The sequence below is a fragment of the Flavobacterium undicola genome (assembly GCF_009909155.2).
In the GTDB taxonomy this organism is placed as follows: domain Bacteria; phylum Bacteroidota; class Bacteroidia; order Flavobacteriales; family Flavobacteriaceae; genus Flavobacterium; species Flavobacterium undicola.
In genome coordinates, this window is sequence record NZ_JAAAPM020000007.1 from 1 (window position 1) to 57671 (window position 57671).

General features: G+C 33.3%; 54 protein-coding genes, 1 rRNA gene and 1 pseudogene (1 of these 56 running past the window's edge). 28 read left to right on the forward strand and 28 right to left on the reverse strand.

The genetic code is table 11. The features are described from left to right. Positions 1-14: 14 nt before the first annotated feature. Together rrf and GTZ96_RS05620 are read left to right on the forward strand one after the other, a co-directional pair. Positions 15-124: ribosomal RNA gene (gene rrf, locus GTZ96_RS05615) — 5S ribosomal RNA — on the forward strand. Positions 125-241: 117 nt separating this feature from the next. Continuing rightward, positions 242-1579, forward strand: a complete 1338-nt coding sequence (locus GTZ96_RS05620; RefSeq protein WP_161641743.1) for an MATE family efflux transporter — start codon at positions 242-244, stop codon at positions 1577-1579. A 178-nt stretch (positions 1580-1757) separates the two neighbouring features. Here the strand turns inward: GTZ96_RS05620 and GTZ96_RS18275 are convergent. Continuing rightward, positions 1758-2729 (reverse strand): annotated as a pseudogene (locus GTZ96_RS18275) (family 43 glycosylhydrolase). Positions 2730-2846: 117 nt separating this feature from the next. After that, positions 2847-3326 (reverse strand): DUF6265 family protein, encoded by a 480-nt coding sequence (locus tag GTZ96_RS05630; protein ID WP_207720152.1) that lies wholly within the window; start codon positions 3324-3326, stop codon positions 2847-2849. A 150-nt stretch (positions 3327-3476) separates the two neighbouring features. Here GTZ96_RS05630 and GTZ96_RS05635 point away from each other — a divergent pair, with 150 nt between their 5' ends. The 3 genes from GTZ96_RS05635 to GTZ96_RS05645 all read left to right on the forward strand — a co-directional run bounded on the left by GTZ96_RS05635 (position 3477) and on the right by GTZ96_RS05645 (position 8188). Beyond that, a complete protein-coding gene (locus GTZ96_RS05635) occupies positions 3477-4637 on the forward strand; it encodes an MFS transporter (RefSeq protein ID WP_161641745.1) in 1161 nt (386 codons plus the stop codon). A 185-nt stretch (positions 4638-4822) separates the two neighbouring features. Then, the gene (gene prfA / locus GTZ96_RS05640) at positions 4823-5899 is read left to right on the forward strand and encodes a peptide chain release factor 1 (protein WP_161641747.1); all 1077 of its coding nucleotides are present in this window, start codon (positions 4823-4825) and stop codon (positions 5897-5899) included. A gap of 135 nt (positions 5900-6034) precedes the next feature. Then, positions 6035-8188 (forward strand): DUF5723 family protein, encoded by a 2154-nt coding sequence (locus GTZ96_RS05645; RefSeq protein WP_235972870.1) that lies wholly within the window; start codon positions 6035-6037, stop codon positions 8186-8188. Positions 8189-8301: 113 nt separating this feature from the next. Here the strand turns inward: GTZ96_RS05645 and GTZ96_RS05650 are convergent, their stop codons facing one another. The 7 genes from GTZ96_RS05650 to GTZ96_RS05680 all read right to left on the reverse strand — a co-directional run bounded on the left by GTZ96_RS05650 (position 8302) and on the right by GTZ96_RS05680 (position 12954). Beyond that, positions 8302-8838, reverse strand: a complete 537-nt coding sequence (locus tag GTZ96_RS05650; RefSeq protein WP_161641751.1) for a hypothetical protein — start codon at positions 8836-8838, stop codon at positions 8302-8304. 62 nt (positions 8839-8900) lie between these two features. Further along, entirely contained in the window at positions 8901-9167 is a 267-nt protein-coding gene (locus tag GTZ96_RS05655; protein WP_161641753.1) for a YtxH domain-containing protein, read from the reverse strand. A 26-nt stretch (positions 9168-9193) separates the two neighbouring features. Next, a complete protein-coding gene (locus GTZ96_RS05660; protein ID WP_161641755.1) occupies positions 9194-9346 on the reverse strand; it encodes a lmo0937 family membrane protein in 153 nt (50 codons plus the stop codon). A gap of 199 nt (positions 9347-9545) precedes the next feature. Further along, a complete protein-coding gene (locus GTZ96_RS05665; RefSeq protein ID WP_161641757.1) occupies positions 9546-10076 on the reverse strand; it encodes a hypothetical protein in 531 nt (176 codons plus the stop codon). Positions 10077-10159: 83 nt separating this feature from the next. After that, entirely contained in the window at positions 10160-11791 is a 1632-nt protein-coding gene (locus GTZ96_RS05670) for a sensor histidine kinase (RefSeq protein WP_161641759.1), read from the reverse strand. A gap of 137 nt (positions 11792-11928) precedes the next feature. Next, positions 11929-12375 (reverse strand): response regulator, encoded by a 447-nt coding sequence (locus GTZ96_RS05675; protein WP_161641761.1) that lies wholly within the window; start codon positions 12373-12375, stop codon positions 11929-11931. A gap of 15 nt (positions 12376-12390) precedes the next feature. After that, positions 12391-12954, reverse strand: a complete 564-nt coding sequence (locus GTZ96_RS05680; protein WP_161641763.1) for a helix-turn-helix domain-containing protein — start codon at positions 12952-12954, stop codon at positions 12391-12393. A gap of 175 nt (positions 12955-13129) precedes the next feature. On the opposite strand from GTZ96_RS05680, the gene pyrF reads away from it, so the two are divergent. Both pyrF and GTZ96_RS05690 read left to right on the forward strand, forming a co-directional pair. Next, complete coding sequence (gene pyrF, locus GTZ96_RS05685) at positions 13130-13948, forward strand: orotidine-5'-phosphate decarboxylase (protein WP_161641765.1); 819 nt, start codon at positions 13130-13132, stop codon at positions 13946-13948. A gap of 137 nt (positions 13949-14085) precedes the next feature. Continuing rightward, complete coding sequence (locus GTZ96_RS05690) at positions 14086-14892, forward strand: helical backbone metal receptor (RefSeq protein ID WP_161641767.1); 807 nt, start codon at positions 14086-14088, stop codon at positions 14890-14892. Here the strand turns inward: GTZ96_RS05690 and GTZ96_RS05695 are convergent. From GTZ96_RS05695 to GTZ96_RS05705, 3 genes are all read right to left on the reverse strand, one after another. Beyond that, entirely contained in the window at positions 14887-15027 is a 141-nt protein-coding gene (locus tag GTZ96_RS05695) for a hypothetical protein (RefSeq protein ID WP_181033148.1), read from the reverse strand. The two genes, GTZ96_RS05690 and GTZ96_RS05695, sit on opposite strands and share 6 nt — an antisense overlap. 414 nt (positions 15028-15441) lie before the next feature. After that, complete coding sequence (gene purU / locus GTZ96_RS05700) at positions 15442-16296, reverse strand: formyltetrahydrofolate deformylase (protein ID WP_161641769.1); 855 nt, start codon at positions 16294-16296, stop codon at positions 15442-15444. Between the two features lie 167 nt (positions 16297-16463). Continuing rightward, entirely contained in the window at positions 16464-17171 is a 708-nt protein-coding gene (locus GTZ96_RS05705; protein ID WP_161641771.1) for a DUF4197 domain-containing protein, read from the reverse strand. A 133-nt stretch (positions 17172-17304) separates the two neighbouring features. Between GTZ96_RS05705 and GTZ96_RS05710 the strand changes: the two genes are divergently transcribed. From GTZ96_RS05710 to GTZ96_RS05755, 10 genes are all read left to right on the forward strand, one after another. After that, entirely contained in the window at positions 17305-17958 is a 654-nt protein-coding gene (locus GTZ96_RS05710; RefSeq protein WP_161641773.1) for a VOC family protein, read from the forward strand. Between the two features lie 11 nt (positions 17959-17969). Next, positions 17970-21416, forward strand: a complete 3447-nt coding sequence (locus GTZ96_RS05715) for a methylmalonyl-CoA mutase family protein (RefSeq protein ID WP_161641775.1) — start codon at positions 17970-17972, stop codon at positions 21414-21416. A 122-nt stretch (positions 21417-21538) separates the two neighbouring features. Continuing rightward, positions 21539-22498, forward strand: a complete 960-nt coding sequence (locus GTZ96_RS05720; protein WP_161641777.1) for an ion channel — start codon at positions 21539-21541, stop codon at positions 22496-22498. A gap of 69 nt (positions 22499-22567) precedes the next feature. After that, complete coding sequence (locus tag GTZ96_RS05725; protein WP_161641779.1) at positions 22568-23464, forward strand: MerR family transcriptional regulator; 897 nt, start codon at positions 22568-22570, stop codon at positions 23462-23464. A 34-nt stretch (positions 23465-23498) separates the two neighbouring features. Further along, the gene (locus GTZ96_RS05730; protein ID WP_161641781.1) at positions 23499-24968 is read left to right on the forward strand and encodes a phytoene desaturase family protein; all 1470 of its coding nucleotides are present in this window, start codon (positions 23499-23501) and stop codon (positions 24966-24968) included. A 2-nt stretch (positions 24969-24970) separates the two neighbouring features. Further along, the gene (locus GTZ96_RS05735; RefSeq protein ID WP_161641783.1) at positions 24971-25813 is read left to right on the forward strand and encodes a phytoene/squalene synthase family protein; all 843 of its coding nucleotides are present in this window, start codon (positions 24971-24973) and stop codon (positions 25811-25813) included. 23 nt (positions 25814-25836) lie between these two features. After that, the gene (locus GTZ96_RS05740) at positions 25837-26277 is read left to right on the forward strand and encodes a sterol desaturase family protein (protein ID WP_161641785.1); all 441 of its coding nucleotides are present in this window, start codon (positions 25837-25839) and stop codon (positions 26275-26277) included. Between the two features lie 159 nt (positions 26278-26436). Then, positions 26437-26898: an SRPBCC family protein gene (locus GTZ96_RS05745; RefSeq protein WP_161641787.1), complete on the forward strand. Its 462-nt coding sequence runs from the start codon at positions 26437-26439 to the stop codon at positions 26896-26898. Further along, on the forward strand, positions 26898-28193 hold the full coding sequence (locus GTZ96_RS05750) for a cryptochrome/photolyase family protein (RefSeq protein ID WP_161641789.1): 1296 nt from the start codon (positions 26898-26900) through the stop codon (positions 28191-28193). The genes GTZ96_RS05745 and GTZ96_RS05750 overlap by 1 nt, the downstream gene beginning before the upstream one ends. Before the next feature lie 50 nt (positions 28194-28243). Beyond that, positions 28244-29161 (forward strand): TIGR01777 family oxidoreductase, encoded by a 918-nt coding sequence (locus GTZ96_RS05755; protein WP_161641791.1) that lies wholly within the window; start codon positions 28244-28246, stop codon positions 29159-29161. A 7-nt stretch (positions 29162-29168) separates the two neighbouring features. Here GTZ96_RS05755 and GTZ96_RS05760 read toward each other — a convergent pair whose 3' ends face one another. Continuing rightward, positions 29169-29714, reverse strand: coding sequence for a YceI family protein (locus GTZ96_RS05760; RefSeq protein ID WP_161641793.1), 546 nt, complete (start codon positions 29712-29714; stop codon positions 29169-29171). A gap of 5 nt (positions 29715-29719) precedes the next feature. Next, positions 29720-30139, reverse strand: a complete 420-nt coding sequence (locus tag GTZ96_RS05765) for a hypothetical protein (protein ID WP_181033149.1) — start codon at positions 30137-30139, stop codon at positions 29720-29722. Between the two features lie 67 nt (positions 30140-30206). Between GTZ96_RS05765 and GTZ96_RS05770 the strand changes: the two genes are divergently transcribed. Together GTZ96_RS05770 and GTZ96_RS05775 are read left to right on the forward strand one after the other, a co-directional pair. Next, on the forward strand, positions 30207-30590 hold the full coding sequence (locus tag GTZ96_RS05770) for an OB-fold protein (protein WP_161641798.1): 384 nt from the start codon (positions 30207-30209) through the stop codon (positions 30588-30590). 6 nt (positions 30591-30596) lie between these two features. Next, complete coding sequence (locus GTZ96_RS05775; protein WP_181033150.1) at positions 30597-31478, forward strand: DUF5777 family beta-barrel protein; 882 nt, start codon at positions 30597-30599, stop codon at positions 31476-31478. A 46-nt stretch (positions 31479-31524) separates the two neighbouring features. Here GTZ96_RS05775 and GTZ96_RS05780 read toward each other — a convergent pair whose 3' ends face one another. After that, positions 31525-32067: a YceI family protein gene (locus GTZ96_RS05780; protein WP_161641800.1), complete on the reverse strand. Its 543-nt coding sequence runs from the start codon at positions 32065-32067 to the stop codon at positions 31525-31527. A 207-nt stretch (positions 32068-32274) separates the two neighbouring features. Further along, on the reverse strand, positions 32275-33648 hold the full coding sequence (rmuC, locus tag GTZ96_RS05785; protein ID WP_161641802.1) for a DNA recombination protein RmuC: 1374 nt from the start codon (positions 33646-33648) through the stop codon (positions 32275-32277). 145 nt (positions 33649-33793) lie between these two features. On the opposite strand from rmuC, the gene GTZ96_RS05790 reads away from it, so the two are divergent. From GTZ96_RS05790 to GTZ96_RS05815, 6 genes are all read left to right on the forward strand, one after another. Then, a complete protein-coding gene (locus tag GTZ96_RS05790) occupies positions 33794-34204 on the forward strand; it encodes a hypothetical protein (RefSeq protein ID WP_161641804.1) in 411 nt (136 codons plus the stop codon). Positions 34205-34260: 56 nt separating this feature from the next. Continuing rightward, complete coding sequence (locus GTZ96_RS05795) at positions 34261-34812, forward strand: RNA polymerase sigma factor (protein WP_161641806.1); 552 nt, start codon at positions 34261-34263, stop codon at positions 34810-34812. A gap of 9 nt (positions 34813-34821) precedes the next feature. Then, positions 34822-36228 carry a hypothetical protein gene (locus GTZ96_RS05800; RefSeq protein WP_161641808.1) on the forward strand — a complete coding sequence of 469 codons (1407 nt, stop codon included), beginning with the start codon at positions 34822-34824 and terminating at the stop codon, positions 36226-36228. A gap of 65 nt (positions 36229-36293) precedes the next feature. After that, positions 36294-36899: a pseudouridine synthase gene (locus GTZ96_RS05805; RefSeq protein WP_161641810.1), complete on the forward strand. Its 606-nt coding sequence runs from the start codon at positions 36294-36296 to the stop codon at positions 36897-36899. A 7-nt stretch (positions 36900-36906) separates the two neighbouring features. Further along, on the forward strand, positions 36907-37374 hold the full coding sequence (locus GTZ96_RS05810; protein WP_161641812.1) for a tRNA (cytidine(34)-2'-O)-methyltransferase: 468 nt from the start codon (positions 36907-36909) through the stop codon (positions 37372-37374). Between the two features lie 163 nt (positions 37375-37537). Next, on the forward strand, positions 37538-38362 hold the full coding sequence (locus GTZ96_RS05815; protein ID WP_235972872.1) for a hypothetical protein: 825 nt from the start codon (positions 37538-37540) through the stop codon (positions 38360-38362). Here the strand turns inward: GTZ96_RS05815 and GTZ96_RS05820 are convergent. From GTZ96_RS05820 to truA, 3 genes are all read right to left on the reverse strand, one after another. Next, entirely contained in the window at positions 38355-39140 is a 786-nt protein-coding gene (locus GTZ96_RS05820; protein ID WP_161641816.1) for an ABC transporter ATP-binding protein, read from the reverse strand. The genes GTZ96_RS05815 and GTZ96_RS05820 overlap by 8 nt on opposite strands. A 6-nt stretch (positions 39141-39146) precedes the next feature. Next, entirely contained in the window at positions 39147-40901 is a 1755-nt protein-coding gene (locus tag GTZ96_RS05825) for an ABC transporter ATP-binding protein (RefSeq protein ID WP_161641818.1), read from the reverse strand. A gap of 63 nt (positions 40902-40964) precedes the next feature. Then, complete coding sequence (gene truA, locus GTZ96_RS05830) at positions 40965-41735, reverse strand: tRNA pseudouridine(38-40) synthase TruA (protein ID WP_161641820.1); 771 nt, start codon at positions 41733-41735, stop codon at positions 40965-40967. A gap of 233 nt (positions 41736-41968) precedes the next feature. Between truA and GTZ96_RS05835 the strand changes: the two genes are divergently transcribed. Next, positions 41969-42466: a metallophosphoesterase family protein gene (locus GTZ96_RS05835; RefSeq protein WP_161641822.1), complete on the forward strand. Its 498-nt coding sequence runs from the start codon at positions 41969-41971 to the stop codon at positions 42464-42466. On the opposite strand, the gene GTZ96_RS05840 is transcribed toward GTZ96_RS05835, so the two are convergent. The 3 genes from GTZ96_RS05840 to GTZ96_RS05850 form a co-directional block, all read right to left on the reverse strand. Next, positions 42467-44140 carry a tetratricopeptide repeat-containing sensor histidine kinase gene (locus GTZ96_RS05840; RefSeq protein ID WP_235972874.1) on the reverse strand — a complete coding sequence of 558 codons (1674 nt, stop codon included), beginning with the start codon at positions 44138-44140 and terminating at the stop codon, positions 42467-42469. A gap of 50 nt (positions 44141-44190) precedes the next feature. Beyond that, entirely contained in the window at positions 44191-44853 is a 663-nt protein-coding gene (locus GTZ96_RS05845; protein ID WP_161641826.1) for a response regulator, read from the reverse strand. Positions 44854-44954: 101 nt separating this feature from the next. After that, entirely contained in the window at positions 44955-45368 is a 414-nt protein-coding gene (locus tag GTZ96_RS05850) for a DUF4293 domain-containing protein (RefSeq protein ID WP_161641828.1), read from the reverse strand. Between the two features lie 181 nt (positions 45369-45549). Between GTZ96_RS05850 and rho the strand changes: the two genes are divergently transcribed. Further along, positions 45550-47340, forward strand: a complete 1791-nt coding sequence (rho, locus tag GTZ96_RS05855; protein WP_161641830.1) for a transcription termination factor Rho — start codon at positions 45550-45552, stop codon at positions 47338-47340. A 118-nt stretch (positions 47341-47458) separates the two neighbouring features. Here the strand turns inward: rho and GTZ96_RS05860 are convergent, their stop codons facing one another. The 4 genes from GTZ96_RS05860 to GTZ96_RS05875 all read right to left on the reverse strand — a co-directional run bounded on the left by GTZ96_RS05860 (position 47459) and on the right by GTZ96_RS05875 (position 53948). Continuing rightward, positions 47459-48673: an RsmB/NOP family class I SAM-dependent RNA methyltransferase gene (locus tag GTZ96_RS05860; protein WP_161641832.1), complete on the reverse strand. Its 1215-nt coding sequence runs from the start codon at positions 48671-48673 to the stop codon at positions 47459-47461. 176 nt (positions 48674-48849) lie between these two features. Next, a complete protein-coding gene (locus tag GTZ96_RS05865; RefSeq protein WP_161641834.1) occupies positions 48850-49737 on the reverse strand; it encodes a dienelactone hydrolase family protein in 888 nt (295 codons plus the stop codon). A 109-nt stretch (positions 49738-49846) separates the two neighbouring features. Then, positions 49847-52177, reverse strand: coding sequence for a TonB-dependent siderophore receptor (locus tag GTZ96_RS05870; RefSeq protein ID WP_161641837.1), 2331 nt, complete (start codon positions 52175-52177; stop codon positions 49847-49849). Positions 52178-52547: 370 nt separating this feature from the next. After that, positions 52548-53948 carry an alpha/beta hydrolase family protein gene (locus tag GTZ96_RS05875; protein WP_161641839.1) on the reverse strand — a complete coding sequence of 467 codons (1401 nt, stop codon included), beginning with the start codon at positions 53946-53948 and terminating at the stop codon, positions 52548-52550. 217 nt (positions 53949-54165) lie between these two features. On the opposite strand from GTZ96_RS05875, the gene pafA reads away from it, so the two are divergent. After that, positions 54166-55779 carry an alkaline phosphatase PafA gene (gene pafA / locus GTZ96_RS05880; protein WP_161641841.1) on the forward strand — a complete coding sequence of 538 codons (1614 nt, stop codon included), beginning with the start codon at positions 54166-54168 and terminating at the stop codon, positions 55777-55779. A gap of 52 nt (positions 55780-55831) precedes the next feature. Here pafA and lysA read toward each other — a convergent pair whose 3' ends face one another. Both lysA and GTZ96_RS05890 read right to left on the reverse strand, forming a co-directional pair. Next, positions 55832-57055 (reverse strand): diaminopimelate decarboxylase, encoded by a 1224-nt coding sequence (gene lysA / locus GTZ96_RS05885; protein ID WP_161641843.1) that lies wholly within the window; start codon positions 57053-57055, stop codon positions 55832-55834. A 212-nt stretch (positions 57056-57267) separates the two neighbouring features. Beyond that, positions 57268-57671: the 3' portion of a glutamate synthase subunit beta gene (locus GTZ96_RS05890; RefSeq protein WP_161641845.1), read on the reverse strand. It continues 1051 nt past the right edge of the window; 404 of the gene's 1455 nt are visible here — the last part of the coding sequence; its start codon lies beyond the right edge, outside the window; its stop codon occupies positions 57268-57270.

Consider the following 57671-nt stretch of genomic DNA (forward strand, 5'->3'; position numbering starts at 1 on the left):
AGTAACAACGACCTTAAGGTGGTTATTGCGGCGGGGCTCACCTCTTCCCATCCCGAACAGAGTAGTTAAGCCCGCCTGCGCAGATGGTACTGCAGTTTTGTGGGAGAGTATGTCGTCGCCTTTCTTTAATCTGAAGTTATTTCAGATTCTAAAACCCTGTTTCTAACGAAACGGGGTTTTTTGTTTTATATCCTTATTTTTATTGTATTATTTTTGTAGTTGACTAATTATTTAGCGTAAAATGGATAAAGAAAAGCTTGTAAATATGACTCGTGGACCTATTGTGCCACAAATTATTCATTTTACTCTACCATTAATAATTGGTAATTTTTTTGTATTGACCTATAATGCAGCTGATTCTATTATTGTAGGGCGTTTTGTAGGTGCAAATGCTTTAGCTGCTTTAGGAGCAGCGAGTCCTGTTATGAATGTTCTTCTTTTTTTGATTATTGGAATTTGTTTAGGAATGTCCGTATTGATGGGGCGTTTTTTTGGAGAAGGAAACTTGGTTCAGCTTAAAAAAGTAATTTCTACTTCTTTAATTTCAGGAGGTGTTTTTACGTTTGTTTTAGTTGTTTTTGGTTTTTTTTCTTCTCGATTGATTCTCTCGCTTTTAAATACACCTCTTGAAATTCTAGATGATGCTACTACTTATCTCCAAATCATTTTTATAGGTTTTATTTTTACATTTATTTATAATATTTATGCTTCTACTTTAAGAAGTATGGGGAATTCTAAGGCTTCTCTTTATTTTTTGATGGCTTCTGCGGTGCTTAATATAGTTTTGGATCTTCTTTTTGTAGTAGTATGGAAAAAAGGAGTTGCTGGTGCAGCTTGGTCGACGGTTATTGCTGAAGCTATTGCTGCTTTATTATGTGTTTTTTATGTTAGATTCAATATTCCTATTTTAAAATTTTGCAGGAAAGATTTTGTGTTTGATCGTGATTTGTTTCGCATAATTTTCAGTTATAGTTCGGTTACGGCTATGCAACAAATTACGTTACATCTGGGGAAGTTTTTAATTCAAGGAGCAGTAAATCCTTTAGGTGTTATTTCTGTAGCAGCTTTTAATGCAGTAGGCAGAATTGATGATTTTGTGATGATTATACAACAGAATATTGCTCATGGAACAACAGGTTTTTTAACCCAGAATAAAGGTAAAGGAAATATTAAACGGATTAGAAAAGGATTTTTGACGGGAGTTAAAATTGAAGTTATTTATACTTTAACAGTAACCTTAATAATTGTGTTGTTTTCAAGACAATTAGTAACTTTATTTATGGGTAAAGGAGGTTTAGAGGTAGTTGATAAAGGAGAAGAATATCTTAAAGTAATGGTTTTACTCTATTTGTTACCAGCTATTACTAATGTTATTCAGGGGTATTTTCGTGGATTAGGAAAGATGAAAATTACACTGAATTCCACTTTTGTTCAAATGTTAGGAAGGGTAATTTCTGCTTATTTTTTGGCTCCTTATTTCGGTGTTAAAGGGATTGCTTTCGCTTGTTTGGTGGGTTGGATTTGTATGTTATCGTATGAATATCCTTTGTTTTATAAGACTTGGAAAGAAAATAAGTAGTTATTATGTTCTCGTGCTTGCGTTAGGGGGTGAAGCGGATAGCCCACAGTCCCGTCTCGTCTTTTGGGACGAGACGGGACGAGGACTTGTAGCGGAAAACCCGACCTCGTTGCGGAACAAAATAGAATATTTTACGGAAAAGTGCTGCAACGAGGTAACGCCATAATAAATGATATTGTTATTTAAATGTGTTTCCAACTCCTAAATCAGTTCGGGTGATTTTTTGGATAGTACCGTCTTCGTTAAAATATAGGTTTTCAGCACATGTTTTACGTTGCTTTTCTCCGCATTCTGATTTGGTTTCTAACCATCTATGATAAAATAAAACCCATTTTCCTTTGAATTCTACAATGGAGTGATGGTTGTTACTAGCGCCCTCTTCGTCCATAATAACGCCTTGGTATTTCCAAGGTCCTTTAGGAGATTTAGCGGTATAATAAGTTAGAATTCTGTTTTCTTCAGGCATGGTATAATAATAAATTCCGTTTCTCTTGAAAACCCAAGGTCATTCTCTTTTAGGTTTATAACCACCCATGTCCATTTTATACATATCGCCTTTTACACTGAGTAAATCGTCATTCATTTCGGCAACTAAATAATCGCCACCGCCATTAAAATAGATATAACCTTTGCCGTCATCATCTATAAAAAGGCAAGGATCATTGGCATAAGGAGTTGTCCATAAGGGTTTGCCAATAGCATCTTTGAAAGGCCCTGTAGGAGAATCGCTGACAGCAATACCAATTCCCATCCATTTGGTGCTGTTTTTTGGGTTTACTCGATCTTTGAACCCTTTTCCAACTGGAAAACAGAAATAATATTTACCATTTTTATAAGCACAGTCTGGAGCCCAGGCAAAATTGTCTGCCCAACTAAGGTCTTTAACCGAAAAAATGGCTCCGTGGTCAGTCCAATTCACTAAATCAGTGGATGAAAAGGCGTGCCAGTCTTTCATAAAAAAATCAGTTTGACATTCTTCGTCATGTGAGGTATAAACATACATTTTGCCATCTTTCCATACGTGTGCGGAAGGATCGGCAGTGAGTATTTTACTGCCAAAATTAAGTGGATTTTGAGCATGACTATTACTGATGCTTAATATAGAAAAGAGTAGCATTGCTAAAATTGATAATCCTGTTTTTTTATTCATGTTTTGAGGTTGGTTTTGGTTTATAGAGTAATTTAGGTAAGTGTAAATATAAAGTATTTATAACCAAAAAAACCTTGCTTTATTTAAGCAAGGCTTGTAGAATGAACTTATTTTGATTTATTTGATTTTGACCAAAGTATATTTTTCAGAACTAGGTTTTCCAAATTGCATTCCTGAAATTTGAGTAACTAAACTAGTATTTGCTGTTTTTTTATAGCTAATCTTTTGAGGATAATCATTTTTTGGGTTTTCAAAAACGAGTTCAGTTTCAATGTCTTCTTTTAGTTGAAAACGGATGGGTTTATCCTCGTTTTGTCCCAGTATAGTTGTAGTGTAAGTTAGAGTTTCTCCTTTTTGTTGTAGAATAATAGATTCGTTATGAATGGTGTCTTTGTCTTTTATAAAAAGTGATTTGGCTTTAAATGTGCTGTCGTTTACTTTTTCCCAGTTTTCAGAAAGCGTACCAAGATTGGTTTTGTTTTCCCAATTTCCGATAAGCCAATCCGCTTTTTTAATCAGATCTTTTTCGGCAGTAGCATTTTTTTGACAAGCCGAAGCAATCAAGAGTATTGATAGTAATGAAGCTATTTTTTGCATAATTAAATTGAATTGATTTTGGATCAAATTCAGAGCAAAATTAGTAAAAATACTAATAGATTTTCAAGAATGTTATTTAGGGATTTTTAACATTCTTTACCCATTTAAAAGACTTATTTTTGCACTCCAAATTGAAAGGAACACAAATCAATGATTTCAGACTATTTTAATAATTTACGTCAATCGCCTAAGGGCTATAGATTAGCAACTACTATATTTTTCTTCATTTCTGGTTTTGGCTATTCGTCATGGGCCTCTCGAATTCCTGCGATTAAGGCTCAATTGCATTTATCGGAAGCAGAATTCGGAGCTGTTTTATTTGCTTTTCCAATTGGTTTAATATTAACGATGCCTTTTACTGGACGGATTTTAAATCTATTTAGCAGCCGTTATTGTATGTTATTAGGAGCTATTTTGTTTAATGTGGTTTTAGCATTACCAGGTTTTGCAGCATTTGTATGGCAGTTGGTTCTTATTCTTTTAATTTTTGGTGGTTCACGTAATATTTTGAATTTGTCGATGAATGCACAAGCATTAGAAGTACAACGATTGTATCCCAAATCGATTATGACAACTTTTCACGCTATTTGGAGTTTGGCTGGGTTTGGAGGTGCTGGTTTGGGTTATATTATGGTAACACAACATATTGACCCGTCGTATCATTTATTGGGAATTAGTGTTGCTATGCTGGCGGTGACAGCTTGTTTTTATCCATTAACGATAGAGACTGAACCTTTAAAAGAGCAAAAGAAGTTTTTTTCGATGCCAGATAAAACCTTATTGAAATTTGCTATTATTTGTTTTGTGTCGATGGCTTGCGAGAATACGATGTATGATTGGAGTGGAATTTATTTTCAGAATGTATTACATGCTTCTCAGAAGATAACAACAGCTGCCTTTGTTTTCTTTATGACTGCGGTTACTTTAGGACGTTTTTGTGGGGATTATGGAGTGATGCGTTTTGGAATTAAAAAAATATTGTTTTACAGTGCTGTAATGATTAGTGTCGGATTTTTAATTTGTTTTCTTTTACCGTTTATTATTCCAACGATTATAGGTTTTGTATTGATTGGCATTGGAGTTTCTTGTACTGTTCCGTTGGTATTTAGTATTGCAGGGAGTTCAAAAAGTTTGAGTAGCGGTTCGGCATTGACTTCCATATCGACTATTGGTTATCTTGGTTTTTTAGTAGTTCCACCAATGGTTGGTTTTATTTCGGAAGCTTTGAGTATGAAATGGGCTTTTTTAATTATGGCTCTTTTAGGTGGAATTATGATTTATATGGTGAATCAAATTTCGGAAGAGAATTGATGTAGCCAAAACAGATTCCTAGCCCTGATGGAAGCGGCATCCTTTTTCTTGTCTCGTTCTTAAAACGAGACAAGAAAAAGATAGAGCAGACAGCGGGAAATAGCTCCTAAAAAAATCTGAAATATGGATTCTTAAATGTGCAATCTTTTTTGTATTTTTGCACTCCAATTATAAGGACTACAACTATGTTAGACAGACTTCAAATAGTGAAACAACGTTTTGACGAGATTTCGGATTTAATCATCCAACCGGATGTGATTTCGGATCAAAAGCGTTATGTGCAGTTGAATAAAGAGTATAAAGATCTAAAGGCTTTGGCTGGAAAGAGAGATGAATATGTTCTTTTAATGGCAAATATTGAAGAGGCAAACGAAATTATTTCGGATGGAAGTGATGCAGATATGACCGAAATGGCGAAGATGCAACTGGATGAAGCGAAACAAAGATTACCAGAACTGGAGGAAGAAATTAAATTCATGTTGATTCCTAAAGATCCTGAAGATGCTAAGAATGTAATGGTGGAGGTTCGTGCTGGTACTGGTGGTGATGAAGCGAGTATTTTTGCAGGAGATTTGTTTAGAATGTATACTAAATATTGTGAAAGTCGTGGTTGGAGAACTTCGGTTGTGGATATGAACGAGGGGACTTCAGGAGGATTTAAAGAGGTAATTTTTGAGGTTACAGGAGAAGATGTTTATGGAACTTTGAAGTTTGAAGCGGGAGTTCACCGTGTACAACGTGTTCCTCAAACAGAAACACAAGGACGTGTTCATACATCGGCAGCGACAGTTATGGTTTTGCCAGAAGCAGAGGAGTTTGATGTTCAGATTGATATGAATGATGTGCGTGTGGATTTCTTTTGTTCGTCAGGACCTGGAGGACAATCGGTAAATACAACGAAATCTGCTGTACGTTTAACACACATTCCTACCGGATTAGTGGCGCAATGTCAAGATCAGAAATCGCAACATAAGAATAAAGATAAGGCTTTAGGCGTATTGCGTTCTCGTTTATACGAACAAGAATTAGCTAAAAAAGAAGCAGAAGATGCATCTAAACGTACGTCGCAAGTGAGTTCTGGAGACCGTTCGGCAAAAATTAGAACTTATAATTATGCTCAAGGTCGTGTAACTGACCATAGAATTGGATTGACTTTATACGATTTAGGAAATATCATGAATGGTGATATTCAGAAAATTGTAGATGAGTTACAGTTAGTTAACAATACAGAAAAACTAAAAGAAGCCAGCGAAGTTTTCTAATCGTTAATTAAAGGTCATTTGTTAAGAAAAACATAAAGCTTTTAATGATATTAATAAGAAAAAGCACTTAATTTGCGTTATCAAATTAAGTGCTTTTTTTTTGGCCCCCAATTTATTAACTAAATGATATTAATTATGAAAAAGAGAATTTTTCTTTCGTTGTTTGCTTTTGCAAGTTTTTGCTCGGCAAACGCCCAATCTTATTTAGGATATATTCCTGATAATTATGCTGGTGTTCAAGGTGTTTTGTATAATCCTGCATCTATAGCTGATTCTCGTTTTAAAGCAGATATTAATTTGTTCTCCATAAGTTCCTCTGTTGGAAATGATTTGTATGGAGTAAAGATTTTTGATGTTTTTAAAAGCGGATATGATTTTGATTTAGAAGCTAAAAAGAATTTTAGTAATGCCAATAATGCTGTATTCAATACAGATATAATGGGGCCATCGTTTATGTTTAATATTGCTCCTAAGCATACATTAGCTGTGTATACAAGAGCTAGAGCAGTACTTAATGTAATTGATGTAAACGGAAAAGTAATTAATGATATAACTAAAGATAACTCTACAAGTTTTCCTTCTGCTACAGTAGGAAGTGCAAACGCTGTAGGTAATTCATGGGGTGAGTTAGGTCTTTCGTATGCTGCAGTTTTATACCAAAAAGGGCAACATTTCTTAAAAGGGGGTATTACTGCTAAATATTTACAAGGAGTTGCTAATTACCATTTGCAAGCTACTGGAGTTACAATGGCATACAATGAAAATCTAATTTTACCACAAAATAGCACCTATACTACTACTGGTTCAGTTGTTTATGGTTCAAGTCAGGATTTTGCAGCTAATTCAGATTTAGATATTGATTCAAAATCAAAAGGTTTTGGAGTAGATTTAGGATTAGTTTACGAATGGAGACCTGAATATACTGCTGATAGAGCCGATATCAATGATTTAAAAGAAGTAAATAAATACAAACTGCGTTTTGGTTTCTCTGTTACCGATTTAGGTTCTATGAAATATGATAAAGGTGTGCGAAATAATTATAATTTGAATAAGACAATTACTCAAGCTAATTATGATAGTGCAGACAACTTTGATGAATTTTTGAAAAACAATTACCCTAATACTGTAGTAAATGGTAATGTAAAATCATATTTACCAACGGCTTTACATGCTGATGTAGACTGGAATATTCATAATAAATTCTATTTGAATACCAATGTTGATTTAGGTGTAGTAAGCAAAACAAAATTAAACCAAAACAGTATTGCTAACCGTGTGAGTATAACTCCTCGTTACGAATCAAAATGGTTTAGCGCTTATGTACCATTCTCTTATATGGATTACAGTAAACAGGCTCAAGTAGGTTTGGGGTTAAGAACAGGAGTGTTTTTTATTGGATCTGGTTCAATCATTTCAAATTTTGTTTCAAAAAGTTCAAGAGCAGCTGATATTCACTTAGGGATGAAAATTCCAATTTATCAAAAAAAGGCTAAAGATCAAGATGGAGACGGAATTTTGGATAAAGATGATGAATGTCCGGAAGTTGCCGGTCCTGTTGAAAATAAAGGATGTCCATGGGGAGATAAAGACAACGATGGTATATTAGATAAAGACGACAAATGTCCAGATGTTGCAGGTCCTGCAGCAAATAATGGATGTCCATGGGGAGACAAAGACAAAGATGGTGTTTTAGACAAGGATGATAAATGTCCAGATGTTGCTGGTCCAGCTGAAAATGCAGGTTGTCCATGGGAAGACCAAGATAACGATGGTGTTTTAGATAAAGATGACAAATGTCCTACTGTTGCAGGTCCAAAAGAAAACGCAGGTTGTCCTTGGTTAGATACTGATGGCGATGGTGTTTTAGATAAGGATGATAAATGTCCTAAAGTAAAAGGAACTCTTGCTAATGAAGGTTGTCCGGAAGTAACTAAAGAAGTAATTAAAAAATTAAATGATTACTCTAAATCTGTTTTATTTGATTCTTCTAAAGCTACAATTAAAGCAGAATCAAACAGTAAATTAGAAGAAATTGTAAAAGTAATGAACGAATACAATAATGCTAATTTTAAATTAGAAGGACATACTGATAGTACAGGTAGCGCAGCTAAAAATCTTCAGTTATCAAAAGATAGAGCTGCTGCAGTTAAAAATTATTTGATTGTTAAAGGTATTAGTGCTGACAGACTTTCATCTGAAGGTTATGGTATTACTAAGCCAATTGCTTCTAATAAAACAGTAGCAGGAAGAGCTGAAAACCGTAGAGTAGAAATTATTCTAGTAAAATAATTCAGTTATTTGAGATAAAAAAAATGAGACTTTCGGGTCTCATTTTTTGTTTAAAGTAATATTTAGAAAAAAGCTTCCTCTTTCAAATGAAGAGAGGAAGCTTTTTTGTTGTTTTAAAGTTTAAATCCGTAAGCAAGTCGCAAAGCAATTTGACCTAATCCGTTATCGGGAGTGTTGTTTTTCAATGTTGGGAAATCAGGCAGGTATTCATAGCGTACGCTTACATCTATGTATTTTGTGGCATAACCAATACTAGGGCTTAATAACAAAGAGGTTTTGTTGTAACTATTAGTTACTGGAAAAGCAGCACCAGCTTCTCCCATCAAATAGAATTTGTCTTTTAAAACAAAAGCTTTAAAACCTAGTTTGGCAGGGATATATCCTAAATCGTTATCGTCTCCAGTCACAAAAAGGTTATTAAATCCAGTGGTTGCGGTAAGAGAATATCTTTTTGATAAATCATATTGTAAACGAACATCGCCTCCTACATTTAAATTATAAGGGTCTTCAAAAGGATATCCAACTGATGCACCAATTCCCAGTTTAAATTTTTGTTCGTAGGTATTACTAGAGATATCTTGAGCCGTAACTTTTGTTGTACCTAAAATTACTAAAGCCAGTATTGCTAAAATCTTGATTGCATTTTTCATAATTATCGTATTTTGGGGTCTACTTTTTTTTTGAAAATGATTACCGTTTAGAATGAAATAACCTAATTTCTCGTAGTTATTTCATTTTCTATTTTTGATTTTCCATTGTAAAGAAATTCATGAGCATTATGAGAAACCGATTCGTATTTCTTATCTATTTTTTGAATCAGCTTGTCAAAGTCTTCTTTCATGTGGTCTTTGAATTCTCTTGATTTGTCTTTAATTTTTCTTCTGGTTTTTCTTCCACTTTGAGGTGCAAATAAAATGCCTAAGGCGGCTCCTGTTACTAATCCACCAATTAATCCTAATACTACTTTGTTCGTTTTCATGATTGTATTTATTTAAAGGTTATTAATTAAAGTTGTTTTCCACTAATAATTCGCATGATTACAGCAATGATTGCAATTATCAATAAGATGTGTATCAGGCTTCCAATGCTGTAAATGAAAAATCCTAAAGCCCAAAATATTACTAATAATATGGCCGCTAGATAGAGTATATTTCCCATGATTATATTTTTTAGAGTTTGAAATCAATGGATTTGGGAGTAGTTTTGATGCTACATTACAAAGTTGCAACATATTTATATTAAATGTGTTACATGATATTTTGATACTTTTATACAATTTCCATTTTAGTTTATGGATACAAAAAAACACCTTGAGAAAGGTGTTTTGTTAATTTTTAAGTTATATGTAAAAGAAAGTTTATTCTTGTAATTTTAGTTCTGTTTGAATAACGGATATGTTATTTTGAATGTTTGTAATGCTTTCTGTGGCTAATACTTTCAAAGCAATATTTTGATTAGTTGTAACTATATTTTTGTAATATTCTAATTCGGCAAGGAGTAAATCAGTGGTTTTTTTTAAATACAAATAGGTATTGGCTTCACTTATAAAAATTTTTAAAGGCTTAGTATCGTATAGCGTATTGGGAATGATGATGAAGTTATCTTTTGCAATTTTTTTGATTTTGTTTTTTAGTTCTATATGATCGTTTTCGATTTTTTGAAAAACAGTACTACTACTGTTTTCCATTTCTCTTTCTCTTGCTTTTTGCGTAATGGCAACTACCTTAAGATTCGATTCGGCAATTTCAATCAGGACTTGTGCATCTATTTTAGTGTTTGTAATACTTTTTTCTGTCTTAATTTTTTTCTCACAGGATGTCACAGTCAAGCAACTGATGGAAAACAGTATAAAGAATAAAATAGCTTTATTACTTTTTATAGTGCTCATTAGGTTTGTTTTATGCGAAATTAAATAAAATAACATCGGTTTTGTTATATGATTTTTTAATAATATTATATAATTGCAATTGGTTAAACGGGTAAATAAATTTCAAATACAGCTCCTTCATTGGGTTTTCCTTTTGCAAAAATGTAGCCTTTATGGTTTTCGACAATTTTTTTGCAAATAGCCAGTCCAACTCCAGTTCCAGGATATTCCTTTTTGCCGTGTAATCTGTTGAATAGCAGGAATATTTTTTCCGCATATTCCTGTTCAAATCCAAGTCCGTTGTCTTTGAAACTAATTTTCACATATTCTTTTTTCGAATCGTCTTTTAATTTAGGTACTTTAAATGCTTTTACTTTTTTAGAAGTAATGTTGACAATTGCCGTTTCATCGGTTTTTGAATATTTTAATGAATTGCTTATGATATTAATAAAGAGTTGCTCTAGTTGAAACTGGATTCCCTGAACGTGATGCAATTTTTCAAAATTAATAACTGCTTTTTTCTCGGCTATATTTTCCGAAAGTTCACTTATAGCGTTTGTGACAACATGGTTTAAATCGATATTTTCGAATGTTTTTTCAGAACGATTGGTTCTGGAATATTGCAACAAATCATCAATTAAAATGCGCATTCGGTTAGAGGCTTCCTGAATTTTTTCGAAATAGCCTTTAGCTGATTCAGATAAGCAATCTTTCTCTTTGTCTTCAATGCGGGAGATAAAAGTTTGAATTTTTCTAAGTGGTTCTTGTAAATCATGACTGGCTACATGATTGAACTCCATCAATTCTTTATTATTTTGTTCTAATTCTTTGTTTCGCAGTTCAATTAACTGGGTTTTATTGTAATCTTCGGTAATATCCTGAGTGGTACCAATCATGTTTTTATTCCCCAGTTTATCTATAAAAATTTTAGCAGTAGTCCTAAAATGGCGAATTTCGAGCGTGTTTTTTTTAATTATTCGATAACGAATCAGTGGAAAGCTTTCTTTTTCTCCTATTTGCTGAAAAGCATCGATAAGAATTTCTTTGTCGTCAGGGTGAATGTTATCTAATAAATTTTCTAAAGTAGGATGGAATGATTGCGGTTTGCAGCCCAGTAAACGAAATTTATTGTCAGAATAACTAAAGGTTTTGTCTTTGATATTTAATAGCCAACTACCGTATTTTCCAAGTATTTCGGCCTGTTTACTCGATTCGTCAAATATTTTTAATCTGATATTTTGATTGATCAGATCGTTGTAGTTTTTAATAATTCGCGTGTAGCCTAAGCCTAAAATCAAAATTGAAATTAAGAAGGTTGAAAATACAATTAAGGGTGTATTTGAATTATTGTATTTATAGAGTTTGTCTTTTGAACTCAATAATTTGTTTTCGGTACTGAGCATGTTATTGACCTGAGTTCTTAAGGAATCCATGATAATTTTTCCATTTCTAAAATCATCATTAAATTCTTTTTTGCTGGAGAAATTGTTTTTAAAATATGAAAAACGTTTGTCTACTAAATCATAAACTTTTTTTAGCTGTTCCTGTTTTATGGAGTCCGATTTTATGGTAGTATTTAATATCTGAAAAGTGTTGTTTACGTTTTTTCGCGCGTTGATAAAAGGCTCTAAATAAAGCGAATCATTTGTAATAACGTAACCACGATGACCGGTTTCGGCATCTTTTATGTATGAAATGAGCTGACCTAATTCGATAGAAATTTCATAGGTGTTCATTATCGAATCACTTATTTCATCTAATTCCTTGATGTGTCTGTAGGTTATAGACGCTAAAAAAATTAAGATAAAAAAAGCGATAAGAAAGACAGATCTTATAAATCCTATTGAATCGAATAACTTAGATTTAAACATAATTACATGCGTAATAAAAAATTATCTTTATTCAGTCCTGAAGTGATATACTGCCAGTTTAGAGTCACCACTTCGGATAAAATTTCTTTTAGTTTCCCAAAATTATTTGGCTTTTTAATATAAATATTAGCTCCTAAAACAAAGGTGTTTTCGATATCTTCCTCGGAAGAAGAAGTGGAATAAATTGCAATTACAATATCTTTAAACTTAGAATCGGCTTTGATTTCTTTTAAACATTCTATACCCGATTTTAGAGGCATATTTAAATCTAAGAAAATAATATTAGGCAAAACAGTTTCGGATGCATTAAGAAAATTCATCAGGGCAACACCATCATTTACGGTATTGACAACCGTGTTAATTTTTAATTCCTCAAAAGCATCGGTAAAAAACATTCTGTCGTCTTCGTCATCATCTGCAAGGGTAATTAAGATGAAATCTTTTTGCATAGTTGTTTCTTGAATTTAGTTTATATTTTGATTCGCAATCTCGTTGCGTTTTTTTAGTATTCTTTGAAAGGCTGAAGGCGTAATTCCCGTTATGTTTTTAAATTGGGAACTCAAATGTGCCACACTCGAGTAATTGAGTTTAAAAGCAATTTCGGTTAAGGTTAAATTATGATGGGTGATGAGTTTTTTTACGTATTCTATTTTTTGAATAATGATAAAATTTTCAATTGAAGTATAGGTTACTTCAGAAAACAGATTGGAAAGATAACCATAACTAAGATCCAGTTTTTCGGCTAAATAAACCGAACTTTTAACCGAAGGAACTTCGTCATTAAAAACCATTTCTATGATAGTTTCTTTGATTTTCTCGACGATGATGTTCTTTTGATTTTCGATAATCTCAAATCCATATTCGTTTAAGATAGAAGTTATTTTTTGATAAGTATCGGCATCAATATTTTCTAAGAATAGAATTTCATTCGTATTAATTAGATTGTATTTGATGTTGAATGCATCTAATTTCTCTTCTAAAATTTTTTTAGCAAGAAAGAGACTGTCTGTTTTTAAAAATAATTTCAAGGTGACTATTTTTAGGGTTTTAGTAAAAGTAATAAATAGCTTTATTAATTGTAATAAATTTTAAAGTTAGTTTGTTTTAATGCGCGCTCTATTATAGAATTTTCAGAGAAACTTATACAATTCTTATATTAATTACAATTGGCTTTGTAACTTTGCGCTTTATAAATAAAAATAAATGACTACACAGCAGTTAATTGAACAAATCAAGATTAAAAAATCCTTCTTATGTGTGGGATTAGATGTCGATTTAGATAAAATTCCAACGCACTTTTTAGAACAGGAAGATCCTATTTTTGAATTCAATAAGGCAATAATCGATGCAACTCACGATTTGGCTGTCGCTTATAAACCCAATACCGCTTTTTTTGAGGCTTATGGTATTAAAGGATGGATTTCTTTGCAAAAAACAATTAACTATATTAACGAAAATTATCCTGCCATTTTCACGATTGCCGATGCTAAACGTGGCGATATTGGGAATACTTCTTCGATGTATGCCAAAGCATTTTTTGAAGATTTGAACTTTGATAGTATCACTGTTGCACCTTATATGGGGAAAGATTCTGTAGAGCCTTTTTTAGCTTTCGAAGACAAGCATACTATTATGTTGGCACTTACATCTAACGAAGGTGCTTTTGATTTTCAAACGCTTGATGTTGACGGAAAAGAATTGTACAAACGCGTTTTAGAAATTTCTAAAACATGGAAGAATTCAGAAAATCTAATGTATGTTGTAGGAGCTACAAAAGCGGAGTATTTTACTGAAATTAGAAAAATTGTTCCTGATAGTTTCTTGTTAGTTCCCGGTGTTGGTGCGCAAGGAGGAAGTTTATCTGAAGTTTGTAAATACGGAATGAATGACAATGTAGGATTGTTAATTAATTCTTCAAGAGGAATTATTTATGCATCAAAAGAAGCTGATTTCGCCGAAAAAGCTAGAGCTGAGGCTTTGAAAATGCAGCAGGAAATGGCAGCAATACTGCAATCTAAATAATAAATTAGTTTATTGGAACACAGACAAAACTGATTTAACAAATTATCGCAGATTAAATTTAAATAATCCGTTGTTATCCGTTAAATCTTGGTTGTCTGTGTTTTTTTATTTCTAAAATCTAAAGTCAAAAATCTAAATTGAAACAGTACTCATTAATCGACGACATAGGAACTTTGCATACTTTTGATAAAGTGCCACAAAGGATTATTTCTTTGGTGCCTTCGCAAACGGAATTGTTAGTCGATTTAGGATTAGAATCTAACATTGTTGGAATTACTAAATTCTGTGTGCATCCAAAGGATTTACGATCTAAAAAGCAAATTGTTGGTGGAACAAAAAAGGTAGATTATGATAAGATTAAATCATTAAAGCCCGATATTGTTATTTGTAATAAAGAAGAAAACACCTTAGAAATAGTAGAAATACTTCGTACAATATGCCCAGTTTGGGTAACTGATATTGTTACAGTAGAAGATAATTTTAAGATGGTAAACGATTTTGGGAATCTATTTGATTGTGTTGCTGAAGCCGAAAATTGGAATAGAAAACTGGCTTTAGCTTTGAGCGATTTTAAAAATTTTATCCAAAATAAGTCCGTAAAAAAAGTAACTTATTTTATTTGGAAAAACCCTTACATGGTGATGGTGGCTGGTTCAGGTAATTTTATAAATGAATTGTTGCAATTAAATCATTTTGAAAATGTTTTTGCAAACCAACAAAGATATCCTGAGATTGAACTTCAAAACCTAAATGTAAATAACGATTTAGACTTTGTATTTCTGTCTTCAGAGCCTTATCCTTTTAAAGAAAAAGATGCTTTAGAAATGACATGTTTTACTAATTCCGCAAAATGTGTTTTAGTAGATGGTGAAATGTTTTCCTGGTATGGTAGCCGATTGTTAAAGGCTTTCGATTATTTTAAAGAATTACATCAAAAGTTATAATTCACATTCTTCTAAAACTAACTCTTCTTCTTGATTTTTAGTTGAAGCTGTTTTGTTTTGTTTTATGTCAGTAAGAATTTTAAATTCTTCTTGTAGTTTTTCAATTTCACTCGTCTCTTTCAAAAGTCCTTTCATAGCAGTAAATTTTTCGCAAAGTTACATTAACAGAACATTAAATTCCTAGTTTTTTATGTTAAGTTTAATATTTTGCCTGCCAATATAGTCCGTAATTTAAAAGAATAATAGCTGAAATACATCAGTAAAATTGCTGGTTTTAGGAGGTTTAGGCCATTTTTTTAGAGGTTATTAAAAAAGCTTTTACTTTTATTGCTCAATAAATAAAAATAAGAAAGCCCTTAAATAAAGAAGTGCTAGTATTCAAAAAATACTAGCACTTGTTTAACTAACCAAAACCAAATATAATAAATAACCAGTTTATTACACTGCAAAGATGCTACATAACAAAGGAAATTGTTGTTAAGGTTTTGTTATTACTTTGTTGGTTATAAGTTAAGTTTTAAACGCTTGTTTAACAAAGTTAACAGCCGTTTAAGAGAAAATAACTGTTTTGTTATTGTAAACCATAGTTTTACGTTCAGCATGCAGTTTTATGGCTCTTGCCAATACGCTGCGCTCTAAGTCACGCCCTTTTACAATAAAATCCTCTATCGAATGACTATGCGAAACTCTGGTGATATCTTGTTCAATAATTGGCCCTTCATCTAATTCTTCGGTTACATAATGACTTGTTGCGCCAATAATTTTTACTCCACGTGCAAAAGCCGAATGATAGGGTTTTGCTCCTGGAAATGCCGGTAAAAACGAATGGTGGATATTGATGATTTTGTTTTTATACAGTTCAATTAGTTTTGGAGTAATAATTTGCATGTATCGGGCCAAAACAATGAAATTAATATTGTGTTCTTTCAATAAAGCAATTTGTTGTTTTTCTCCTTCTTCTTTGATGTTTTTATTAAAAGGAATATGGAAAAATGGAATCGAAAAACGTTCGGCTACACCTTTTAAGTCTTCATGATTACTAATGATTAAAGGAATTTCCAAAGGCAATTCTCCCGCACTATAGCGTCCTAAAATATCATACAAACAGTGGTCGTATTTAGAAATAAAAAGTGCCATTCTAGGTTTGTATTCCTGGGTGTAAATTTCCCAGGACATATTGAATTTATCAGCCAGATTCGTTTGGAAATCTTTTTTTATCAATTCTAAATCCCAGTTTTGAGTACTAAATTCACATTCTAAGCGCATGAAAAACACATTTTCATTAGCATCAACGTGCTGATCCAGATAGATAATGTTTCCTTCGATAGAAGCAATATAATTAGTTACCGAGGCGATAATTCCTTTTTGATCCTCACAATGGATAAGTATCGTTATTTTTTGCATTTTATAATTATTTCATGTTTTCAATTATTTGCTAATGTTTTTTAATTGTATTACGCAAAGTGTATTGAAATCAATTTTTTATTGTAGTTGTTAAGGATTCAAAACTAAACTTATTTTTTAATAAAACAAATGCTATTTAGCTTGTTTGTTCAGGTACTTAACGCTTTTTATTTTTTGTCTTGTAAAGCAAAAACTTTTAGTAACAATGGAGATGTTCTGGCGCTGATATTAGTTCGAATATTTTTTTCTTCAACGGCTACCATTTTAAAAACACCCTTCAAGGCTTGATTAGTAACATAGTCAGTCAAGTCAGGATTTACCTTGCTTACTAACGGGATGCTATTGTATTTAGTGATGATATTTTGCCATACTTTGTCGGCGCCAACTTTAGAAAAAGAGCTTTTTATAACAGGATTAAATTTCCCGTATAAAGAAGTAGTTGTGCTGTTTTGCAGGTAGGTTGTTGCCGAACTTTCGTTGCCTAACAAAATTCCCCTTGCGTCACTAAAGGACATGTTTCTTACAGCATCTACAAAAATAGGAGTGGCTTCTTTTACCGCATCTTCAGCAGCGCGATTCAATACTTTTAATCCTTCATCGGCTAGTGAACTTAGTCCAACTCTTCTCAATCCGGTATCAACCTTTCTTAATTCTTCTGGTAATAAGATTTTTACAGCTTCGTTTTTATAAAAACCATCTGTAGCAGTTAATTTGCTTACTTGTTTTGAAATTCCATTATTCAAGGCTTCTTTTAATCCTCCCGAAATGTCAATCATACCAGTAGTTCCGGTTTGAGGCATTTGACTTAAAACCTGTTGCATTTCGGCACAACTAAATAGGCAGAAGCAGATAAAGAATAATACGATTTTTTTCATAACTTTATGTGTATTTGATTTTTGACCAAAGATACACAAACATAGTTTTGTTTTGGAAAAATGGAACAATCCTTAAATGGCTACTGCGGAAGTTCTAAATTGTATTGATAATTTGTGATTCATAGTAGAAAAAATGAAAATAATAGCACTTGAATTATTAACTGCCAATCTCGAAGAGACCGCTGCTTTTTATCATAAAAAAATGGGGTTAGCTGTTCTTTCGTTCAATAAGTCAACTGTTTCATTTGCCGCAGGTTCGACCAAACTCACTTTCAGATATTCAAAAAATACCAAGGCAGTTTATCATTTTGCTTTTGATATCCCTAATAATAAGCTTTTTGAAGCATTTGATTGGATGGAAAAAGAAGTAGAAATATTAGATGTAATTCCTCAGGAAAAAATTGCCGATTTTTATAATTGGGACGCCAAGTCTTTTTATTTCTATGATAATAATGGAAATGTTGTAGAGTTCATTGCGCGTTATTGTTTGGATAACACATCAGATGCAGCATTTGACGGTGCTTCGATAGTCTCGGTAAGCGAAATAGGTTTTGTAGCTAAAGATGTTTCGGCTTTCAGTGAGGAATTGTTTGCAAAGTATACTCTTTCGGTATTTTCGAAACAACCCAAACTCGAGAAGTTTATTGTTTTAGGAACTGATACAGGACTTTTTATTCTTTCAGCCGAAAACCGTAATTGGTATCCTACTGATACAAAATGCCAATCGTTCGGGACAAAAGTAGTTTTTGAACACAATGGAATAATTAACGAAATGGAAGTAAAATAACATTTGTACCAATGAAAGTCTATCGTCCTAAAAATAAGATAAGAATTGTAACAGCTGCGGCTCTTTTTGACGGTCATGATGTAGCAATCAATATCATGCGTAGAATTATGCAGGCCAGCGGCGTTGAAGTAATTCATTTGGGACATAATAGAAGTGCAGCCGAAATAGTAAATACGGCCATTCAGGAAGATGTTAATGCCATTGCAATTACCTCTTATCAAGGAGGACATAATGAGTTTTTTAAATACATTTTTGATTTGCTTCAGCAAAAAGGAGCAACTCACATTAAGATATTTGGCGGTGGCGGTGGTGTTATTTTGCCTTCGGAAATTGCCGAATTACAAGCTTATGGAATTACAGCAATTTATTCTCCTGATGATGGTAGAAAGATGGGATTGCAAGGAATGATTAATGATTTATTGCAACGTTGCGATGTTGTCCCCCCAGCCTCCGAAGGGGGAGTTTTACATATTACGGATAGACTATTAGAAAAAGATGTAAATACAATAGCTAGATTAATTTCGTTAGCAGAAAATAATCCTGATGAATTTCACAAAGGATTTCCTCAATCGTTGATAGCTCCCCCTTCGGGGGGTGGGGGGATTCCTGTTCTTGGAATTACAGGTACAGGAGGTGCCGGAAAATCTTCTTTGCTGGATGAGTTTGTTCGTCGTTTTTTGATTGACTTTCCAGATAAAACCATAGGAATAATTTCCGTTGATCCATCCAAACGTAAAACAGGTGGTGCCTTACTTGGCGATAGAATCCGGATGAATGCTATTGATAATTCCAGAGTTTATATGCGATCATTGGCTACCCGTGAATCTAATAGGACTTTGTCAAAATCGATTCAGGATGCTATTCAGGTTTTAAAAGCGGCACAATATGATATTATTATTGTTGAAACTTCAGGAATTGGTCAGTCTGACACTGAGATTGTAGATTATGCCGATGTGACTTTGTATGTGATGACACCGGAATTTGGAGCTGCTACCCAACTTGAAAAAATCGATATGCTTGATTTTGCCGATGTAGTGGCTATTAATAAATTTGACAAACGCGGAGCACTCGACGCATTGCGGGATGTGAAGAAACAATTCCAACGCAACCACAATCTTTGGGATGCTAATGTAGATAATCTTCCTGTTTTTGGTGTAATCGCATCGCAGTTTAACGACTCGGGAATGAATAGATTGTATCAGGCGGTTATGCGTACAATAGCCGAAAAAACTAAAGCCAATTTACATTCGACTTTTGAAACCAAATCTGAGATGAGTGAGAAAGTGTATGTGATTCCATCTCAAAGGACGCGTTATCTGTCTGAAATTGTCGAAACGATTCGGAATTATGATGAAAATGCAAAAAGCCAACAAGAAATTGCTCAAAAACTATATGGGATTTTTAAAACGTTGGAATCCTTGTCAGGGCAAAAGCCTGTTATCAGTAAAACTGGAATTGATGTTGAAACATTGCTTTCGAATGCGGTTGTTGAAAATAAGGACAATAGTATTTTTATCAATCTTTTATTGAATCAATTTGAGAAGCTAAAAAAGGATTTAGAAACACATCATTGGGAAATTATTTCAGGCTGGAATGAAAAAGTAAATAAATACAAAAATCCACTATATACTTTTAAGGTTAGAGGTAAAGAAATAAGCAGGGAAACCCACACAGAATCCTTGTCTCATATTCAAATTCCAAAAGTTATACTGCCTAAATATGAGGCTTGGGGAGATGTTTTAAAATGGTCTTTACAGGAAAACGTACCGGGAGAATTTCCCTTTACAGCGGGATTGTATCCTTTTAAAAGAGAAGGTGAAGATCCGTCCCGAATGTTTGCTGGAGAAGGTGGGCCTGAGAGAACGAATAGGCGGTTTCATTATTTGAGTTTGGGTCTTTCAGCCAAACGCTTGTCTACTGCTTTTGATAGTGTGACTTTATATGGTAATGATCCTGACATACGTCCCGATATTTATGGAAAAATAGGCAATGCAGGAGTGGCAGTTTGCTGTTTAGACGATGCTAAAAAATTATATTCCGGTTTTGATTTGCTTAACCCCATGACTTCTGTAAGCATGACTATTAATGGTCCTGCATCCATTGTATTAGGTTTTTTTATGAATGCAGCAATCGATCAACAATGCGAAATTTATATTAAAGCCAATAAGTTAGAGGAAGAGGTCGAAGAAAAAATCAATCGCATTTTTGAACAACAAGGGATTGAAAGCCCCCGTTATCAGGGTGGTTTGCCGGAAGGAAATAATGGCTTGGGATTAATGCTTCTAGGGGTAACGGGAGATGCTGTTTTACCTTGGGAGGTATATAATGAAATAAAAGCAAGGACTTTGTTGCAGCTTAGAGGAACTGTTCAGGCTGATATTTTGAAAGAAGATCAGGCACAAAACACCTGTATTTTTTCCACTGAGTTTGCCTTGCGATTGATGGGCGATGTACAAGAGTATTTCATAACTCATGATGTCCGAAATTTTTATTCGGTTTCTATTTCAGGTTACCATATTGCCGAAGCAGGAGCTAATCCAATTACACAATTGGCTTTCACCTTAGCTAATGGATTTACCTATGTAGAATATTTCTTGAATCGCGGAATGAATATTAATGATTTTGGTCCTAATTTGTCTTTTTTCTTTTCCAATGGATTGGATCCTGAATATGCGGTAATTGGCAGGGTAGCGCGCAGAATTTGGGCGAAAGCCATGAAAAATAAATACCACGCCAATGAACGTGTACAAATGTTGAAATATCACATCCAAACCTCAGGTCGTTCTCTTCATGCTCAGGAAGTTGATTTTAATGATATCCGAACTACGCTACAGGCTTTATATGCCATTTATGATAATTGTAATTCTTTGCATACCAATGCTTACGATGAAGCCATTACGACACCTACCGAAGAATCAGTGCGCAGGGCAATGGCAATACAACTCATTATTAATAAGGAATTTGGATTCACTAAAAATGAAAATCCAATGCAGGGTTCGTTTTTAATCGAAGCATTAACAGATTGGGTAGAAGCAGCTGTTCTGGAGGAATTCGAGAAAATTTCTGAGCGGGGAGGAGTTTTAGGAGCAATGGAAACCATGTATCAGCGATCTAAAATTCAGGAAGAAAGCCTGTATTATGAAAATTTAAAACATACTGGAGAACTGCCTATTATGGGAGTAAATACTTTTTTAAACGCTAAAGGTTCACCAACAATTATTCCTGCCGAAGTTATTAGGGCTACTGAGGAAGAAAAGCAATACCAAATTAAAATGTTGAGCAATTTACAGCAAGTAAATCAAAATAAAGTAAAAGAACTGCTACAGGCAATTAAACAGGCAGCCATTAATAATGAGAATTTATTTGGACATTTAATGGAAGCAACTAAAATATGTTCTTTAGGACAAATTACCTCGGCTTTGTTTGAGGTAGGAGGGCAGTATAGAAGAAATATGTAACTCCAAATAAAATTATAAATCTCCCAAGTTGGAGATTTTTTTTTAGGTCTTATATTAAAATACTACTCATTTTTTGAGTGTGTTTTACTTAAATTTACATTGAAAATTAATCAGAGAATTAAATGGCTTTTTTAAATAAAATCAACTTGCAAGCTGTATTGGATAGGAATACGGGATTTGGAACTAATGCAAATAGTTACGGAGGACGTTTTGTAAATAAAAACGGTACTGCAAATGTTGAAAAAAAAGGAATGCACTTTTTACACCGCATTAGTTGGTATCACACCATGATTGATATGCCTGCATGGAAATTCATGATGGTTATCCTTACTTTTTATGTGGGAATAAATTTGGTTTTTGCTATGGCTTATTTCGGAATTGGAATAGAACACCTTGATGGTATTCCAATGACAGCTAGTTATTGGGCTAAGTTTGGACAAGCTTATTTTTTTAGTGCGCAAACCTTTACAACCGTGGGTTATGGCCATATAAGTCCGGTTGGTTTTTTAACGAGTTTATTGGCAGCAGCCGAAGCTTTAATAGGATTGTTGAGTTTTGCAATTGCCACGGGATTGTTTTTTGGACGATTTAGTAAGCCTACTGCTTTTTTGAAATTTTCTCATAATGCGCTTATTGCTCCTTATGGAGAAAGTACAGGTTTGATGATTCGTTTGAGTCCTTTTAAAAATACCAATTTTACTGATGCTGAAGCAAAAATGACTTTAGGGATGAGCATAGAGGAGAACGGTGTGAAAGTGAATAGGTTTTTTTCTTTAAAGTTAGAACTCGAAAGAATCAATGCTTTAACGCTAAGTTGGACATTGGTACATCCCATAACCGAAGAAAGTCCTTTGTATGAGTTTGCAAAAGAAGATTTTCTGAATGTTACAGGAGAGATTTTTGTGTATATAAAAACATTTGATGATATGTTTTCTAATACTGTAGCCACTCGAACTTCTTATACTTTTGATGAGGTGGTTTATGGAGCTAAGTTTGTACCAATGTATCAAAGAAGTGACGATAATACTAAAACTATTTTGGATTTGGACAAACTAAATCAATATGAAGAATGTGTTATATAATATGTTCTTGATTTCTTAATGGGTTTTTGTTATAAAAACGTATATTTGTTTAATCATATGTTTGAATAGATGAACAATATAAAAAATGTTTTTAGTATAAAAGACCTTGAAAATCTTTCAGGAATAAAGGCGCATACCATTCGTATTTGGGAAAAAAGATATCAGGTTCTAGAACCCATGCGTACTGATACTAATATAAGATTGTATGATTTAGTTAGTTTGCAAAAATTGTTAAACATTACTTTTTTACATGAGTATGGTTATAAGATTTCTAAAATTGCGACTTATTCAGAGAGTGAAATTCAAACACTTGTAAAGCAAATTATATCTTCCAAAAATGCTAAAAATCACGCTATTAACGCTTTTAAAATGGCGATGATGAATTTTGATCAGCAGCTTTTTTTAAATACTTATAACTGGTTAGCAGAAGAGAAATCATTTAAAGAAATTTTTCATCAGGTGTTCATACCGCTTTTAGATGAAATTGGTTTGTTGTGGCAAACTGACACGATTTCGCCAGCTCATGAGCATTTTATCAGTTATTTGCTAAGGCAAAAAATCATTTTAAATTCAGAAAAACTACAGTTTTTACAACCAACAAAACTAGATAAGGTTTTTGTGTTGTCACTTCCTTTGAACGAAATTCATGAATTGGGATTAATGTACATGCACTATGAAATACTTTTAAAAGGATATAGAAGTATTTATTTAGGAGAAAGTATGCCTATCCATAATTTAAAAGATTTAAAAAAACATTTTAGTTCTATTGTGTATGTTTCTTGTTTCACAGTGAAACCGGATAGAGATGAAGTCAATGAATATGTTCAGGAAATGGTAAATGAATTGTTAGATGATACTACCGAACTATGGTTGACAGGAAGGTTAGTTCCTCATATTAAAACGGAATCACTTTTAAGTAAAGTAGCTGTTTTTAGTTCAATAGCAGAATTAACATCAAGGCTGTAATTTTGTTTAGTAATTTTGTATATTTGTTAAACAAATGAAAAGAAAAATTACAATCATAGGTTCTGGGTTTTCAGCATTGTCTGCGGCTTGTTATTTGGCAAAAAGCGGACACGACGTTTTGGTTTTTGAGAAAAACGAAACCATAGGAGGCAGGGCAAGACAATTCAAAAAAGACGGTTTTACATTCGATATGGGGCCAAGTTGGTATTGGATGCCCGATGTTTTTCAGCGATTTTTTGCCGATTTTGGAAAGAAAACAAGCGATTATTATGAGCTTATAAAATTGTCACCAGCTTATCGTGTGTATTTTGGAGTGAATGAATTCATTGCTATAGCAGATAATTTAGACGAAATTGTGTCAACATTTGAAGCTATCGAAAAAGGAAGTGGTAAAGTGCTTAGAGAATTTATAGCCGAAGCCAAAAGTAACTATGATATCGCAATTAAAGATTTAGTGTATCGTCCGGGAGTTTCTCCATTAGAATTAGTGACAGTAGAAACGACTAAAAAGATTGGACAATTTTTTAGCAATATCAGTCGGGATGTTCGAAAGAAATTCAAGAATGAACGATTAATTCAAATATTAGAATTTCCCGTTTTGTTCCTTGGAGCCAAACCATCTGATACACCTTCGTTCTATAGTTTTATGAATTATGCCGACTTTGGATTGGGGACCTGGCATCCCAAAACAGGAATGTTTGATGTGGTTCGTGCCATGGAAAGTTTAGCAACAGAATTAGGAGTTCAGTTTTTTGTCAATTCGAATATCGAAAAAATAATTGTCGAAAATAAAACTGCCAAAGCCATTGTTGTCAATGGAGAAAGAATTGAATCTGATTTGGTTTTAAGTGGTGCCGATTACCATCATTCCGAAACTTTATTGGATAAGGAACACAGAATGTATTCGGAACAATATTGGGAATCTCGTGTTTTTGCACCTTCGTCATTGCTGTTTTATGTAGGTTTTAATAAAAAGATTGAAAACATTTCGCATCACGCTTTGTTTTTTGATACTGATTTTTACCAACATGCAAAAGACATTTATGACGAGCCACAATGGCCTCAAGAGCCTTTGTTTTATGCTAATTTCCCATCACTGACCGATAAAACGGCTGCGCCTGAGGGAATGGAATCGGGGTTTTTCTTAGTGCCACTAGCGCCTGGAATTAATGACTCCGAAGTATTAAGAGAACAATATTTCAACAAAATAATACAGCGTTTTGAAACCATTACGCAACAAAATATTAAAGAACATATTTTATTTAAGCAATCCTTTTGCAAGAACGATTTTGTAGAGAAATACAATTCATATAAAGGAAATGCTTACGGAATGGCAAATACTTTATTACAAACTGCTTTTTTAAGGCCAAAACTAAAAAGCAAAAAAGTTCGTAATTTATATTTTACAGGACAATTAACTGTCCCGGGACCTGGAGTTCCTCCTGCATTGATCTCTGGAAAGTTAGTATCCAATTTGATAGACAAACAATTTCTAAAAGTATAGTTATGAAGCAATTATTTGACGATGTTTCCTTCAAATGCAGTAAGTTAGTTACTAAGGACTACAGTACTTCATTTTCATTGGCGGTATACATGTTTTCGCCAAGTATCAGGGATGCCATTTACAGCATCTATGGTTTTGTACGTTTTGCTGACGAAATTGTGGACTCTTTTCATGGTTATGACAAAGAAAATCTAATTAATGATTTCGAAACCGACTATTACAAAGCATACTGTTCCGGAATAAGTTTGAATCCTATTTTGAATTCGTTTCAGCAAACTGTCAAGAAATATAATATTTCAGATGATTTGATTCAGGCTTTTTTGAAAAGCATGAAAATGGATTTAATCAAATTAGATTACAATTCTAAAGCCGAATATGAAGAATACATTTATGGTTCTGCAGACGTGGTAGGTTTAATGTGTTTGAAAGTTTTTGTGGCTGGAAAAGAACATAAATACGAAGCCTTAAAATCTGAAGCCATGCGATTGGGTTCTGCTTTTCAAAAAGTAAATTTCCTTCGCGATTTAAAAGACGATAATTTGATTCTGAATCGAAATTATTTTCCCGGAGTCGATTTGAATTCTTTTGATGAAAATACAAAAAAAATGATCATCAACGAAATCAACGAAGATTTTAAAATTGCCTACCAAGGAATTGTGAAATTACCTATCGAAGCTAAATTTGGCGTTTACACCGCTTATGTATATTATAAAAAATTGCTTAAAAAATTAGAAAACACACCTTGCAAAGAGATTGGAAACACCAGAATCCGGGTTTCTAATTATACTAAAGCCATACTTTTAGCCCAATCTTTCGTTACCTATAAGTTGCGATTGGTGGAATAAACAACCGAATTAAACCCTAAAAAATGATTTCATTTTTAATTACAATAGCTGTTTTTCTTTTTATGGAATGTGTTACCTGGTTAACGCACAAATACGTGATGCACGGCTTAATGTGGTACTTTCACGCCGATCATCACCAACCTAAATACGAGCATGTTTTTGAGCGCAATGACATCTTTTTTGTCATTTTTGCCATTCCCAGCATCGTTCTGTTTTATTATGGAACTGAGGGCGGAATCAATTATTTGTTTTTCATTGGATTAGGAATCACCATTTATGGTTTTTGTTATTTCATGATTCATGATGTCTTGATTCATCAACGTTTCAAGTGGTTCAAGAACACCAAAAATAAATACCTGATAGGTTTACGCAAAGCGCATAAAGTACACCACAAACATCTGGGAAAAGAAGAAGGCGAATGTTTCGGGATGCTTTTTGTGCCATTTAAATATTATAAAATGTAGTATGATTTGGGCGTGACCTCTTTGAAAAAACAAGAAAAATGTTTTTCAAAGAGGTCGGGCTTTTCACTCCCGCTTTTATAAACTAGACGAAAAGTCTAGTTTATAAAGAGCTCTGTTACAATCCCTCACGCAAACACACTTTGTCTAAAAAACAAAATCATGAAAGTCTATAAAAAAGAAACCGTTCAACATATTAATGCCAGTATCGAGGAATGTTGGGCTTTTTTCTCCAGTCCACGCAATTTGCAAAAAATAACTCCCCAAACGATGGGATTTCAAATCACCGATTTTGATGGTAAAAACATGTATGCCGGACAGATTATTCAGTACAAAGTATCTCCTTTTTTGGGAATCAAATTACCCTGGGTTACTGAGATTACTATGGTAAAGGAGCAATCTTATTTTGTAGACATACAGCTTTTTGGACCTTATGCCTTATGGCATCACAAACATTTTTTCGAACCAACAGAAAATGGCGTAAAAATGACAGATTTAGTGCATTATGCGTTACCATTGGGGTTTATTGGACGCATTGTGAATGCCTTAATTGTGAAAAACAAACTCAAAGGAATATTTGAATACAGAGTGAAAAAAGTAAACGAAATTTTTAATTCAAAGTAATGACTAAAACAGCGGTTTCTTTTTTTTGGTTTAGACGTGATTTACGACTCGAAGATAATGTGGGTTTATACTATGCTTTAAAATCAGATTATCCCGTAATTCCATTATTTATTTTTGACGAAGCCATTCTGGATAGTTTACCTAAAGAGGATGCCAGAGTCACATTTATATACGAATCTTTAGCAAAAATAAATACCCAATTAAATGGAATTGGCAGTTCTTTATTAATTAAAAAGGGACAAACATTGGAAGTTTGGAAAAACCTTATTGCCGAATTTGATGTTAAAGAAGTCTTTTTCAATAAGGATTACGAACCTTTTGCAATCCAACGCGACGAAGCCATTTGTCAATTATTAGAAACCAATAAAAGCATTACGTATTCTTTTAAAGATCAAGTTCTATTCGAAGAAAACGAAATTACAAAATCCGATGGTTTGCCATATACAGTTTATACTCCTTATAAAAATAAGTGGCTTGAAAAGTACTATCAAAATCTACCAATTCTAGAATTTGATGCGTCTGAATTATATTTTAATTTTTATAAAAGTCAGTTTGCTTTTCTTTTATTGGAACAAATTGGTTTTGTCAAAAGTAGTATAAAAGTGAAACCCTACACCTTTGATGCTTTGTCAAATTATCATGATACCCGCGATTTTCCTGCCGTTGATTCCACTTCCTATCTTTCGCCTCATTTGCGTTTTGGGACAGTAAGTATTCGCAAAATGATTCATTTTGCAGCAAAAACCAATGCGGTTTTTTTGAGTGAATTGATTTGGAGAGAGTTTTTTATGCAAATTCTTTATCATTTTCCTAAAGTGGTGACACAGAATTTCAAATCAGCTTATGATGTAATCCAGTGGCGCAATAACGAAGAAGATTTTAAACGCTGGTGCAATGGAACTACAGGTTACCCTATGGTTGATGCGGGAATGCGCCAACTCAATGAAACAGGTTATATGCACAACCGTGTCCGAATGGTTGTAGCTAGTTTTTTGTGTAAGCATTTATTAATTCAATGGCAATGGGGCGAAGCTTATTTTGCCGAGAAATTATTGGATTATGATTTGTCAGCCAATGTAGGCAACTGGCAATGGGCAGCAGGAACAGGCTGTGACGCCGCACCTTATTTCCGTGTTTTCAATCCCGATATTCAATTGAAAAAATTTGACGAAAAAGGAATTTATATCCGTAAATGGATTCCGGAATTTGATTTGGGTTATGGAGAACCAATGGTCGATCATGCTATGGCCAGAGATAGAGCAGTTGCGACTTACAAAGCTGGAATTTTGAAGTGATTTTTGCTTTTGCAAAAGAAGAAATAAATTAGCAAATAAATTAAATACTCATGAAAAAAAATGTTTTGATAACGGGAGGAACGGGATTTGTGGGAAGGCATCTAACAGATTTGTTGGTGGCAAATGGTTTTTCGGTTTCTATTTTGAGCAGAAGTAAAAGAGCTAATACTGAAAATATCTTTTATTACACTTGGGATGTAGAAAAGCAGTTTATTGAGGAAGAAGCCATTCAAAAGGCCGATTATGTGATTCATTTGGCTGGAGCTAATATTGGTGAAAAACGTTGGACTAATAAACGCAAAGAAGAAATAGTATCCAGTAGGGAACTCTCTGCACAATTGATTTATAATTCATTAGTAAAATACAATAAGAATTTAGAAGCTTTTGTTTCGGCTTCCGCTGTGGGGATTTATGGAGCTATGAACGGTCGGGCAATTTGCAATGAAGAAATGCAGCCTGCGAATGATTTTTTAGGACTGACTTGTCAAAAATGGGAAGCGGCAGCAAATCAATTTGAAAAACAGGGAATCCGCACGGTTAAAATTCGTACTGGTCTGGTTTTAGGGAAAGAGGATGGTTTTTTGAAAAAATTAGTTCCAATTTTCAAATTAAGACTTGGTTCTGCTTTGGGTACGGGAAAACAATACATGCCTTGGATTCATATTGATGATTTGTGTCGAATTTATCTGGAAGCCTTGAAAAATCCTTTGATGAAGGGTGCTTACAATGCTGCGATTACTGATGATACAACTAATGAGTTATTTTCTAAAACATTAGCTAAGCTGTATGGTTACGCTATGTGGTTGCCTAATGTGCCTTCGTTTCTGATAAAAATAGCATTGGGTGAAATGGCAAAGTTAGCACTAACAGGTAGAAGGGTTTCTTCCAAAAAAATAACAAAGCTTGGTTTTCGATTTCAATTTCAAAAATTAGAAGAAGCGCTTAAATATTGTATTTCAGATGAATAACGCTTTTTTATTTCAATAAAAATGTTGCTTTTACATGAACGGTTTCAGCAATTTTTTGACGGATTATTTTAGGAATTTGGATATTGAAATCAGCTGGTGTAAGATCGAAATCAGAAACTAATTCAATGTCTTCTCCGCTTTTTTTAACAATTGCAAAAATGGATATGTCTTTTGAAACTCCGTGTAATTCCAGTTTTCCATTTAGCTCTAGTTTTGTGCCGTTTTTATTGATGCTGTTTAAATTGAAATTCTTTACAATCCCTTTAAAAATGGCTTTCGGGTATTTACTGCTTTCAATGTAATTTTCATTGAAATGCTCTTCCATTAGTGCCACTTTAAATCTGAATCCTTTTATCAGCGCCAGACTGGCAATTTCTCCAGTTTTAATATTTAATATACAACTGACCGATTCATTGACAGCTTTTACTTCTTCAAAGGAAGGAACTGAAGCTTCAAAAACGATTTGTCCTGTTTTAGTGATTTTTTTGTCTTGTGAAAAAACAATTGTTTTTCCTAAAAAAAAGACTGCGGTAAAAAGGAATAAAAGTCTCATTTGTATTACTCTATATAACCATTATTTTGCCAGGTGGTAAATTTATCAATAGTAGCTTGTGGCAATCGGGTTCCATCTTTAGGCATCATACCAGAAGTACCTTGAGCTTGTGAAATCCTGCTGATTAACCCATTGTTTTGTACAGCGGCTTTTACTTTGGCATAGGTGTCTAATGAAATTGTTGCGTTGTTAGTTGGAGTGCTGCCGTGGCAAGAAATACAATTGTTTGATATTACAGAACTAATTGTATTGGCATAAGTTATTGTTGTTGGATTCGGGTTTGGATTCGGATTCGGATTCGGGTTTGGATTCGGATTGCTGTCAGAATCGCCCCCACTGGAACAACTGTTCATGAACAATGCTAAAGATATTAGAGAGAAAAAGCGTAGTGTTTTCATTTTGTCTTGAATTAAAAAATTACGCATAAATTTACGAAATAATAAAATAAATATGTTAAATTTAGATGAAATTTCTCTATAAATACGTTTTATTATGAAAAAAATAATTTTGGTAGTTTTGTTTTTACTGCTTCTTGTTGGAGGTTATTTTTATATTTATAAAGAACATAGGGATATCGCAAAAGAAGAAGTGAGTTATAATATCGCTGTGCCGACTTTATTTTCAGAATACCAATCCAATGAATCGGCAGCCAATACAAAATATCTGGATAAGACCATTGAGGTTAGCGGCAAAGTGAGTTCCTTAAATATGGAAACCAAATCAATAGTGCTGGATGAAAAACTATTTGCTACATTTTTGGATAAAATACCAAGTACAATAAAACCCAATTCCCAGATGAAAATAAAAGGACGTCTTATAGGCTATGATTCCCTTTTGGAAGAAATAAAAATGGATCAATGTATAATACTAAATTAATTTACTATGAGTATAAACAAACTATTTATTGCTTTATTTTTTCCGTTGTGCATTTTTGCGCAAGATGATTTGTTGAAAGAAATTGATGCTAAAAAAACGGATGGAGAGGTTTTAGCCGCTTTCAAGTCCATCAAAATTGTGAATTTTGAATCTACCAAGTTAGTTGGTAAAAGAGATTTATATTTCATAGTCTCCCATCGATTTGACTATATAAAAAATGGCTTTGATGATTTTTTTGGAATGGACGATGCGGTTACCCAAATTAAGTTTGCTTACGGACTGAGTGATAGAATTACTGTTCAGGCGGCAAGAAGCGGTTTTCAGAAGACTTATGATGTGGGGGTGAAATACTTGTTTATCAATCAAAAGACAGATGGTTTTCCTGTAACAGTAGTAGGATTTGGTAGTGTTGCCATAAATTCCGAGATGAAAAAAGTAAATTTTCCATCGTTGCAATTTGCTGACCGTTTGAGTTTTGTAACCCAATTGCTGATTTCAAGGAAAGTCAGTGACAGATTATCCTTAGAACTGATGCCTACTTTTTTTCATGAAAATACAGTTAGCGATATATTGGATGAAAATAATGTTGCTATTGTGCCTAATCCGCAAGATAAAAGCCAGTTTGCAATTGGAGTAGGTGGAAGGTATAAATTAGGCAAAAGATGGTCTTTAAATATGGATTATGGAGCTCATCTCAATAGAGCCAATCAGTCCATTTATAAAAATCCGTTATCAATAGGATTCGATATAGAAACAGGCGGACATGTATTTCAATTGCATTTTACAAATGCAAAGGCAATGCATGAATCCGGCTTTTTGGGACAAACTACGGGCGATTGGGGGAAAAGTGAAATATCCTTTGGATTCAATCTGGTGCGTGTGTTTTAGAATTGTTTATTGTGAAATTGACAGAATCGTGTTTGTCTCAATAAATTTATTGAAGTAAAGCCTCCAATTTTACATTGACATTTTTAGATATTTTACTGCGGACTATATAAGGAATATCAATTTTAAAATCATCAGTATCCAGGGAAAAATCAGATTGGATTGCAATTGCATCTGTTGTAGTTTTAGACAGTGTTGCAAGCACCCGGATGTTTTTAGTTACTCCATGAATATTCATTTTTCCTTTGATATAAAATTCGCTAGGAACAGAATTGATTTTTTTCATAGAAAATTTTTCAATTACACCTTTGAATGTTGCTTTTGGATATTTTTTGCTTTCCATGTAGTTGGCATTAAAATGATCCTCCATTAAACTTCTTTCAAAATGAAAATCCTTGATTTGAATTGTAAAAATGATCTGGCTTTTTTTTATGTTTAATAATGAAAAAACTTGAGTGTTTTTAGCTTCAACAGCTTCATAGAAAGGTACTGAAGCTTCAAAATTTATAATGCCATTAGCGGTCATTTTTTTCTCTTGGGCAACTACTATATTACTAATAAGAAATAAAAATATGAGTAGTATTTTTTTCATGATTTCTTAAAATTTCCTACTTAAAGTTAGAGAAAAAAGTAAAAAAATCCTAATAAAAAAGGGGGTAAGATTAGGTAGAATAACGGTTTTTTAATGCTTTTTATCTAGGATAAAAGGTTTTAGTTTAGAAATCGATTTTATAACTGAAAAAAAATAAAATAAAAGCCGTTTCCATAATTAATGATGTAATGAAAAACGGCTGTTGATTTAATCTATTAGGTGGTTGTCGTCTTTTTTAGCAGCACGGGCTATAATACTTTCAGGAAGTGCTTTTTTTGCTTTGGCGCCCATCTTTTTTAGTTTTTCAACTCTGGTAATCAGGTTTCCACTTCCGTCTACCAGTTTATTCATGGCGCCGCTGTATTCTATTTTAGTTTCATCAATTTTCTTTCCTATTCTAATTAAATCACCTACAAAACCTTCAAATTTGTCATACAAGGCTCCTGCCTGACGCGCAATTTCAAAAGCATTTTCTTGTTGCTTTTGGTTAGTCCACATACTGTCAATAGTTCGCAAAGTGGCTAATAAGGTTGCCGGAGTTACAATAACGATATTTTTTTCGAATGCTTTGTTATACAATCCGGTATCTTCGTTTAGTGCTATTGCAAATGCGGGTTCGATAGGGATAAAAAGCAACACAAAATCAGGGCTTTCAATTTGGTATAAATCCTGATAATTTTTACTTCCTAATTGCTCCACATGACGTCTGATAGAATTAACATGCTCTTTTAAATAACTGTTTTTTAAATCATCCTCGTCTTCATTGATGTATTTTTCATAAGCGGTCAAAGAAACTTTAGAATCGACAATCATCTTTTTTCCGTCAGGTAAATTAATGACAACGTCTGGGAAAACACGATTTCCTTCTTCGGTAGAGAAACTTTGCTGTACTTCGTATTCGCGTCCTTTTTCTAATCCCGATTTTTCTAAAACGCGTTCCAATACTAATTCGCCCCAGTTCCCTTGCATTTTGCTATCTCCTTTTAAAGCTTTAGTCAAGTTTAGTGTTTCCTTACTCATTTGGATATTCATTTCGCGTAAGCCCAGAATTTGTTGGCGCAAAGCCGCATGATAATCGATACTTTCTTTATGGGTGTCTTCGACTTTCTTTTCGAATAACTGAATTTTATCTTGTAAAGGAGACAAGATGTTTTTCATGTTTTCCTTATTCTGTTCTGTGAATTTACTCGATTTTTCGTCTAATATTTTATTGGCTAAGTTTTCGAATTCTTTAGTGAATTTTTCCTGTAATTTCTCCACTTCGTCTTTTTGTTCTTTGTTGCGTTCCCAAAGATTTTCAAAATCGACTTCTTTTTTCGAAAGCTGGATTGCCAGACTGTCTTTTTCGTTTCGGATGGATTCCTTTTCCTGATTACTGTTCTCTAATTGTTTTTCGAATTGCATTTTATCATTCGAAAATTGTTCTTTCAATTGATTGGTTTGCGAAGTAAGTGCAATTAATTTTTCTTCTAAACTTGCTTTTTCGGACTGAAAACGAGCAGAAAAAATCAATTTTCCAATGAAAATACCAATGGCGAGTGCAATAATAAAGGACAATAAAAAAGGAAACAAATCTGACATAGCTAAAGTTTATAAGTAGAGTAAGCAAAAATAGAGATTAATGCCGATTTTAAGTGTTTTTTATTCGAACGGAATTACTTTTTTTAGTTTCTCACGCAACCTTTTCCCGAATGACTGCTCTAGTTACTATTAAGCAAGTAGTATTATGGGAAAAGTTAAGATTCTTTTTATTGGCGTTGTTGTACTCTTTCTTACTTTCTGTTCTTTGACAAATGACGGAAAGAATACTCAAAATGTGGAGGCTATTGTTGGTACTTGGAATTGGCAACAATCCATTGGCGGAATTACCGGAAAGGATATTGTAACTCCCGAAAGTACAGGAGTTGAAAAAAAATTAGTTTTTAATGCCGATAAAAAAGTCATCGTTTTTACGAATGGATTAGAAACAGGAAGTTATACTTATAAAATAACATTTGGAAACAGTATTTTTGATGATAAAGAGCATTATTTATTGACTTTCAATGAGATGTGCTATGTGATTCAGTATATAGACAACCAGCATTTGAGCATTCAGGATAATTTTCCTGACGGCTATGTTTTGACTTATACAAAGTAATTTTAAGTTGTGAATGTTTAAATTTGTTAACGTTAAACTGTTTTAAGAGTTATTTTTTGAAAGAACCAATAGACCATTACATTCAGAAGTGTATCGAAAATGATAGAGGAGGACAACAGCATATTTATCAGTTGTTTGCTCCTGTATTGTATGGTCTGTGCATTAAATACATGAAGAATGAAGCCGATGCTCAAGATGTTTTTCAGGAAGCTTTTGTAATTGCTTTTCAAAAAATGAGTCAGTATCGCTTTGAAGGCAGTTTTGAAGGCTGGTTGAAACGTATTTTTATTAATAAGTTGATAGAAACATTGAATAAAAGAAAAAGGGAAACTCCTTTTTTAGATGTACTTTATCAGGAAGATTTTGTTGACGAAGACCAGGAAATAGATTCTTTTTCACTACCCCAGGAAAAATTATTAGAATGTATCCAGCAATTACCGGATCAATACCGACTGGTTTTTAACTTGTATTTTTTCGAAAAAATGAAACACAAAGAAATTGCCGGTTTGTTGAATATTTCAGAAGGTACTTCTAAGTCTAATTTGAATAGAGCAAAAAGTAATTTACAAAAGAAGATATTGGCATTAATGGCTTCAAAGGATGTTTAAAAAGAGACTATGAAAAAAGATGATATAGAAAAATTAATTTCTTCTTTGGAAGATTTTTCTAAAACCCCTCCAGATGATTTATGGAAAGGGATTGAAGAAAAATTGGATAATCCGAAAAGCAAAAAGGGATTCCTTTTTTGGTGGGCTATTGCAGCAAGTTTCGTTGTTGGATTAGGACTTTTGGCTACTTTTTATTCTAATCCGGATAATAATTCGATAGCAGTTCCTGTGGAGCATGAAAACGGATTGGTTAATCAATCAAGATCCATCGATAGTATAGAAAAAGAAGCTGTCAAAAGTAAAATTGGAACAGCAAAGAAAGTTTTAGATACTAGACTTTCAAATTCAAATGCGTCCGATGAAACTCAAAAACAAGATAATAATTCAACAACAACAACAACAACAACAAAACCAACTATTTTTAATTCGAATAATCAAAAAGTATTTCATTCTAAAAATGAAGCTATAGTAGCAAATGCAAACCAGTATAATTCTTTTTTAGTTACTAAAAATGAAAGTTCGGTAGCATCAAAAGAAATTAAAAAGGAAGAAAAAGAAGTTTTTTCAAAAGAAAATTCAACTAGAGAACAGAATAAAATCGTACCAGAAAAAACTGTTGTTGAGGATAAAGTAAAAGAAAATCCGGCTGCAACTGATTTGAAAGAAAATGCTCTGGCTGCTATAGAAAAAGAACAGCTGAAGAAAGATAAAATAGCTTTAGTTGAAGACAAATGGTCGATGCAGGTTTTTGCAGGAATAAACAATTCGCAGAATTTAAAAAAGCAAAAAAGCTTGGGGAATACTATTGAATCTCAAAAAGGATATAATTATGGTGTAAAAGCAAATTATAAACTCAATCGTCGATGGGCGGTGAGCACTGGTTTTAAAATAAGTGAATTAGGTCAGCAAGTAGCGAATGTTTCTTATATTAATTCGGCTAAAACTTTGGTTAATATCTCTAAATTTTCTTCGGCTCAACCTCAGGAAAAGGGAGCAATAACTACTAATTCTAATTATTTATTTATTCCTAATAGTAGAGAGATGAATATGATTGCGAGTACTTTTTACGAAAAAGGAAATTTGTCTCAAAAAGTACAGTATTTAGAAATGCCTATGGAGATTTCTTATGTTGTTTTAAATAAAGGAAAAGCACGCATTAACATGAATACTGGAGGATTTGTGGGTAAAGCAATTTCGAATAAAGTTTTGCTTAATGACAGCTCGATAGGGAAAAATCAAGAGGTGAATGATGTGGTTTTTGGAACGGTATTGAGCAGCACTTTACAATACGAATTGTTTAAAAAAACGAAGGTTTTTGTTGAACCGGGAATGAATTACTACACACAGCCTGTTCAAAATCAAAATTTCAATCAATTTCAGTTGATTTTTAATTTTGGCTTGAATGTGTCTTTTTAATTCGGTTGCAAATGCTTTAATACAGCTTCTATTTGTGTATTTTTGCGCAAATTTCACTTCAAACCATGTCGCATCAGCATTTTATTCTTCATAAACCCTATGGTTATTTGAGTCAATTTATTTACGAATTGAAACGAAAAAAGAAACTGTTGGGGGAATTGCATCATTTTCCGGAAGGAACAATGGCTATCGGGCGATTAGATGAAGATTCAGAAGGTTTATTGTTACTTACCACCGATGGGAAAGTGAGTGAACAAATTCGTTCCAGAAAAGTCGACAAAGAATATTATGTTCAAGTGGATGGAGTTATTACTCAAGAAGCCATTGACAACATAAAAAAAGGAGTTGAAATAGGTTTTAATGGAACTAAATACATTACCAAACCTTGTGAAGCCCGTTTGATTATAGAAGTTCCTAACTTTGGGGCAAGGGGAAAAAAAATCCGGGACGAACGCCATGGGCCAACTTCCTGGGCTTCGATAACAGTCAATGAAGGAAAGTTTCGCCAAGTGCGAAAAATGACCGCAGCTGTTGGATTTCCTACTTTACGTTTAGTGCGTGTTCGAATAGGAAATGTACATTTGAATGATTTACAATCAGGAGAAGTAATTGAAGTTGAAGATTTCGAGGGAAATAGCAATATCAATGACAATAATCAAATAACCAAATAAATTAAGAATGTTAAACATCGTTTTAGTAGAACCTGAAATTCCTAATAATACTGGAAATATTGGTCGTTTGTGCGTAGGAACCGAAAGCCGTTTGCACCTGATTCATCCGTTTGGGTTTGTTATCAACGATAAAAATTTGAAACGTTCCGGTTTGGATTATTGGATACACCTTGATGTAACCGAATATCAAAATGTAGCCGAATGGATGGCTCAAATTCCAGATCAATCCCGTGTTTTTCTGATGAGTTCCCATGCTGAAAGATCTTATTTGGAAAACGAATTTCAGGATGGAGATTGGTTGGTTTTTGGAAAAGAAAGTGTTGGATTGAGTTCAGAATTTCTGGAGTTATTCGATAAAAAGAATCAATTAACAATTCCTATGTCGTCTTTAATCAGAAGTTTTAATATCGCTAATTCAGTGGCTTTTGTGGTAGGTGAAGCTAAGAGACAGATTGCAATTGGAAGTTTACAGTAAGCAGTTTTTAGTGATCAGTTAAGTAGATTTTAGAAAGCAGAATACAGAAAATAGAATACAGATTTTAGAAAATAGAATTTAGATTTTCTTAGTGAACTTAGCGAAAAACTTTGTGCTCTTTGTGGTTAAATACAAAGATTTTTTAATTCAAATTAATTAGACATTGATAGAAATTATGAGAGAAAATATATCTGTTGAGCAAGCTTTACGAAGAGGTAGATGGCAATTAAAATACTTGCCGATGATAGCAACTTTCGGGTGTATTACAGGAAGTTTTTTTATTTCGAATCAAACTACAACAGGTGGTTGGGTTATTCCAATTGGGTTTATTTCAGGTTTTTCAATTGGTTGGCTTGTATGGAGTTATTTTGTTATGGAATGGAAAATTTGGGCTTATGAAAATGTTAGAAATATTCACGAATTACAACGAAAAGCTGTTGACGAAAAATTAATTTGGGAAAGTGGGAGTTGGTTTGAAAAAACAGAATTTAAAAATTATCAGCAAAAACTGAAATTAAAGCAATTAGAGGAAAAATTTCTTGAAAAAGATATTTTCAAAGATGATATTTCTGTTCCAAGAGAAACTATAATTTTTTATTCAAGAATTACAATTTTAGTATTATTGATTCTATTTTTGGGAGTTAGCTTTTTGGGAACTTATTTATTAGTTGAAAAAGAATATTTTGGGTTGATATTATTGATTTTTGGACTGTTTCTATCATTTAATCAAATTAAAAAATTAAAAGACAAAGCACCTCAAATTATTCTAAATGATAAAGGGATTAAATTAAAAAATGAAAATTTAATTCCATGGAGTAAAATTTATAATGATAGAGTTTTTAGTCAAAGTAATGGTAAAAGTTCAACTAATTATCTTGCTTTTAATGATGAAAAAATAGTAATAGATGAGTTGTCAATAAAATTCAATGAATTAGAAAATTTACTACATGTTTATAGAGTTCGCTACGAAAATAATAACCCTAACTAATTACAAACTTTCCTTTTGTAGCATCAAAAACAATATGTTCGTCTTTGAACAAGGTATTGAAACTGCCTTTTGAAATAAAATTACAAGGTTCATCTTGAACTACGGTTTCAGGAGTCATGATAATCATTTCGTCACTCAATTGAATAGCCATATCGATATCGTGGGTAGAAAACAGAATGCATTTTTGAGTTTCCTGAGTGAGTTTTTTCAAGAGTTTAAATAATGCCACTTTATGCAGTAAATCCAAATGCGTCGTAGGTTCGTCCAAAATAATGAGTGGCGTATCCTGTGCCAAAGCTCGTGCTACCAATACTTTTTGTAATTGTCCATCGCTGATTTCATAATGTCTTTTGGAAGCCAAATGTTCAATTTGCGTAAGCGCTAAGGCGTGGTTTACTTTTTCGATATCTTCATCAGCTAAGGTGCCAATCCAGTTGGTATACGGTTGTCTGCCTAAGGCGACCAATTCAAAAACCGTTAGATTACTTGGGGGTAATTTTTCGGTTAAGACTACACTTAAATTTTTGGCTAAAGCCAAAGAATTCATTTCATGGATGTTTTTTCCGTTCAATAAAACAGTCCCGGAAACCGTTTTTTGAATTCCGGTAATGGTGCGCAATAAAGTCGATTTTCCAATACCATTAGCACCAACTAAAGCAATTAGTTTTCCTTTTTCTAAGGTCAAATCAATATTAGCAGCAACAACAGTTTGCTCTTTTTTATGAGTATAGCCGATGCTTATTTTAGATGCTTGTAAGATGGTTTCAGTATTGTTCATTTTTTACTATTCAGCTAATGAAAATTGAGAATCGTATAAGTTTTTATAGTAACCGGATTCTTTATTAATCAATTCTTGATGTGTTCCTTCTTCAACAACGAGTCCTTTGTCCATAACTACAATTTTATCAGCATTGACAATAGTTGCCAGTCGGTGGGCAATAACAATAGAAGTTCTTCCTTTAGTAATGGTTTCGGTGGCACGCTGAATCAATTCTTCAGAATAGGTATCAATTGATGAGGTCGCTTCGTCCAAAATTAAAATACTTGGATTACTCACATAAGCTCTCAAAAAAGCAATCAGTTGGCGTTGTCCCGAAGACAACATCACGCCGCGTTCTTTTACGTCAAAATCATAATTATCTGGTAAACTCATAATAAAATTATGAACCCCTATTTTTTTGGCGGCAGCATACACATCTTTACGGGTAATTGCAGGATTGTTGAGTGTGATATTATTGTAAATGGTATCGGCAAATAAGAATACATCTTGCAATACAATTGCAATTTGTTTTCTAAGCGAACTCAAAGTGTAGTTTTCTATGTTCTCGTTATCAATACAAATGGTACCACTTTTTATTTCGTAAAAACGATTCAATAAGTTGATAATAGTTGATTTTCCTGCTCCGGTTGAACCTACAATGGCTATTGTTTCGCCTGAATTCACGCTTAAGTCAATGCCTTTAATTACTTCTTCATTTTCGATATAACTGAAACGAACGTCTTTAAAAGTGATGTTTCCATCAAAAATAGGCGCTTCAATTTTTCCGGTATCTTGGATTTGATCTTGTGTGTCAATAATCTCAAAAACACGATTGGCAGCAATCATTCCCAGTTGCATCTCGTTGAATTTATCCGCAATTTGGCGCAAAGGGTTGAATAACATTCCAATAAACATGGTGTACGAAAACAAATCTCCAAAAGTGGTGAAATTATCGCCATTTAGGATCTTAATTCCGCCGTACAAAACAATAAATCCAAGTGTCAGCGACGAAATAATATCGGCAATAGGAAAGAAGATGGAGTTATAAAGAATAGTTTTTATCCAGGCATTTTGGTGTTTTTCGTTGATATCTTTAAATTTCTCCGATTCAATTTCTTCGCGGTTGAACAATTGAACAATCTTCATTCCGGTAACGCGTTCCTGTACAAAGGTATTCATGTTAGCAATTTGCGTACGCACTTCTTCAAAGGCAACCTGCATTTTGCGTTGGAAAATTCGAGTAATAAAAACTAAAATTGGCATGGCAACAATCACAATCCAAGTCAGTTTCCAGTTCATGTAAAACATAAAAAGAAGCACCACAACCATTTTCATCAAGTCACTGATAATCATGAACAAACCTTGGCTGAAAATACGTGCAATCGACTCAATGTCAGATACTGAACGGGTTACGAGTTGTCCCACAGGAACCAGATCAAAATATTTCATTCGGAAACTTAAAATGTGTTTGAACAATTTAATCCGAATGTCTTTTACAATATCCTGCCCCAGCCAGTTTGCCCAATACACAAAGTAAAATTGTGAAAAAACCTCCAGTAAAAGCACAATTCCCATTAAACTGATGTAAAATAAAAGTCCTTGAGCATCATGGGTTTTAATGTAACCGTCCACCGTTTGTTTCAATAAATACGGACGTAAAGCTGCAAAAATAGATAAGGAAATGGCAAAAATCACTACGCCATTAAAGCGCCATTGGTACGGCTTTGTGTATTGTAATATTCGTTTGAATAATCGGGTATCAAATGCTTTTGCTTTCATTTTTTTTAAGCTGAATTAATTTCAGTTTTAGTACTTAGTTTTCTTTGTCTTTAGTTCCAAGTACTAATCTTCTAAATAAGGATATTCAATTTTAGTCAAATACAATCCGTGTGCCGGAACCGAAAAACCTGCTTTGTCTCTACTTTTACTTTCGATAATAGTGTTAAAATCGGCTAATGTTATTTTGCCTAAACCAATGTTTACCAGTGTTCCTACAATAGAACGCACCATATTCCTCAAAAAACGATTGGCTGAAATGGTAAAAATCAGTTTGTTTTCTTCCTGTTTAGCTCCGCTCTGTTCGGCTCCGCCTCGAGTCCAATACGCTTCAAAAATAGTACAATCAAATGTGTTTACATCGGTATTGACCTTAGAGAAACATTGAAAATCAGTGTGGTTGAATAATAGTTTTGCAGCTTCATTCATTAAATCCACATCTAAATTTTGATGGAAATACCAACTTTGCTCCTGTAAAAATGCATCTTTAAAGATATTGATATGGTATTCATAAGTTCTTTTAGTCGCATCAAAACGAGTGTGTGCTTCGCTGTCAACTGGAAAAATCGCATAAATAACAATATCTTTAGGAAGATAGGAATTGAGTTTGTGTACTAATTTTGGAATATCAAACTGATTTTCGAAATCAAAATGAGCATACATTTCCTTTGCATGAACTCCAGTGTCAGTACGTCCTGCGCCCATTAAGTTTATATCAGAATTCAATAAAACCGAGAAGGCTTTATTCAGCGTTTCCTGTACCGAAGCTGCATTAGGCTGAATTTGCCAACCATGATATGGAGTTCCGTTGTAAGCTAATTTTATAAAATATCTCAAGTTTTTAATCTCAAAGTTTCAGAATTTCAAAGGTACAAAAAAGAACCTAAGGTACTGAGTCGCTAAGATACTAAGTTTTTGTTAAGAGATGCCTTAACGCATTTAATACATATTGCAAATAAAAGAGATTTCGATGTTGATTTTTTACAGAAAAAACTTTGAAATTATCTTTGTTTGAACCTTACAAAAACGGTAGTACCTTAGCATCCTGGAATCTTAGACTCTAAAAAAAAATGAAAAAAATCCTTTTACTTTCGGATACACACAGCCATATTGACGATGCTATTTTAAAATATGTAAAACAAGCCGATGAGGTTTGGCATGCGGGAGATATTGGCGATTTGGAAGTGACAGATACCATTAAAAAAATAAAACCTTTGCGTGCTGTTTACGGCAATATCGATGATGCTCAGGCGCGTTTAGAATTTCCGTTGCACAATCGGTTTATGTGCGAAGAGGTTCCGGTTTGGATTACCCATATTGGCGGTTATCCCGGAAAATACAATCCTAATATAAAAGCCGAAATGACGGCTAATCCTCCAAAATTATTCATTTGTGGGCATTCGCATATTTTAAAAGTCATGTTTGATAAAAAGCATAATCTTTTACACATGAATCCTGGTGCTTGCGGAAAAAGTGGTTTTCATCAAGTACGCACCATGCTGCGATTTGTAATTGAAGGCGATAAAATTAAAGATCTGGAAATTATAGAAATTGAAAAAAGAGTTTGATTAAACTATTGATTTTGCTTTGTATTCAATAGGAGCTATTATTTCAATAGTTGTTCCCTCACCAGGTTTCGAAATAATTTTTATTTTCCCATCCATTGTATTAATTCGGGCTTTGATTTGGTTCAAACCAAATCCTTCAATGGTTTGATATTGTTTGATTTCAAAACCTTTTCCATTGTCTTTTACCTGAATGTGTAGTTTAGATTTTATTTCTTTTAGAGTGAGTTTAGCTTTACTGGCTTCACTATGTTTCATAATGTTGTTTAATAATTCGCTAATTATATAATACATTCTCGTTTCATAATCTTCATTGTAGCGAGTATCATCGGAAACATTGCTATGGTAATTGAAATGAATGGTAGAATTAGAATTCATTTCGCATAAATCTTTAAGAGCGTAAAATAATCCAAAACGAGTCAATAATGAAGGTGTAAGTTGATGTGATAAATCGCGTATTTTATAATGTGTTTGAATTAGAATAGCTTTAGTTTTTGTTATTTCTTCGCTATTATTTTTATTTTTTGAAGAAAAAATAGTTAGATGTAAAGCTGCAGCTGAGAGTAAGGCACTGATGTTATCATGCAAAAAGGCTGCGATTTTTTTTCGTTCTATTTCTTGTCCATCTATAGAAGCCGTAATTATTTTTTCCTGAATTTTACTCTCAATATCTTTGAGTTTATTGGTTTGTTTTAATTGGCTATTTTGAAAATACAGATACGAAAACACAATAATTAGGAGTAGTATCGATATAATACTAATGCTAATAAGCTTGTTTTTAGATTGTTTTTCTAATAAGAGTTGGTGATTAGTTTTGATGTTATCAATTTCTCTTTTGTATTCATCAATTTCAAGGTTGATACCTGCAACGTTAATTTTTTTTAATTTTTCTTCGGTATTGAGTTCGTTTGCAATTTCATTGTAGGCTTTTAGATTTAGATATGCTTTTTCGAAGTTTTTTGTTTTGAATAAAAAATTAGCATACTCTTGATAGGTAAAGGATAAGTCGGATTTTTCATTGCCTTGCTGACCTAATTGAATTGCTTGTTCGAAATAAAAATTGGCCTTTTTAGGGTTGTTTACATGAGAATAATACATGCCGTTCAACATGTTTAATGCCACAATAGTGGATTTGTCTCCATGTTTTTTATGGTATTTGTTGATGTAATCTAAATAGGGTAGCCCCAAATTAAATTTACCAATGTCAAAATAAGCCCAGGTAATATTGAGTTTTGTTAAAATAATTTCAGACGAATCGGCAATTTTTGTGCTGTATTTGAGTGATTTTTTATAATAATAAATTCCTTTAGCATATTCTTTTTTGTCAAAACAATAGATGTTACCAAGGTTGTTGTTTATCCAGTTTTTAAGATGATGATTATTTGTTCTGTTAGCGTAAATAATTCCTTTTTTGTAGTAAAACAACGCTTTTTCATATTCGGCTAATTGATCAAAATTGGCAGCAATGGTATTGTAAGAAGCCGCAATAAGATTGTCGTCTTTTATTGCAATGGCTTTACTTAAGGTTTTACGAGATAATATTAATGATTTTTCAAATTTTTCAGCTCGCATCAATCGAGTCGATTCTTTTAACAAAGCAGCTGTTTCTTCTTTTGCCGTTTTTTTTGTGTGCGAAAATGAGAAGTTACTATAACTAATTAAGAGTACGAATAACAATCTGAAAATGCATTTGTAAATCATAAATGAAAAAGTTGAAATGATTAAGCTTAGGACTTAATCAAATTGTTTTTTAAGGCAAACTTCACCAAGCTAATGGTGTTTTTGGCTTGTAATTTTTTCATGATGTTCTTTCGGTGCGTTTCGACTGTATTAGCGCTTATAAATAGCTTTTCAGAAATTTCTTTTCCGCTGAATTCCAAAGCAATCAAAGTAATGATTTCAATTTCACGGGACGTTAATTGATAATCAGGATTGATTTTGCTTTTATTTAATTTTGAATTGTTTTTTGTAGCTGTAGAGAATATTTTTTCTCGTACCTGACTACAAAAATATTCTTCTCCTTGGTTTACTACTTGTATGGCTTCGACAATGTTTTCTCCAGCGCATTGTTTGGTTAAATAACCACTAGCCCCCAGTTTCATGACTTCTTGGATTATTTTTAAATCATCATAGGTGGAAAGTACAATTACTTTGCAAGGAAAACCTTTTTTAGAAAATTCCTTCAATACTTCAATGCCATCCTTTTCGGGCATACTGATGTCTAAAACTAAAATGTCCGTGGAATTGTTACTTACATCTTCATAGAGAGTTGTTCCTTTTAAAGAAAATCCAACCACTTTAAAATTAGAAATAGAATTTAATAAAGTACGCATACCATCAATAAGTACTTGATGATCGTCCGCTAAATGAATTCGTGTAGGGGTTTCCATGAGGTGTTTCTAATTACATTCAAATGTATAAAAAAAACCACAAAAAAACCCGAATTTTACATTCGGGTTTCCTTCGCACTAATAAATTAAAATTTATAGGTTTACCTCAATCTGTCCACAGATTTTACAAGATCTTCATCCTTTTTGATCGCTTTATTAGCTAAAACTAATGCTGCGATAGCAATAATAGGCAGAAACATCCCAATACCTTTCTCAGAAACGCCAGGCATTTCTCCAGATAAATTTAGTGAACGATATAAAAACAATCCTAATAAAATCAAATTTAATATGATATTCAATCTGCCAATAACAAATTGATTTTGTCTTTTCTTATAGGATAAAATACTCAGTACCGAAAGAGTTGTGCTTAATCCAAACAAAATAACATAGACTTGACTTTGCATAAACAAGAACGATTTGCCATCACTCATAGTCCATAAAGGGAAAATAAAAGGCAAAACACCTGTGATGATAAAGGCTATAAGTAAATAGATTGTTTGAATTCGTTGTATCATTACTATCGATATTGTTCTACAAAAATATATTTTCTTTTTATAAAATACTATTGTATGATTAAATTTTATTCGTATTATTGCAATACAATACCGTAAGCACTTCATACTGCGGTGAATTCAAAATAAAAAAACTACCTATCTTTTTTAAGGATCCCCAATTAATTAAATTCATAGAACATTCATGTTTGATATTTCTGCATTAAAAGAAATGAAGCTTTCTGAGCTTCAACAAATAGCTAAAGCTGCTAAAACAATAAAAATTAACGGTGTGAAAAAAGATGCCTTAATCACAAGTATTTTGGATTATCAAAATACTTTGGCAGCTACTGAAGTTAATCCGGTAAAATCGGAGGATGCTGACGATAAACCTAAAAGAGTGCGTATTGCTCCTGTAAAAAAGCAAGCTGCTCCTAAAAATGTAGCGCAAATTTCTTCAAAAAGCCAAGAACAATCAACCGAAAATAATTCAGAAAAGCTTGATTTTCCTGTTGAAACAGTTGTAGAACAAGATACAAAAGAGCAAAAAGGGGAGACCGAACAAGAAGTTGTTGCTGCTGAAAAGGCTAAGGTGGTGAAATTTAATAAAGCGACTTACGAAAAGAAAATTGCTTTAAAAAAAGATAAAGAAAACAAGGATGTTGTAAAAGACGCTCCTGTTGTTGAGGAAGTAAAACAAGAAGATTCCGCTAAGCAAGAAGATTCAGTTACTGAAACAGAAGCTGTTGCTCCTGCTGCTCCTCAAAAGAAAATAAATCCGAATCAAAATAAGCAAAATCCAAACCAAAATCCAAACCAACAAAACCAGAATCCTAATTTTAAAAACAAGAAAAATAATTTTAGAGACTCTGATTTTGAATTTGACGGAATCATAGAAAGTGAAGGTGTTCTTGAAATGATGCCTGATGGTTACGGATTTTTGCGTTCTTCAGATTATAATTATTTAGCTTCTCCAGATGATATTTATTTGTCAACATCACAAATTAGATTATTTGGTTTAAAAACAGGAGATACCGTAAAAGGTGTGGTAAGACCTCCAAAAGAAGGAGAGAAGTTCTTCCCTTTAGTTCGTGTGCTAAAAATTAACGGACACGACCCACAGGTTGTTAGAGATCGAATTTCATTTGAGCATTTAACACCAGTATTTCCATCAGAAAAATTCAAATTAGCCGAAAGAGAAAGTACGATTTCAACTCGAATTATCGATTTGTTTTCTCCAATAGGAAAAGGACAACGTGGTATGATTGTAGCCCAGCCAAAAACGGGTAAAACCATGTTGTTGAAAGAAATAGCAAACGCCATTGCAGCGAATCATCCCGAAGTTTATCTTATTGTTTTATTGATTGACGAACGTCCGGAAGAGGTTACTGATATGCAACGTTCTGTACGTGGTGAAGTAATTGCATCAACATTTGACAGAGAGCCGCAAGAGCATGTTAAAATTGCTAATATTGTTCTAGAAAAATCAAAACGTTTAGTAGAATGTGGTCATGATGTAGTAATTTTGTTAGATTCTATTACGCGTTTGGCAAGAGCTTACAATACAGTACAACCTGCGTCAGGAAAAGTATTGAGTGGAGGTGTAGATGCCAATGCTTTACAAAAACCAAAACGCTTTTTTGGAGCCGCTCGTAATGTAGAAAAAGGAGGTTCTTTGAGTATTATTGCTACAGCCTTGACTGAAACCGGTTCAAAAATGGATGAGGTAATTTTCGAAGAGTTTAAAGGAACAGGAAATATGGAATTGCAATTAGATAGAAAAATTGCTAACAAACGTATCTTCCCAGCTATCGATTTAACTTCGTCAAGCACCAGAAGAGATGATATGCTTCTTGATAAAGATACATTGCAAAGAATGTGGATTATGAGAAAATACCTTTCTGATATGAACCCAGTTGAAGCGATGGAATTTATCAATGATAGATTTAGAAAAACTAGAAATAATGAGGAGTTCTTGATTTCAATGAACGACTAAAATCAATGTCAATTTCAATGACAAAATTCAATAATAAAAAACTCCAATTTCGAATGTGAAATTGGAGTTTTTTATTATGCAATTCATTGCTTTTTGATATTGCTATTGTTTTTGAAATTTAAGATTTTCGTTCCATCAAAGCCATATAAAATCCATCAAAACCAGACTCCGAAGCCAGAATTTTATGGTCTTTTATAAAGGTGAATTGTTTTCCAATATCAGTAGTTAAAAAACGCTCTACTTGTTCTTGATTTTCAGAAGGAAGAATAGAACAGGTAGCATATACTAATTTTCCACCTGGTTTTACAATTTTAGAATAGCTTTCTAATACTTCTGATTGAACTTTTCGAATATTGTCAATAAACTCAGGTCTCAATTTCCACTTAGCATCAGGGTTTCTTTTCAAAACTCCTAAACCACTACAAGGAGCATCAATCAATACGCGGTCTGCTTTTTCATGTAGTTTTTTGATCACTTTTGTTGTGTCAATAATGCGGTATTCAATATTGAAAGCACCATCGCGTTTGGCTCTTAATTTTAACTGCTTCAATTTACTTTCGTATAAATCCATTGCAATTAATTGTCCTTTATTTTCCATTAAGGCTGCAATATGCAAGGTTTTTCCACCAGCACCAGCACAAGTATCAACTACACGCATTCCTGGTTTCACATCAAGGAAAGCTGCAACTAATTGTGAATTGGCATCCTGAACTTCAAAAAAACCTTGTTTAAAAGCGTCAGTCATGAAAACATTCGCGCGTTCTTTTAAAACCAAAGCATCTGGCTGGTCTTTTAGATATTCGGTTTCGATATCTAAATCCATCAAAATGGCTCTTAAAGCTTCTTTAGTTGTTTTTAGTGTATTGGTTCTAAGGATTACTTTGGCAGGTTGATTTTGAGCTGTAATTTCTTTTGCCCAAACTTTTTCGCCTAATTCTTTCACTCCTAATTCGTCCATCCAGTCTGGGATAGATTCTTTAAGCGGTCTAATTTTTGAAAGTTCATCAAAACGTCCTTTGATTTTTCTTTCAGGAGTTCCTTCCAGTTGGCGCCAATCAGGAATTGGATATCCTCTTAAAACAGCCCAAACAGAAAACATTCTCCAAAGATTATCTCTGTCAAAAGGTTCTTTTACTTCGGCAATTTCTGAATATAATCTTTTCCAACGAACAATTTCGTATATGGTTTCAGCGACAAATTTCCTGTCAGAACTTCCCCAACGCTTGTCTTTTTTTAGTGCTCTTGCAACTACTTTATCTGCGTATTCTCCTTCGTTAAATATTGCATTTAGAGAATCGATAGTAGTATATACTAAGTTTCTGTGTAATCTCATTTTTATTATTTGAACTGCAAAGGTACTATTAAATGATTTGAAAGTTAAATTATACCGTTTGTTATTTCAAAATAGTCCAATAAAAATTGTCCTAAATGAAATATACAACGGCATTATACCATAATGATTGAGCTATATTGTATTTGGTATTAAAATTTCAATTCTGTTATTTCGTATTATTTTAATTTCTCCTTGAAAAAGTCAATCGTTCTTGTCCAGGCTAAAGTAGCTGCTTTTTCATCATAGCGTGGCGTGGTATTATTATGAAATCCGTGATTAACATTTGGATAAATATAGACTGTATTTGGAACTTTGTTTTGGTTTAAAATGGCTTCAAAGGCTGGCCATCCTTCGTTTACTCTCGTATCTAAACCTGCGTATTGTAATAGCAAAGGCGTTTTAATTTGAGCGGCTTCTTCGGCTGTGGGTTGTCCACCATAAAAAGGAACGGCAGCGTTTAATGTTGGGATTTTAACCGCCATCAAATTAGCAATCCAGCCGCCAAAACAAAAACCAACCACTCCAATGTGACCGTTGCAATCAGGATGATGTTTTAAATAGTGGTAAGCCGCAATGAAATCTTCCAACATTTCGTATCGGTCTCTTTTTTTCTGCATTTCTCTGCCTTCGTCATCATTTCCAGGATAACCGCCTAATGGAGTCAAAGCATCTGGCGCCAAGCTAATAAATCCTTCAATAGCAGTTCTGCGTCCCACATCTTCAATATATGGATTCAAACCACGGTTTTCGTGTACAACGATTACTCCTGGTAATTTTTTATTGCTTTTGCTAGGTTTAGAAAGCAAACCTTTGATTTTTCCTCCTCCTTTTGGAGAATCATAAGTAATATAATCCGAAAAGATTCTTGGGTCATCGGATTTTATGAGTGTCGTATTTACATAATCGGGAGTAATAAAACTCAATAAGGAAGGCAATGTGAGTGCTCCAACGGCAAATACTGAAAGTTTTTCGATAAACTGTCTTCTTTCAATTTTGTTATGAGCATAATCATCGTATAAGTCAAATATTTCCTGACTAATGTCTTCTTTGGTTATTTTTTTCATGGTTGGAATCAATTGGTTTTCAAGATAGCTTAAATATAATTATTTTTTGAAAGTTTTAAAACAAAAAAAGCTCCCAAATAGGAGCTTTTAGAGAAAACCGGAAAGGTTCTTATAATTTGTATTTTAAGCTTGCCATTACTTGACGAGGAGCAATTGGGTTCACACTGTAATTTTCGTGTACTGTGTAATTCAACTCGTTAGTAATATTTGATACTTTACATAAGATTGAGAATTTCTTCCATTCGTAACCCACAGAAGCATCAACTGTAGTGTAACCTTCTAATGGAATATCGCGGTCTCTGATACTTACTGTGTAAGCAGGGTTTGGATTTGGGTTAGTAACTGTTGGTGTAACAGCTGTCCATAAATAATCGTCATTCCAACCTCCTGTACGGTCACCTACATAATTTGCGATTGCTCCAAAACGAAGTCCTTTTAACGCTCCACTAGGTAATTTGTAGAAAAAGCTTAAATTGGCAGTATGTTTCGGTGTTCTTGCTAAAATATCTCCCACAATAAGGCTACCATTTGTACCTGAAGATTTAGAAACCTTCGTTTCATTAAAGCTATATCCTGCATTGATATTTAAACCTTCAGTTGGTTTAGCTGTAATATCTATCTCTATTCCTTTTCCTTTTGTGGATCCTACTAATTCTTTTAAAGTAGTAGTAGCATTTTGTGTAACACCATCAGCTAAAAATTGAGCTGTTTGTGCCAGATTATTGTTTTTAATTATATAGGCTGTTACGTTAGTACTCAAAATCCCTCTCCAGAAATCTTTTTTGATACCTACTTCGTATTGGTCAATTATCGAAGGATCTAAAGGTTTTAAGTCAACTGTCGTTCCTGTATTAGGTGTAAACGAGTTAGAGTAACTGGCAAACAAAGATGTTTCTTTATCCGGTTGGATAACTAATCCTGCTTTTGGAGAAAAAGCTCTGTTTAAGGATTTAGCTCCTGTTGTAGGTTTTGCATTTTCATAAGCTGTTGTGATAGTGTTCTTCCCAGCAATTTTTTCGATTACTTCTTTGGTTGTAGTAACTTCGCTTTCTTGCCAAGACCAACGAATACCTCCTAAAATTTTGATATATTCATTGATTGAAATTAAATCTTGAGCATAAGCTCCAAAACGTTGCGTATCGGTAGTTGCTAATTGTGTTATTCTACTGCTAAATGGTACATCACGACTTTCAGTGGCGTAATTATAGTTGAATAAATTAATAGCTTTAGCTTCTGTAGTTATAAGATCTGCTGGGGTTGCTGCGGCATAAAAACCAAATGTATAACTTGGTGCCATTGAATTTTCATAATCAACACCAGTAAATATTTGATGTTTGATACTTCCTGTATTGAAAGTTCCTTGTAAACTCAATTGGTCTCCAAATATATTTTCGGCAGCGTCAGATTTTGTTAATCCACGTTTCCAGTCACCATTGGCGACAATTGTATTTAATTGTGCAGTAGATGTTTGTGTTCTTCTATAGGATTGAAAAGAAGAATTGAAAGCTAATTTCCAGTTTTTATTAAAATCATGGTTAAATAAAATAGATGCACTAGCTGATTTTGTATTTCCGTTAGACCAAAGGGCTCCAAAATAAGTATTGCGAGGAATATCTAAAATAGTTTTATCAACGATTCCAGTTCCAAAATCAGGAGTCCAATCGGCACTTAAATAATCTCCTTGTACTGTAATTTGAGTTTTATCAGTTACATTAAATAGGAATGAAGGGTTGATATAGACACGTTCGTTTTTTACATAATCTCTAAAACTTTTTGAGTTTTCATAAGAACCAGTAAAACGGAATGCAATAGATTTGTTCAAAGGGCCATAGAAATCTACTGATGGCTTGTAGTAATCATAACTTCCAGCCTGCATTGTAATTTCTCCACCTTTAGTGAATTTTGGAGTTTTTGTAACCAAATTCAAAATTCCTCCTGGAGTAACATTCCCGTACAATAAGGCTGATCCTCCTTTTAAGAATTCTACTTTTTCTAAACCAGAAACCTCTGGAATTGAACCTGCATTGTAACGGAATCCATTTTTAAACATATTATTAGCAGACATATCATATCCTCTTGACCATAATGTTTCAGAAGCACCACCACGAGCCGAACCTACATAAACACCATTTGCATTTTTGATAACTTCACTTAAGCGGATGGCTTGTTGTTGGCTTATAATTTCATTATCTATGACTTGAACACTCTGTGGTAAATCCATCAGTTTAATACCCGATCTTGATGCCGAAACAGGTCTTTGAGGTTTGTTTCCAGTAATAACAATTTCTCTAAGAATTTGTCCTTTTTTGTTTTTGATAGTGTCAAAAGGATTTTCGTTGATTTCTTTGGAACTATTATGATCTAATGCCGAAGCCATTTCTTGGGCTTGAGTAGCTAGAGAAAATAATAATGCTATTGATGGAAGTAAGATTCGTTTCATTCTATATCTTATTTGGATTTATTTAAAATAACGATGCAAATGTATAACCTGAAATTGGTTTTTCAAAGGGTTATTTGGAATAAATAAAAATAAAAATCAACAAAAGGCTTGTAAGTTGTTTGTTATTTATTTAACAGAATTTTTGTAGTTTGAAAAAAGCTGTTTTTTGTTTGTGTTTTTTCGTTGTAATTGTTTGATTAGTAGCGGTTTTTTGTTTCTTGTTCCGAAAAAGTTAGTTTTGTTGTACTTGTTGGAGAGATAAAATAGCGAATCACTTTAGTTAGTGAACTAGAAATAATTTTGCCGATAAAAATGTCTTTTGGAGCGGTTCACAGTAATAATTTCACTGATTTTAAGTGAAACTATCTTTTTATTTGATGATTTTTGGAGGATTGAGGTAGTTTTTAAAGAAGCTATAAAGTGTATTTAAGCTGGAAGCTGTTTGTGGAATAGCATGTCCTTTCCCATAATTCACCAAAGTAGATGTTGGAATACCTAAATGGTCTAATTTGGCTTTAAAATGTGTAATTTGATCTTGATAATAAGGATCGTCGTCTGTATTATAGAAAAATAGAGTAGGAGCTGTTGTTTTGGTTTCAACCAAATAAGAAGAACCCATTGATTCCCATAATTTTCTATTTTCTTCTAATGAATCCCAAGCCCAAGGACATCTCAATTCTAAATTTTTGTCTCCATCATCAGCAGTGTTGTAAATAAGAGTATAATCAAAAACACCTGGTCCTAGTGTTGCAGCTTGTACATCATCAGAAACTCCGATATGGAAACCAGCGTTTTCTAGTTCAGTAATTTTTTTATCTCCAATAGCCATAGAGCCTGCGGTAGAGCCTCTTGAAAATCCAAAAACACCTATTTTACCCGAAAGCCCCATTTGTTTACCCAAAGCACGCAAGGTTCGAATAGCCGATTTTACTTTTTGTGCTGCATCTGGATTGGTTTCATAAGATTTGTAAGTATCATTAGCACCGTTAACGGGTTTCCCTTTACCCCATGGACAATATTTAGGATGGTCCGCTATTGCCCAAGCCATTCCGTTAGCAGGAGCACCCTCGAGAAAGGAATCATTAAAGCCCGCAAAAGAATAGGCAAGGTTAAGTCTTTGGTCTTTATAGGCATCATTTAGTGTGCCTTTAACTTGATCGTAATTTGCATAGCTGTTGCTATAAGAAAAAGATAGAATTACAGGCACTTTAACCTTAGGATTAGCAGGATAAATAATATCCATGTGCAAAGAATCGCCAACGGTATATTGTTCCGGTGTATTGTAGACTTTAGGATTATCGATAAAATAGCTGACATCTCTTGCTATACGATAGCCTTCAAATAAAACATAGGATTTGTATTGAGAGCAGTTTTTATAACCGCAAAAATTTCCAGCTGCTATAGAATCGTTGATGGCTATGATGTCTTCGTTTATTTTTAGCGCTTTGGCATTGCTATTTTTAGCATAATTAAGTTCAATTACGCGATAGCCTTGGGATAGCAACCAATTCACATCTTTTTTGACGCTGTTTCGGCCAATTTTTTTAATAGCAAGATTTTTTAAATACACTACCGTTGGATAATTGCCAGCGTAATCTTTTATAGGCTTTTTTGATTCGGTTGATTTGTATTCTATAGTAGAGCCTGTAGTTTTGCTAGTCCATTTTCCGGAAGCTGCCCATGAACTTAAAGTTACCGATAGGATAAGTAAAAGGACAAAAAAATATTTTTTTGATGAGAAAGTTAAAAAAGAGATCGAATTGTATTTCATTATATTCTTGTTTCGAACAAAGATTTCTAATAGTAGGCTAATTGTAAAAGTACAAATACAAAAGTAACTTTTTAAACTTTGATTTGAAATCAAGATTTTCAGTATTTCTTTCTAATGCTAGAAGTTGTTTATGGTTTGTTTTCTGTTCTTAGATGATAATTTCCTGATGTAGACTCTGTGTTTAATTTGTATTTTTGTTTTCTATACCTAAATTATTATGAAAAAAATATTTTTACTATTTACTACAATTGCAATTTTTAATGCTAATGCACAACAAAGACCGAAGTTGGTAGTGGGGATTGTTGTTGACCAAATGAAGATGGAATACCTCTATCGTTTTTCGGATGATTTTTCGGCAAATGGTTTTCGTCGACTGATGAATGATGGTTATGTTTTTCATAATACACATTATAATTATATGCCTACTTATACGGCACCGGGTCACGCATCAATTTATACAGGAACTACACCTGCTATTCATGGAATTGTGGGGAATAGCTGGTTTGATAAGACTATTGGTAAATCTAGGTATTGTACAGATGATGCTTCGGTTTCTATTTTAGGAACGGGCGATTCAGACGAAGGACAAATGTCTCCACTTAATTTGGAAAGCACCACAATTACTGACGAATTGCGTATGGCAACAAATTTTAAAGGAAAAGTTATTGGTATTAGTGCTAAGGACAGAGGAGCTATACTTCCAGCTGGGCATTTTGCTAATTGGGCATTTTGGTTGAGTGATTCCGGAAATTTTATATCCAGTACTTTTTATGGAAAGCAATTGCCTAATTGGGTTTCTGAATTTAATTCTAAGAAAAATTACGAAACCTATTTGAATAAAGATTGGACTTTGCTTAAGCCGGAATCCGTTTATGATAAAAGTTTAGCCGATGATAATCCGTATGAAGGGCTTTTGTATGGAAGTAAAAAACCGGTTTTTCCATATAATTTAAAAGAAATGTATGCTAAAAAAGGAGTAAAGGTGATAAAGTCAACTCCTTTTGGAAATGATTTTTTAGCTGATTTTGCTAAAGAAGCTATCGCCAATGAGAGTTTGGGAGAAGATAGTATTACCGATTTTTTAGCAGTCAGTTTTTCTTCAACGGATTATGTGGGACATTTAACAGGACCGCGTTCGAGAGAAATTCAGGATACTTATTTGCGTTTGGACAATACAATTGCTGATTTTCTGGCTTATTTAGATAAAAAAGTGGGTAAGGGTAATTACTTGTTGTTTTTAACTGCTGATCATGCTGCTGCTGAAAATGTGAGTTTTTTAAAGGATAATAAGTATGCAGTTGATGCTGTAGGTTATAAAGAATTGACTACTCAGTTGCATGAATTTTCTAAAACTAATTTTGGAACTGACCTGGTATTGAATTACTCTAATTACAACGTGTTTTTCGATAAGAAACAAATTCAGGAAAAAGGGCTTTCTTTGGATAAGGTAAAATTAGCCTTTAAGGATTTCTTGATGAAATTACCACAAGTAAAACGAGTTTATACGGAGGAAGAAATTTTGGCAGGAACAACAGCAGATTATTTTTTGACTTATATTACTAAAGGTTATGATCCAAAGCAAAATGGTGAATTGGTAATTCTTGATAAAGCGGGTTATATTGAGCATGAAGGTACAGGAACTTCGCATGGAACTCCTTATAGTTATGATACACATGTGCCATTGTTGTTTTATGGCTGGAATATTAAAAAAGGAGAATCTTTTGATAAAAAAGTAATTACTCAAATAGCGCCAACCATTGCTCAAAAAATCAAAGTTACTTTTCCGAATGGTACTGATGCCAATGTGCTGACAGAAATATTAGAAAAGTAAAAGCATAAAAAAAGGGACTTTAAATAAGTCCCTTTTTTATAGTTTGATTTTATTATTTTCCTATTGCTGCAGTTGCAGGTAATGGAATTTGATTTTTTAATAAATCTTCAAATGTTTCGTGAGCTCTAATTAAGTGCCCTTCTCCATTAATCCACAATACTTCAGCTGGTTTGTATCTTGAATTGTAGTTAGAAGACATAGAATAGCAATACGCTCCTGCGTTTCTGAAACAAAGGATGTCACCTTCGGCAATTTCCTGAATTCTACGGTTGCTGGCAAAAGTATCTGTTTCGCAAATATATCCTACTACAGAGTAAAAACGCTCTTTTCCTTTTACATTCGAGATGTTTTCAATGTGGTGTGATGAACCGTAAAACATTGGACGAATCAAATGATTGAAACCAGAATCAATTCCTGCAAAAACAGTAGAAGTAGTTTGTTTTACTACGTTTACTTTTGCTAAGAAGAAACCTGCTTCGCTCACTAAGAATTTTCCTGGTTCGAAAATTAAAGTCAGTTCTTTACCATATTCATCACAGAAAGCATTGAATCTTTTAGATAATTTTTTACCTAATTCTTCAATATCCGTTTCGATATCGTCTTTTTTGTAAGGAACTTTAAATCCGCTACCAAAATCTAAGAATTCAAGATTTTTGAAATTTCTAGCTGCATCAAATAAGATTTCAGCAGCATATAAGAATACTTCAATATCTAAAATATCAGAACCTGTGTGCATGTGAATACCTACAATGTTCATATTAGTGTTTTCAACAATACGCACTAAATGTGGCAATTGGTGAACTGAAATACCAAATTTACTATCAATATGGCCTACTGAAATGTTTTCGTTTCCACCAGCCATAACGTGAGGGTTGATACGAATACATACAGGAACAGTTGGATGTTTTGCTCCAAATTGTTCTAATATAGATAAATTGTCAATGTTTATTTGAACTCCTAAAGCGTGTACTTCTTCAATTTCTTCAAGAGAAACACCGTTTGGAGTAAAAAATATTTGATCAGGAGAATATCCAGCGTGAAGTCCTAGTTGTACTTCTTGAATAGAAACAGCATCTAAACAAGATCCCAAATCTCTCAATAATTGAAGAATGGCAACGTTAGACAACGCCTTCATAGCATAATTGATACGTAATTTTTCTACTTTAGAAAAAGCTTTAGTTAATCTGTCGTATTGTGATTTTATTTTGTCGGCATCATATATATATAAAGGACTGCCAAATTGATCTGCTAATTGAAGTAAGTCTTTTGATTGCATTGCTATTATTTTTACACAAATTTATTATTCTTTATCGATACTACAATAGATAAATATAAAACTAACAAATTCTAACAATAAGTTATATAATGAACCTTATGTGAGTTTTTTAACGTTTTTTATCACATTGTGTTTATAAAGTAAAATGCTTGAAAACAAAAAAAGCTATCTGAAATTTCTTTCGGATAGCCTTTTTTTAGTTTTATTGAGTTTTACAATGGAGGTAAATCTCCACCTTCTTTAGTAGGAAGGTTTGTAGTTCCCATTAAGTATAAATCTACTTCTCTGGCAGCCTCACGACCTTCAGAGATTGCCCAAACAATTAATGATTGTCCTCTTCTCATATCTCCCGCAGTAAATACGTTTGGAACATTTGTTTGGTAATTGTTTGCTTTGTAATTACTTCTGAAATCAGTTTCAAGACCTAATTGTTCTGCTAAAGTTTTCTCTGGACCTGTAAATCCTAAAGCTAATAAAGCTAAGTCACATGGCCAGATTTTTTCAGAACCTTCAATCTCGATTAATTGAGGAGCTTGTCCTGGAACCATTTTCCATTCTACATTTACAGTTTTAAGAGCTGTTAATTTACCATTAGCATCTTTGATGAATTCTTTGG

What these genes read in the sequence shown, in the direction of transcription:
- GTZ96_RS05845 (WP_161641826.1), bottom strand. Translation starts at nt 44,853, where the DNA reads ATGGAAACCCCTACACGAATTCATTTAGCGGACGATCATCAAGTACTT.
- GTZ96_RS05630 (WP_207720152.1), bottom strand. Translation starts at nt 3,326, where the DNA reads ATGCAAAAAATAGCTTCATTACTATCAATACTCTTGATTGCTTCGGCT.
- pyrF (WP_161641765.1), top strand. Translation starts at nt 13,130, where the DNA reads ATGACTACACAGCAGTTAATTGAACAAATCAAGATTAAAAAATCCTTC.
- GTZ96_RS05870 (WP_161641837.1), bottom strand. Translation starts at nt 52,177, where the DNA reads ATGAAACGAATCTTACTTCCATCAATAGCATTATTATTTTCTCTAGCT.
- purU (WP_161641769.1), bottom strand. Translation starts at nt 16,296, where the DNA reads ATGCAAAAAATAACGATACTTATCCATTGTGAGGATCAAAAAGGAATT.
- rmuC (WP_161641802.1), bottom strand. Translation starts at nt 33,648, where the DNA reads ATGTCAGATTTGTTTCCTTTTTTATTGTCCTTTATTATTGCACTCGCC.
- GTZ96_RS05860 (WP_161641832.1), bottom strand. Translation starts at nt 48,673, where the DNA reads ATGAGATTACACAGAAACTTAGTATATACTACTATCGATTCTCTAAAT.
- GTZ96_RS05875 (WP_161641839.1), bottom strand. Translation starts at nt 53,948, where the DNA reads ATGAAATACAATTCGATCTCTTTTTTAACTTTCTCATCAAAAAAATAT.
- GTZ96_RS05670 (WP_161641759.1), bottom strand. Translation starts at nt 11,791, where the DNA reads ATGAACACCTATGAAATTTCTATCGAATTAGGTCAGCTCATTTCATAC.
- GTZ96_RS05665 (WP_161641757.1), bottom strand. Translation starts at nt 10,076, where the DNA reads ATGAGCACTATAAAAAGTAATAAAGCTATTTTATTCTTTATACTGTTT.
- GTZ96_RS05775 (WP_181033150.1), top strand. Translation starts at nt 30,597, where the DNA reads ATGAGTATAAACAAACTATTTATTGCTTTATTTTTTCCGTTGTGCATT.
- GTZ96_RS05725 (WP_161641779.1), top strand. Translation starts at nt 22,568, where the DNA reads ATGAACAATATAAAAAATGTTTTTAGTATAAAAGACCTTGAAAATCTT.
- GTZ96_RS05810 (WP_161641812.1), top strand. Translation starts at nt 36,907, where the DNA reads ATGTTAAACATCGTTTTAGTAGAACCTGAAATTCCTAATAATACTGGA.
- rho (WP_161641830.1), top strand. Translation starts at nt 45,550, where the DNA reads ATGTTTGATATTTCTGCATTAAAAGAAATGAAGCTTTCTGAGCTTCAA.
- GTZ96_RS05715 (WP_161641775.1), top strand. Translation starts at nt 17,970, where the DNA reads ATGAAAGTCTATCGTCCTAAAAATAAGATAAGAATTGTAACAGCTGCG.
- GTZ96_RS05660 (WP_161641755.1), bottom strand. Translation starts at nt 9,346, where the DNA reads ATGGGAAATATACTCTATCTAGCGGCCATATTATTAGTAATATTTTGG.
- GTZ96_RS05645 (WP_235972870.1), top strand. Translation starts at nt 6,035, where the DNA reads ATGAAAAAGAGAATTTTTCTTTCGTTGTTTGCTTTTGCAAGTTTTTGC.
- GTZ96_RS05650 (WP_161641751.1), bottom strand. Translation starts at nt 8,838, where the DNA reads ATGAAAAATGCAATCAAGATTTTAGCAATACTGGCTTTAGTAATTTTA.
- GTZ96_RS05635 (WP_161641745.1), top strand. Translation starts at nt 3,477, where the DNA reads ATGATTTCAGACTATTTTAATAATTTACGTCAATCGCCTAAGGGCTAT.
- GTZ96_RS05800 (WP_161641808.1), top strand. Translation starts at nt 34,822, where the DNA reads ATGAAAAAAGATGATATAGAAAAATTAATTTCTTCTTTGGAAGATTTT.
- GTZ96_RS05750 (WP_161641789.1), top strand. Translation starts at nt 26,898, where the DNA reads ATGACTAAAACAGCGGTTTCTTTTTTTTGGTTTAGACGTGATTTACGA.
- GTZ96_RS05805 (WP_161641810.1), top strand. Translation starts at nt 36,294, where the DNA reads ATGTCGCATCAGCATTTTATTCTTCATAAACCCTATGGTTATTTGAGT.
- GTZ96_RS05765 (WP_181033149.1), bottom strand. Translation starts at nt 30,139, where the DNA reads ATGCGTAATTTTTTAATTCAAGACAAAATGAAAACACTACGCTTTTTC.
- GTZ96_RS05710 (WP_161641773.1), top strand. Translation starts at nt 17,305, where the DNA reads ATGAAAATAATAGCACTTGAATTATTAACTGCCAATCTCGAAGAGACC.
- GTZ96_RS05850 (WP_161641828.1), bottom strand. Translation starts at nt 45,368, where the DNA reads ATGATACAACGAATTCAAACAATCTATTTACTTATAGCCTTTATCATC.
- prfA (WP_161641747.1), top strand. Translation starts at nt 4,823, where the DNA reads ATGTTAGACAGACTTCAAATAGTGAAACAACGTTTTGACGAGATTTCG.
- GTZ96_RS05675 (WP_161641761.1), bottom strand. Translation starts at nt 12,375, where the DNA reads ATGCAAAAAGATTTCATCTTAATTACCCTTGCAGATGATGACGAAGAC.
- GTZ96_RS05745 (WP_161641787.1), top strand. Translation starts at nt 26,437, where the DNA reads ATGAAAGTCTATAAAAAAGAAACCGTTCAACATATTAATGCCAGTATC.
- GTZ96_RS05755 (WP_161641791.1), top strand. Translation starts at nt 28,244, where the DNA reads ATGAAAAAAAATGTTTTGATAACGGGAGGAACGGGATTTGTGGGAAGG.
- GTZ96_RS05835 (WP_161641822.1), top strand. Translation starts at nt 41,969, where the DNA reads ATGAAAAAAATCCTTTTACTTTCGGATACACACAGCCATATTGACGAT.
- GTZ96_RS05705 (WP_161641771.1), bottom strand. Translation starts at nt 17,171, where the DNA reads ATGAAAAAAATCGTATTATTCTTTATCTGCTTCTGCCTATTTAGTTGT.
- GTZ96_RS05770 (WP_161641798.1), top strand. Translation starts at nt 30,207, where the DNA reads ATGAAAAAAATAATTTTGGTAGTTTTGTTTTTACTGCTTCTTGTTGGA.
- GTZ96_RS05730 (WP_161641781.1), top strand. Translation starts at nt 23,499, where the DNA reads ATGAAAAGAAAAATTACAATCATAGGTTCTGGGTTTTCAGCATTGTCT.
- GTZ96_RS05790 (WP_161641804.1), top strand. Translation starts at nt 33,794, where the DNA reads ATGGGAAAAGTTAAGATTCTTTTTATTGGCGTTGTTGTACTCTTTCTT.
- GTZ96_RS05695 (WP_181033148.1), bottom strand. Translation starts at nt 15,027, where the DNA reads ATGAAAGGACTTTTGAAAGAGACGAGTGAAATTGAAAAACTACAAGAA.
- GTZ96_RS05735 (WP_161641783.1), top strand. Translation starts at nt 24,971, where the DNA reads ATGAAGCAATTATTTGACGATGTTTCCTTCAAATGCAGTAAGTTAGTT.
- GTZ96_RS05655 (WP_161641753.1), bottom strand. Translation starts at nt 9,167, where the DNA reads ATGAAAACGAACAAAGTAGTATTAGGATTAATTGGTGGATTAGTAACA.
- GTZ96_RS05620 (WP_161641743.1), top strand. Translation starts at nt 242, where the DNA reads ATGGATAAAGAAAAGCTTGTAAATATGACTCGTGGACCTATTGTGCCA.
- GTZ96_RS05825 (WP_161641818.1), bottom strand. Translation starts at nt 40,901, where the DNA reads ATGAAAGCAAAAGCATTTGATACCCGATTATTCAAACGAATATTACAA.
- GTZ96_RS05865 (WP_161641834.1), bottom strand. Translation starts at nt 49,737, where the DNA reads ATGAAAAAAATAACCAAAGAAGACATTAGTCAGGAAATATTTGACTTA.
- GTZ96_RS05820 (WP_161641816.1), bottom strand. Translation starts at nt 39,140, where the DNA reads ATGAACAATACTGAAACCATCTTACAAGCATCTAAAATAAGCATCGGC.
- lysA (WP_161641843.1), bottom strand. Translation starts at nt 57,055, where the DNA reads ATGCAATCAAAAGACTTACTTCAATTAGCAGATCAATTTGGCAGTCCT.
- GTZ96_RS05760 (WP_161641793.1), bottom strand. Translation starts at nt 29,714, where the DNA reads ATGAGACTTTTATTCCTTTTTACCGCAGTCTTTTTTTTAGGAAAAACA.
- pafA (WP_161641841.1), top strand. Translation starts at nt 54,166, where the DNA reads ATGAAAAAAATATTTTTACTATTTACTACAATTGCAATTTTTAATGCT.
- GTZ96_RS05740 (WP_161641785.1), top strand. Translation starts at nt 25,837, where the DNA reads ATGATTTCATTTTTAATTACAATAGCTGTTTTTCTTTTTATGGAATGT.
- GTZ96_RS05720 (WP_161641777.1), top strand. Translation starts at nt 21,539, where the DNA reads ATGGCTTTTTTAAATAAAATCAACTTGCAAGCTGTATTGGATAGGAAT.
- GTZ96_RS05780 (WP_161641800.1), bottom strand. Translation starts at nt 32,067, where the DNA reads ATGAAAAAAATACTACTCATATTTTTATTTCTTATTAGTAATATAGTA.